Source organism: Ochrobactrum sp. S1502_03 (assembly GCF_044435015.1).
Lineage (GTDB): Bacteria > Pseudomonadota > Alphaproteobacteria > Rhizobiales > Rhizobiaceae > Brucella > Brucella chromiisoli.
In genome coordinates this window covers 173,015-222,122 of record NZ_JAYEXN010000004.1, presented here as the reverse complement: position 1 = coordinate 222,122, position 49,108 = coordinate 173,015, and the positions used below count along the sequence as shown (strand labels likewise).

Below are 49,108 nucleotides of genomic sequence, written 5' to 3'. Positions count from 1 at the left end.
ATGACCGCCGCTCTGCTCGACCGGCTTACCCATCATTGCGAGATCGTTGAAACGGGAAATGAATCGTGGCGTTTCAAAAACCGCTCTCAAAGCTAAAGCCGAAGAACGCTAACGATCCGCGCGCGCAGACCCTGCACTAAATTTAAAGTTACGGGCCCGCGCACGCTAAACCTTGCAACCTAAAGGAGGGGTACTTTTTGGACGCCGATAAGGGGTCCCGTTTAAACGCCGATTGACACGAGGAGATTGTTGATGACGATAGTTAGATTTACTGAACCGCAAATTCTTGCCATCCTGCGTCAGGCAGAAGGCGGTATGACGCCTACACAGAAACTGAAAATGGCTGCGTAAATTCTGCTGCCAAGCCCCGTTAAAAACGGGGGGATTACCGAGTGATTTGCTCGATCAAGCGAGAAAATATCAAAGCAATCTGGTGCTGCTCGCGGGATAAAAAGAAGTCGACGTTTCGATTCCATTCCGTTTTGTTAGAAGTCCCTTATTTGGTGGCCTTTTTGTTATTCATTTTCGACGCCGCATCTCTCAATGTCACCTATAAGTTACAAACTCAGATCATTGCAAATTTTTCTAACTTGACGTGAGTTGCAGGCAACTCGGGATATGGCTTTGCAAATTTCAGGTCGAAGTCGCATTCTTTTATGAAGTGGAACATAAAACAGAATATGCCGCGCACGTCATAAAATGGGGACTGATATGAAAATTCCGATGCCAGATGATGACCTGATTCCACAGCCTGAATTTGACGAGTTCGGCGACAAAATTGTGCGGCCTATAGAATCAGGCAGGTCGCCAGATGGTCGAACCACATATATTGAGAATCTTCACGAGTGGACAGCGTACGAGAAACAGCTTTCGCGGAATTGCGATGCTCGCATGCTTGAAAATGGCGAAATCACTTTGGAAGGTCTTCAGCGCAAGAATTGCATGTTTCACTCACTCGATTTTAGCAAAGTTCGAATCGTGGCTATCGGAAATCGCAGATACGAAGACATCGATTAAAAACAATAACCCCACGTCGGTTCTCCAAGTGTGGGGCTTCTTTCATCTCAGCTCGCAGTCAAGACAGAATTCTGAGGTCGGCCTCACAGCTACAATCCAGTGTGTGAGAAGGCCCACAGGCTGCTAGGGATAGATCAGTTATGTGACTGGTGAAATATCCACCTAAGACCATTATTTCCATCAGCGAGAAAATAAACAAGAAAGAGTTTCGGTGGCGGTTTTCGTGGCGGTAAAAACAAAGGCCGCCGAAGCGACCTGTAAACCATTGATTTCATTAAGAGAAATGGTGGGCGATGAGAGACTCGAACTCCCGACATCTTCGGTGTAAACGAAGCGCTCTACCAACTGAGCTAATCGCCCGACTGACTTGTCAGCCGCTGTGAGAGCCGTTTAGGCTGTTCGTTTGAAGAGTGCAAGCGTAAAAATTACAAAAATGCATTTTTTTATTTGTTCGGCTAAAAACGTCGCGCTCGCTGGGGATAACTCACATAGGCCCTCTCTATCGAACTGTAAGTGGACGTGAGATTCATTCGTTTGAGCTCGCCGTGTGATTCCATTTTCCATTTAATTTGAATGCTTTCCGGTGAAATATGCAGAAGGGTGGATAAAAGCAGATCACTATAAAGGCCCGCAAAAGGGCGGCTTTTAAAATAAATTTGAAATTCTTGTTTTTTCTTCAGATCACTCGCTTGACAGTGGTGAGAGAACCCCTTAAACGACCGCTCACACCGAACGGAAACGTCGGTGACTGACCAGCCAAATGGCTGAAAATGAAATGCGCGGGTGTAGCTCAGTTGGTTAGAGTGCCGGCCTGTCACGCCGGAGGTCGCGGGTTCGAGCCCCGTCACTCGCGCCATCTTCATTCAAGAATTAGCCAATGAATCTTGTGAAAATGGCGCTCTTCGCGTTTCGCCTTGTTTCCCCAGAATATCATTAATTCAAGATGCGCCCTTGAGTTTGTTGATGCAAATCATTGCGGTGCTCTTTGCGCGCATGAACCAGCTTATCGACATCATTAATGGTTCCGGGCTGAACTATTTCGCTTTGCGCTTCCAGGACAGATAGGCGACAGAGAAAATCCCGGCCAAAATGACCAGGACGTCGCCGCTCGTGAGCAAATATGCGCTCAAACCTCCATCCTTTCCTTGTGCCTCACTTTTATGTCGAGGGGTGAGGTGTTTTGCGCTGCCGCTCTGTTGAACTCAGATCCCGGTTGGCGGTGCGCACTGCGATTGCGTTCAAGAGGAATTCTAAAAGCCGGTAACGGATTGCTGAAGGCAAGCAGGACTACAGATTAAAGTGCCACTGCTTTTTCATTTTACGAATCGCCCTTCTGGCGATGCGAAATTTCTGTCAGCCGCGACATGTCACCAGAAGGAAAGGGAAGGGGTGTTTTGCACTTTATATATAAGTGCAATTTCTGAGCTCTCTATATCAAGCATGGTCAGCCGGTTTGCTGAATGGTTGAGAGGCGATTCTGAGCGCAATCCAAGCTCGGTCTTGATCGAACGAAGTCCAGCTTCGATTCTGTCTGCCGCATCTGGGTCGATTGATTCTGCGCGCTTAATAATGGCGAAAGATAGGTCCGCAGCTTTTGCTCACGAAATTATGATATTTTCATGCTATATAGGGTTTGGGTGCGTATTCAGGCTTGATGCTGTCGCTTATTAAGCGTCTGGAACACACTATACCCGTCTGTTCGCGTTGGAGGGGTTGCGCTTGCGTGCATGCTGCGCTAACCGTCCGGCCAAATACTTAAGTTCGCACGGCATGCCCTTTGAAGCTGCTTGAGGCGACGAGGTCGCAAGAGATGCAATGTGTCGCATGGTGGTAAGCTCTAAAAAGCTTATTACAGGCGGCGCAGCCTCGTATTCAAGCCGGATAAGGATCATGAACGAGCTTTTAAGTTCCTATTTGCCGATTGTCATCTTTCTCGGCATTGCAATGGTAATCGGTGTAGCCCTTCTGGTTGCGCCGTTTCTAGTCGCGTACAGACAGCCCGACCCGGAAAAGCTTTCAGCTTACGAGTGCGGGTTTAATGCCTTTGATGACGCTCGCATGAAATTCGACATCCGTTTCTATCTGGTGTCGATTCTCTTCATTATCTTCGACCTTGAAGTCGCTTTCCTGTTCCCGTGGGCTGTGTCCTTCGGTGCAATTGGATGGTTTGGTTTCCTGTCGATGATGCTCTTCCTTGGTGTTTTGACCATCGGCTTCATCTATGAATGGAAGAAGGGAGCGCTGGAATGGGATTGACCGGCACAAACCAGGCATCGGGTTCGACGCTCATTGCCCCGCAGCCAAAGGGTATTCTCGACCCGCGCACGGGCAAGCCTGTTGGCTCCGACGATGCGTTTTTCAATGATCTGAACAGCGAACTGTCCGACAAGGGCTTCATCGTCACATCTGCTGACGCTCTGATCACCTGGGCGCGCACAGGTTCGTTGATGTGGATGACCTTTGGTCTCGCATGCTGTGCTGTGGAAATGATGCATATTTCCATGCCGCGCTATGATGCCGAGCGTTTTGGTATCGCGCCGCGCGCATCTCCGCGTCAGTCAGACGTGATGATCGTTGCTGGTACGCTGACCAATAAGATGGCTCCGGCTCTGCGCAAGGTCTACGATCAGATGCCTGAGCCGCGCTATGTTATTTCGATGGGTTCATGCGCGAATGGCGGCGGCTATTACCACTACTCTTATTCTGTAGTGCGTGGCTGTGACCGCGTTGTGCCGGTCGATATTTATGTTCCCGGTTGCCCGCCAACCGCTGAGGCTCTGCTTTACGGCATTCTCATGCTGCAAAAGAAGATCCGCCGCACGGGTACGATCGAGCGCTGATCGGGCCTTTCCGGTTCGAGCAGTGCAAGAGGTTTATTGGAGCCCGGTCTGTTTTCCCAAGGGTGGACAGGGTTCTGAAAGAGGAAGTTAGAGATATGAGCGAAGAAGCTCTTAATGAACTTTCCGGCTATATCAAGGAACGTCTCGGCGATGCGATCGAAGAGGCGAAGCTGGCCTATGGTGAGCTGACGCTTGCTGTTCCGGTCAGGAGCCTGATCAGCGTTCTGACGTTCCTGCGCGATGACGTGCAGTGCCAGTTTGTGAACCTGACGGATATTTCCGGTGTAGACTATCCGCAGCGCGCACAGCGCTTCGATGTTGTCTATCAGCTCATGTCTCCACGCCAGAACCTTCGTATTCGCGTCAAGGTTCAGGCCGATGAAGACACGCTGGTTCCGTCTGCTGTCGGCGTTTATGTCGGTGCTGAGTGGTTCGAACGTGAAACCTACGACATGTATGGAGTTCTGTTCTCCGGCCATCCTGATCTGCGTCGTCTTCTGACTGACTACGGTTTTGAAGGTCATCCGCTGCGCAAGGATTTCCCGACGACTGGTTTTGTTGAGGTTCGCTACAGCGACGAAGCAAAGCGCGTTATCTATGAGCCTGTTGTGCTGCGACAGGAATTCCGCAATTTCGACTTTCTCTCGCCATGGGAAGGGACCGATTACGTCCTGCCGGGCGATGAGAAAGCCAAGACGAACTGAGCGACAGGAAGCTGAACATGGCTGAGACTCAGGTCCGCAATTTTAATATTAACTTTGGTCCGCAGCATCCCGCTGCGCACGGTGTTTTGCGTCTTGTTCTTGAACTCGACGGCGAAGTCGTGGAACGCGTCGATCCGCATATCGGTCTGCTGCATCGCGGCACCGAAAAGCTGATGGAAACGAAGACCTATCTTCAGGCTGTGCCTTATCTCGACCGCCTCGACTACGTGGCGCCGATGAATCAGGAACATGCCTATGCTCTGGCTGTTGAGCGTCTGCTTGGCATTACAGTGCCGAAGCGTGGCCAGCTGATCCGCGTGCTTTTCTCGGAAATCGGCCGTATCCTCAACCACCTTCTCAACGTGACCACACAGGCTATGGACGTTGGCGCGCTGACGCCGCCGCTCTGGGGCTTTGAAGAACGCGAAAAGCTGATGGTGTTCTACGAACGCGCTTGCGGCGCTCGTATGCACGCAGCTTATTTCCGTCCGGGTGGCGTTCATCAGGATCTGCCGGATCAGCTGATTGAAGACATTGGTAAATGGATCGATCCGTTCCTGACGACAACGCTCAAGAACCTCGATGATCTGATCACGCCAAACCGCATTTTCAAGCAGCGTAACGTCGATATCGGTGTTGTTTCGCTCGAAGATGCATGGGCATGGGGCTTCTCCGGCGTCATGGTTCGCGGTTCGGGTGCAGCATGGGATCTGCGCAAGTCGCAGCCTTATGAATGCTACAACGAAATGGAATTCGATATTCCAATCGGCAAGAACGGTGACTGCTATGACCGTTACCTGATCCGTATGGAAGAAATGCGCCAGTCGGCTCGCATCATGCGCCAGTGCGTTGATCTTCTGCTCGGCAAGGAACGTGTCGGTCCTGTTTCAAGCACTGATAACAAGATCGTGCCGCCAAAGCGCGGCGAGATGAAGCGCTCAATGGAAGCGCTCATCCATCACTTCAAGCTTTACACGGAAGGCTACCATGTGCCTGCCGGTGAAGTTTACGCAGCCGTTGAAGCGCCGAAGGGTGAATTTGGCGTCTTCCTCGTATCGGATGGCTCCAACAAGCCTTACCGCTGCAAGCTGCGCGCGCCGGGCTTTGCCCATCTTCAGGCTATGGATTTCCTGTGCCGCGGCCACATGCTGGCTGACGTGTCGGCAATTCTTGGCTCGCTCGATATCGTGTTTGGTGAGGTTGACCGCTGATGTCCGTTCGCCGTCTCGCAGATGATGCCGTCCAGCCGGCTGGTTTCGCTTTCAACGCGGAAAATCAGGCCTGGGCGCACAAGACGATCGCAAAATATCCGGAAGGCCGTCAGCAGTCGGCTGTTATTCCGCTGCTCATGCGTGCGCAGGAGCAGGAAGGCTGGGTTACGAAAGCCGCTATCGAACATGTCGCCGATATGCTTGATATGCCGCTGATCCGCGTTCTTGAAGTTGCAACCTTCTATACGCAGTTCCAGCTCAAGCCGGTTGGCACACGCGCGCATATTCAGGTTTGCGGCACCACGCCATGCATGTTGCGTGGCTCGGAAGCATTGATGGATGTCTGCCGTCATAAGATCCACCACGATCCTTTCGAGCTCAATGCCGATGGTACACTGTCGTGGGAAGAAGTTGAATGTCAGGGTGCTTGCGTCAATGCGCCGATGGTCATGATCTTCAAGGATGCCTATGAAGACCTGACGCCGGAACGCCTTGCTGAAATCATCGATGCATTTGAAGCAGGCAAGGGCGACACTGTTACGCCGGGTCCACAGGATGGCCGTATCACGTCTGAACCTATGGGCGGACTGACGGCTCTGACCGAAGATCTGGACTACAAAAAAGTTGGTCTGGAAACCCGTAAGGCATCGGACGCAGCCGTTGCCAAAGCCAAGGCAGAAGCTGAAGCCAAGGCTAAGGCCGAAGCTGAAGCCGCAACCAAAGACGGAAGCAGGTGAGACATGCTGGCTGATAAAGATCGCATCTTCACCAATATCTATGGCTTCAAAGATATGTCGCTCAAGGGCGCCATGTCGCGCGGTCATTGGGATAATACCAAGGGCTTCATCGAGAAGGGCCGTGACTGGATCATCAACGAAATGAAGGCGTCCGGCCTTCGTGGACGTGGTGGCGCGGGCTTCCCGACTGGCCTGAAATGGTCGTTTATGCCGAAGGAAGTGACGGATCGTCCGCATTACCTCGTCGTGAATGCTGACGAATCAGAGCCGGGCACCTGTAAGGACCGCGAAATTCTGCGCCACGATCCGCATACGTTGATCGAAGGCTGTGTGATCGCCGGTTGTGCCATGAACGCCCACACCGCATACATCTATCTGCGCGGCGAATTCATGCGTGAGCGTGAAGCGCTACAGGCAGCGATTGATGAGTGCTATGACGCTGGCCTTCTCGGCAAGAACAATAAGTGCGGCTGGGATATGGATATTTTCCTCCATCACGGTGCCGGTGCTTATATCTGCGGCGAAGAAACCGCTCTGCTTGAAAGCCTGGAAGGTAAGAAGGGCCAGCCACGTCTGAAGCCGCCTTTCCCTGCCAATATGGGTCTTTATGGCTGCCCGACGACGGTTAACAACGTTGAATCGATTGCGGTCGCCCCGACGATCCTCCGTCGCGGTGGTGCATGGTTCTCCTCGATTGGTCGTCCAAACAATGTCGGCACCAAGCTGTTCCAGATTTCTGGTCACGTGAACACCCCTTGCACCGTTGAAGAAAGCCTCGGCATCACCTTCCGCGAGCTGATCGAAAAGCACGCTGGCGGCATTCGCGGTGGCTGGGATAATCTGCTTGCAGTTATTCCCGGCGGTGCATCGTGCCCTGTCGTTAAGGGTGAAGACATGATGGATGCCATCATGGACTTCGATGGTATGCGCGAGCTCAAATCTTCTTTCGGCACGGGTGGCGTGATCGTCATGGACAAGTCCACTGACATCATCAAGGCAATTGCCCGTCTTTCAGCTTTCTTCAAGCATGAGAGCTGCGGCCAGTGCACGCCTTGCCGTGAAGGTACGGGCTGGATGTGGCGTGTCATGGAGCGCATGGTCAAGGGTAACGCGCAGAAGCGCGAAATCGACATGCTTCTCGACGTAACCAAGCAGATTGAAGGTCATACGATCTGTGCGCTTGGTGATGCCGCTGCATGGCCTATTCAAGGTCTGATCCGCAATTTCCGTCCGGAAATTGAAAAGCGCATTGACGATTATACACGCAACGCTGTTCAGAGCCGCAACATCCGCCTCGAAGCGGCTGAGTAAGCGGAAGAATACGTTGTATGTCCGCCCGGGAAGGGCGGACTTTAGAGTTTGACATCTGGAAGATGCGGCAAGAGCCGCAGGTTTGGATAAGCGATGGCAAATATTAAGGTTGACGGCACAGAGATCGAAGTACCCGATCACTATACGCTCCTTCAGGCTGCCGAAGCCGCGGGGGCTGAAGTCCCGCGTTTTTGTTTCCACGAACGGCTTTCCATCGCCGGAAACTGCCGCATGTGCCTTGTTGAAGTGAAGGGTGGACCGCCAAAGCCGGCAGCGTCCTGCGCTATGGGCGTGCGCGATCTGCGTCCCGGCCCGAATGGCGAAGCACCGGAAATTTTCACCAACACGCCTATGGTCAAAAAGGCCCGCGAAGGCGTGATGGAATTCTTGCTCATCAACCATCCGCTCGATTGCCCGATTTGCGATCAGGCAGGTGAGTGCGATCTGCAGGATCAGGCAATGGCGTTTGGTACCGATGGCTCGCGCTATCGCGAAAACAAGCGTGCGGTTGAGAACAAGTATATTGGTCCACTGGTCAAGACCGTGATGACGCGCTGCATTCACTGCACGCGTTGCGTTCGCTTCACGACCGAAGTGGCTGGCATTTCTGAACTCGGCCTGATCGGTCGTGGTGAAGATGCTGAAATCACCACCTATCTTGAACGCGCCATGACTTCGGAGCTTCAGGGCAATGTTATTGACCTTTGCCCGGTTGGTGCGCTGACTTCGCGTCCATATGAATTCCAGGCTCGTCCGTGGGAACTCAACAAGACTGAAACCATCGATGTGATGGATGCGGTCGGTTCGAACATCCGCGTTGATACGCGTGGCCGTGAAGTGATGCGCATCATGCCGCGCGTGAATGAAGCGGTGAACGAAGAGTGGATTTCCGACAAGACCCGCTTCATTTGGGATGGTCTGCGCACCCAGCGCCTTGATCGCCCCTATGTTCGCAAGGATGGCCGTCTGGTCGCAGCGTCATGGCCTGAAGCTTTTGCAGCAATCGCTGCGAAGGTCTCGGCAACCTCTGCTGATAAAATCGGTGCAGTCGCTGGCGATCTGGCTTCGGTTGAAGAACTCTACGCTCTGAAAAGCCTCATCGCATCGCTCGGCTCGATCAATATTGACAGCCGTCAGGATGGCGTAGCACTCAACCCGGCTCTGGGACGTGCAAGCTATCTCTTTAACACAACGATCGAAGGCATTGAAAATGCTGACGCTCTTCTGATCATCGGCTCCAACCCACGTGTTGAAGCTGCTGTTCTGAATGCGCGCATTCGCAAGCGCCAGCGTATGGGCCATTTCCCGATCGCTCTGATCGGCGAACAGGCTGAGCTGCGTTACGATTATGAATATCTGGGCGCAGGCGCAGACACACTTTCCGCAGTTGCTTCCGGCAAAAACGCATTCCGTGACGTGCTGGTAAAGGCTGAACGCCCGCTGATCATCATCGGTCAGGGTGCGCTTACCGGCGAAAACGGTGCTGCTGTTCTGGCAGCCGCTGCGAAGCTTGCGCAGGATGTTGGTGCAATCAGCGCTGAGTGGAACGGCTTCTCTGTTCTTCATACTGCCTCTTCGCGCGTTGGTGCTCTTGATCTCGGTATCGTTCCGGGTGAGGGCGGCAAGGCAGCAACTGATATGCTCGGCAATCTTGATGTTGTGTTCCTGCTTGGTGCAGACGAACTCGACATGACGGCTAAGGGCTCGAGCTTCATCGTTTATATTGGTACACATGGCGATGCCGGTGCACATGCTGCTGACGTTATCCTTCCCGGTGCAGCCTATACCGAAAAATCGGGTACATGGCTCAACACCGAAGGCCGCGTGCAGCTTGGCAATCGTGCAGGCTTTGCTCCGGGCGAAGCCAAGGAAGACTGGGCAATTCTGCGCGCTCTTTCCGACACGCTCGGCAAGCGTCTGCCGTTTGACAGCCTCGCACAGCTTCGCGCCAAGCTCTATGCCGACTTCCCGCATATGATGGCAATCGACACGATTGCTCCTGCGAATGCAGACGACCTGTCGGCACTTGCAGCAAAAGCAACTACCCTTTCTGGCGGCGCTGCTTTTGTTTCGCCGATCAAGGATTTCTATCTGACGAACCCAATCGCGCGTGCTTCCGCCGTCATGGCCGAGTGCTCGGCGCTTGCGGCCGGCAGCTTCCAACAGGCAGCTGAGTAAGCGAGAGAGAGACGGAATAATGGACGGAATTTTTGCAGCTTACGTCTTGCCCGCGCTGATTATAGCGCTGAAGTCGGTCGTTCTGCTTGTCGTATTGCTGATCGTCGTGGCTTACCTGCTTTATGCAGACCGTAAGATCTGGGCAGCTGTACAGCTTCGCCGTGGTCCAAACGTTGTTGGTCCATGGGGTCTGTTTCAGGCTTTCGCCGATCTTTTGAAGTTCGTCTTCAAGGAACCGATCATTCCTTCGGGCGCAAACAAGGGTGTGTTTCTTCTTGCACCGTTTGTTTCAGCGGTTCTGGCAATGGCAACCTGGGCGGTCATCCCGGTCAATGAAGGCTGGGCGATTGCTAACATCAATGTCGGCATTCTCTATATCTTCGCCATTTCTTCGCTTGAAGTTTATGGTGTGATCATGGGCGGCTGGGCCTCCAACTCGAAGTACCCTTTTTTGGGCGCGCTTCGTTCGGCAGCTCAGATGGTCTCTTATGAAGTGTCGATCGGTTTCGTAATTGTTACTGTTCTTCTGACGGCTGGCTCGCTTAACCTGACGGATATCGTGCTGTCGCAGAATACGGGTCTGGGTACGTCGCTCGGTCTGCCTGCTTCGTTCCTGGACTGGAACTGGCTGGTCCTGTTCCCGATGTTCGTGATCTTCTTTATTTCAGCGCTTGCTGAAACGAACCGCCCGCCATTCGATCTTGTCGAAGCTGAATCCGAACTCGTGGCCGGTCACATGATCGAATATTCGTCCACGCCGTTCCTTCTGTTCTTCCTGGGCGAGTATGTGGCAATCACGCTGATGTGCGCCCTGATGACCACACTCTTCCTCGGTGGCTGGTTGCCTCCGGTTGACGTATGGTTCCTCAACTGGGTTCCGGGCATCATCTGGTTCATGCTCAAGCTCTGCTTCTGCTTCTTCATGTTCGCCATGGTGAAGGCTTTCGTACCGCGTTACCGCTACGACCAGCTGATGCGTCTGGGCTGGAAAGTGTTCCTGCCGATTTCGTTGGCAATGGTTGTGCTGACCGCGACCGTCATCAAAGTCTTCGGTCTGGTGTAAGGAGAAAGACAAATGGCTTCATTCGCACAGGCCGCGAAATCCCTCCTTCTCAAGGAGTTCGTCGGTGCTTTCTTCCTCTCCATGCGTCAGTTCTTTGCGCCGAAGGCAACACTGAACTACCCGCATGAAAAAGGTCCTGTTTCGCCGCGTTTTCGTGGCGAGCATGCGCTGCGCCGTTATCCCAACGGCGAAGAACGCTGCATTGCCTGCAAGCTCTGCGAAGCGATCTGCCCGGCGCAGGCAATCACCATTGAAGCGGGTCCGCGCCGCAATGACGGCACGCGCCGCACAGTGCGTTACGACATCGACATGGTGAAGTGCATCTATTGCGGCTTCTGTCAGGAAGCTTGTCCGGTGGATGCAATCGTTGAAGGTCCGAACTTCGAGTTTGCGACCGAAACCCGCGAAGAGCTTTACTATGACAAGGACAAGCTCCTTGCCAATGGCGATCGCTGGGAACGCGAAATTGCGCGCAACATTGCGATGGATGCGCCATATCGCTGATTGGTTTTGCTGAAACCGTTGTTTCAGCATCCGGTTTGGAAAGCGGCAACAGGAAGGGGCGGCCCGTCTTGTTGCTGGAATTTAAGTTTCGCGATTATTCGCGGCAAACAAAGACTAAAGCGGATGAAGCAATAGGGCTTTGTCCACGGAAAGGTGTTGGGGGATCCCCATGCTGACAGGTATTGCGGCAGCGTTCTTCTATCTGTTCGCCTTTATCATGATCGCAAGTGCGTTCATGGTGATTGCGGCACGCAACCCCGTGCATTCGGTGCTGTTTCTGATCCTCGCTTTCTTCAATGCGGCGGCGCTGTTCCTGCTGACGGGGGCCGAGTTCCTCGCCATGATCCTGCTCGTCGTTTATGTCGGTGCTGTGGCGGTTCTCTTCCTCTTCGTCGTCATGATGCTGGATGTTGACTTCTCCGAATTGAAGCGCGGCGCACTGCAATATGCGCCGGTTGGCGCTCTGGTCGGTCTCATTTTGCTGGGCGAGCTGATTGTTGTATTTGCGGGTTCGGTGTTCTCACCAAAGCTGGGGCAGGGCGCGGTGCCGATCCCGGATATTGCTGAACGCACCAACACAGCAGCCCTCGGTGACATTCTTTACACCGACTACGTTTTCAACTTCCAGATTGCAGGATTGGTCCTTCTCGTTGCCATGATCGGTGCGATCGTTCTGACGCTGCGGCATAAGCCGAATGTTAAGCGCCAGTCGATCCCGGATCAGGTTGCTCGTACGCCTGAGACGGCGATCGAGATCAAGAAGGTCGAACCGGGCAAGGGCATCTGAGGAAAAGAATATGGAAATCGGTATTGCTCATTATCTGACCGTTTCGGCCATCCTGTTCACCCTTGGCGTTTTCGGTATTTTCTTAAACCGCAAGAACGTCATCGTTATCCTGATGTCTGTCGAATTGATCCTTCTTTCGGTCAATCTCAACTTCGTGGCGTTTTCATCTGTACTAGGCGATATGGTCGGACAGGTTTTCGCGCTTTTCGTTCTGACTGTTGCGGCTGCTGAAGCAGCTATCGGTCTGGCAATCCTCGTTGTTTTCTTCCGTAATCGCGGTTCTATCGCGGTGGAAGACGTCAATGTTATGAAAGGTTGACGGGCAAATGCTCTATAACGCGATCGTCTTCCTTCCGCTTATTGGCTTTCTTGTTGCTGGTCTCTTCGGCAACAAGATTGGTGCCAAAGCGAGTGAATACATCACTTCCGGCCTGATGGTGATCGTTGCGATCCTGTCTTGGGTCGTCTTTTTCAAGATCCCGCTCGGCGTCGATGCCGAAACGGTGCGTATCCCGGTTCTTCATTGGGTTACATCCGGTTCGTTGTCTTTTGACTGGGCTCTGCGTATTGATACGCTGACCGGCGTCATGCTCGTCGTGGTCAATTCGGTGTCAGCACTGGTGCATATCTATTCGATCGGATACATGCACCACGATCCACATCGTCCGCGCTTTTTTGCCTATCTGTCGCTTTTCACCTTTGCCATGCTCATGCTGGTAACGTCGGACAACCTGATCCAGATGTTCTTCGGCTGGGAAGGTGTGGGTCTCGCATCTTACCTTCTCATCGGTTTCTGGTTCCAGAAGCCTTCGGCAAATGCCGCTGCAATGAAGGCATTCGTGGTCAACCGCGTTGGTGACTTTGGCTTCCTTCTGGGTATCTTTGGACTGTTTGCGCTGTTCCAGTCGGTCGATTACAACACAATTTTCGCGGCTGCTGCGAACTATCTGCCAGCTGAAGGTTCAGCGGATGCTGGTGCTGTTGTTCTGAATTTCCTCGGCTATGAACTGCACAAGGAAACAGCACTCACCGTTGTCTGCCTGCTGCTTTTCATGGGCGCGATGGGTAAGTCGGCGCAGTTCCTGCTGCACACCTGGCTTCCTGACGCGATGGAAGGCCCGACACCTGTTTCCGCACTTATTCATGCGGCAACCATGGTGACCGCGGGCGTGTTCTTGGTTGCGCGTATGTCGCCAATCTTTGAACTCTCGCACACGGCTCTTCTGATCATCACGATCATCGGTGCAACGACGGCATTCTTTGCCGCAACCGTTGCGCTTGTGCAGAACGACATCAAGCGCGTTATCGCTTATTCGACCTGTTCGCAGCTTGGTTACATGTTTGCGGCTCTGGGTGTCGGCGCTTACGGTGCAGCTGTCTTCCACCTTTTCACGCACGCTTTCTTCAAAGCGCTTCTATTCCTTTGCGCAGGCTCGGTTATCCATGCCGTTTCTGACGAACAGGATATGCGTCGCATGGGTGGTCTGCGTAAGCTGATCCCGGTCACTTACTGGATGATGATGATCGGTACTGTTGCAATTACGGGTCTGGGTGTTCCGGGCACGATTATCGGTACGGCTGGCTTCTTCTCGAAAGACGCCATCATCGAGTCGGTCTTTGCATCGCACAGCCTTGCTTCCGGTTATGCCTTCACGCTTCTGGTGGTTGCAGCTCTGTTCACGAGCTTCTATTCATGGCGTCTGATTTTCATGACCTTCTTTGGCAAGCCACGCGCTTCCGCTGAAGTCATGCATCATGTGCATGAATCCCCACCTGTCATGCTTGTGCCACTGCTGATCCTTGCTGTTGGCGCGCTGTTTGCCGGTGTCGTTTTCAAGGAATATTTCTTCGGCCACGATTATGCCGAGTTCTGGAAGGGTGCGCTCTTCACACTGCCAGGCAACGAAATCCTGGAACATTATCATCATGTTCCGCTGTGGGTTAAGCTGTCGCCGTTCATCGCTATGCTGATCGGTTTGGTAACGGCATGGGTCTTCTATATCCGTGCGCCACACATTCCGAAGGCACTCGCAGAGCGTCACCGCGGTCTGTACCAGTTCCTTCTCAATAAGTGGTACTTCGACGAACTTTATGACTTCATTTTTGTCCGTCCTGCACGTTGGCTTGGCCGCTTCTTCTGGAAGGTTGGCGACGGCAAGATTATTGACGGGTATGGTCCTAATGGTGTCGCTGCACGTGTCCTTGATGTTACAGGTCGCGTTGTGAAGATGCAGTCGGGTTACCTTTATCACTACGCATTCGCGATGCTTATCGGCGTCGCCGCGCTCGTCACCTGGATGATGCTCGGGAGCTCTTTCTGATGACCGATTGGCCAATTCTTTCTACGGTCACATTCCTGCCGCTCGTCGGCGCCTTGTTGATCCTTCTCATCAAGGATGACAGCGAAGCCTCGCGTCGCAACATCAAGAATGTTGCGCTGCTAACCACGGTTTTCGTTTTCATTCTCTCTCTGGTTATCTGGGCCGGATTTGATAATTCAAATCCGGGCTTCCAGATGGTCGAACAGGTTGACTGGCTTGGTGGTGGCATTTCCTACCACATGGGCGTCGACGGTATTTCGATGCTGTTTGTCGTGCTGTCAGCTTTCCTTATGCCGTTCTGCGTGCTGGCAAGCTGGTTTGCGATCGAAAAGCGTGTCAAGGAATACATGATCGCGTTTCTTATTCTGGAAACGCTCATGATCGGCGTGTTCTGCGCGCTGGATCTGTTCCTTTTCTATGTATTCTTTGAAGCAAGCCTTATCCCGATGTTCATCATCATTGGTGTCTGGGGTGGCAAGCGCCGCGTTTATGCAAGCTTCAAGTTCTTCCTCTATACGCTGCTCGGCTCCGTGTTGATGCTGATCGCGATCATGGCAATGTACTGGCAGGCCGGTACACTCAATGTGGTCGAATTGCTGAAGTACGATTTTCCGGCAGGCATGCAGACGTGGTTATGGCTGGCATTCTTCGCGTCTTTCGCAGTGAAGATGCCAATGTGGCCGGTTCACACCTGGTTGCCGGATGCGCACGTTGAAGCGCCGACAGCAGGTTCGGTTATTCTGGCGGGTATTCTTCTGAAGCTTGGTGGCTACGGCTTCCTGCGCTTCTCGTTGCCGATGTTCCCGCTGGCATCCGCCGATTTCGCTCCGTTCATTTTTGCCCTGTCTGCGATTGCGATCATCTACACCTCGCTCGTCGCCTTGGTACAGGAAGACATCAAGAAACTGATCGCATATTCGTCGGTTGCGCACATGGGCTATGTCACCATGGGTATCTTTGCAGCCAACGAGCAGGGCGTGCAGGGTGCAATCTTCCAGATGCTCTCGCATGGCATCGTCGCGAGCGCGCTCTTCCTTTGCGTGGGCGTAATCTATGATCGCATGCATACCCGTGAAATTTCGGCTTTTGGCGGTCTCGTCAACAATATGCCGAAATATGCCGTGGCCTTCCTCATCCTGACGATGGCGAATGTCGGTCTTCCGGGTACGTCTGGCTTTATCGGTGAATTTCTCACGCTGTTCGGTGTCTTCCGCGTCAATACGTGGGTAGCACTGTTCGCAACATCGGGTGTGATCCTGTCGGCAGCCTATGCGCTGTGGCTCTATCGCAACGTGGTGTTTGGTGCGCTGACAAAGGAAAGCCTCAAGGGCCTTCTCGACCTCAGCCCGCGTGAAAAGCTGATCCTGTATCCGCTTGTGATCCTTACCATTTTCTTCGGTGTGTATCCGGTGCCGGTCTTCGATGTGACCGCAAGCGCTGTGCATGCACTGGTTACTAATTATGACGCAGCGCTGGCAAATGCCGCTAGCGCTACGCTGGCGCAGTAAGTAAAGGCGTAGGCTTGATGCAAACCGACCTGATTGCTTCCCTGTCTCTCGCAGCTCCCGAGGTTCTCCTCGCGCTGAGCGGACTGGCATTGCTCATGATCGGCGTGTTCTCCGGAGAGCGCGCCTCCACTCTCGTCAATGGGCTTGCTGTTGCCGTTCTGATTGCAGCACTCGCTCTTGTCGTTATCTTCCCGCACAATGGCAGCGCCTTTGGCGGTGCCTTTGTGAGTGATGCTTTCGCACGTTTCATGAAGGTGCTGACACTGATCGGCTCCATCGTGGCGCTGATCATGTCTGTTGGCTTTGCGCGTGAAGACAAGTTCGATAAGTTCGAATTCCCGGTTCTGATCGTGCTGGCAACACTCGGCATGCTCATCATGGTGTCGGCATCGAACATGCTCACACTCTATATGGGCCTCGAATTGCAGTCTTTGGCACTTTATGTGCTGGCAGCCTTCAACCGTGATAGCGTTCGTTCGACTGAAGCGGGCCTCAAGTACTTCGTGCTTGGTGCACTTTCGTCGGGCATGTTGCTCTATGGTATCAGCCTTGTTTACGGTTACACCGGTCATATCGGTTTTGCCGAAATCGCAAACGCAATCACCGGCGGCGAACGTCAGCTTGGTCTGGTCTTCGGTCTGGTGTTTATCCTTGCAGGTCTCTGCTTCAAGATTTCCGCCGTTCCATTCCATATGTGGACGCCGGATGTTTATGAAGGTTCACCGACACCTGTAACCGCATTCTTTGCCGCTGCTCCAAAAATGGCAGCAATGGCGCTGATCGTTCGCGTTGCTGAAGGCGCTTTCGCTCCTGTTACCCATGACTGGCAGCAGATCATCACCTTCGTTGCAATCGCTTCGATGGTGCTGGGTGCTTTTGCTGCAATCGGTCAGCGCAACATCAAGCGCCTGATGGCTTATTCCTCGATCAGCCACATGGGCTATGCCCTTGTTGGTCTGGCTGCGGGTACCGTTGTCGGCGTGCGTGGCGTCGCACTTTACATGGCGATTTATCTCGTCATGACGCTCGGCAGCTTTGCCTTCATCCTGTCCATGCGGACAAAGGACGGCAATGTTGAACAGATTGACGATCTCGCAGGTCTGTCGCGCAGCAATCCGCTTATGGCCTTTATCATGACGATCATGCTCTTCTCGCTTGCAGGTATTCCGCCGCTCGCTGGCTTCTTCGGTAAGTGGTATACCTTTGTTGCAGCCGTTGAAGTGGGCCTCTATCCGCTGGCGATCATCGGTATTGTCGCTTCGGTTGTTGGCGCGTTCTACTATCTGCGCATGATCAAGATCATGTGGTTCGATGAGCCGGTGACGACTTTCGTTCCGGCAGCAATTGAGCTGCGTCTCGTGCTGCTTGTTTCAGGTGCATTTGTTCTCTTCTATGCACTGATTGGCGGCTGGCTTGGCGGTCTTGCTGAAACTGCAGCAAAGACTTTCTTCTGAGCATGACTATCAATAAGGCCGCAGGTGATGGCAATGGTTTCACGCTGGCACCTGCGGCTTTAGCAGACAACTATCGGCTGGAGTTTTTTCCCGTCGTTGGTTCTACCAATGCAGAGGCGCTTGATCGGGCAACTGCCGGCGATGCCGGGCGCCTCTGGTTCGTGTCTCCGAAACAGGAAAGCGGACGAGGGCGCCGGGGCCGTACATGGACTGCTCCCGAAGGCAATCTTGCAGCAACGCTTCTTCTCGTCGATCGCTTTGATCCGAAAATTGCAGCCACGCTTGGCTTTGTTGCAGGACTTGCGCTTGCTGATGCCGTTGATGCGGTTTTGCCGGAAGCTGTGGCTTCGCGCGTGACTGTTGCGCTCAAATGGCCCAATGACGTGCTGGTTGATGGCGCAAAACTCTCCGGTATTCTCCTTGAATCGACGCTGCTTTCTGACGGTCGTTTTGGTCTTGCGGTGGGCATGGGCACAAATGTTGTCGCCTCTCCGCAAGGCTTGCCTTACCCCGCGACATCCTTGCGTGAACTTGGCAGTCAGGTCGATGCAGCGACATTGTTTTTGGCACTTTCGGATGCATGGTGTCATTATCATTCAATATGGAATGCTGGGCGAGGGCTGAATGAAATCCGTCTGCGCTGGCTCAAGCGCGCGCATGGGCTGGGCCAGCCCGTTATGATGCAGTTGAATGGCCGTATTGTTGAAGGTGTTTTTGAAACCATCGATTCGGACTGCCGCCTTGTTATCCGCGAAGATGACGGTACACGTGTGCCGGTAACTGCCGGGGACGTCTATTTTGGAACGGCAGCCTCTGTTAAACCCGTTTCCTGATTGAATAATTGTGCACAATTGAACGCTGTGCGGGTTGTTCCGGGCTTGCAAACTATCGGCAGGCGGTTCAACAGGGGCATAATAAATTCTAAGTAAAGAACAGGGAGGCATTATGCCCCGCTCACCATCGACACAATTTGTCTTCCTGCCGCTTGGCGGTGTCGGCGAAATCGGCATGAACCTTGCCATGTATGGCTTTGGTCCTGAGGACAAACGCGAATGGATCGTGGTCGACATGGGCGTAAGCTTTGCTGGCCCGGAGCATCCGGGCGCGGATCTGATCCTGCCAGACATTCGCTTTCTCGAGGCTGAGAAGCATAATCTGCGCGGCATTATCATTACCCATGCGCATGAAGACCATTATGGCGCCTTGCTTGATCTTTGGCCGCGTCTGAAGGCGCCTGTTTATGCCACGCCGTTTACGGCAGGCTTGTTGGAAGCCAAGCGTCAGTCGGAATCTGGTGCACCGGAAATTCCGGTCAACATATTCAAAGCGGGTGAGACCTTTGAGGTTGGTTCCTTCGAGATAGAAGCGATTGCGGTTACGCACTCGATTCCAGAGCCTGTTTCGCTCGCCATCACCACACCGCTTGGTACAGTCGTTCACACGGGCGACTGGAAGATGGACCCTGATCCATCCATGGGACCGTTGATTGACGAAGCACGTTTCCGTGCAATCGGCGATCAGGGCGTTTTGGCGTTGATCTGCGATTCCACCAATGCAATGCGCGATGGTGAATCACCGTCTGAGCGACAGGTCGGTGAAAGCTTGCGCGAGCTTATTGAAGGCGCGCGTGGTCGCGTGGCGATTACAACGTTCTCATCCAACGTTGGCCGTATCCGCTCCATTACAGAAGCGGCGCGCGATGCTGGTCGTCAGGTGCTGGTGGTCGGTCGTTCGATGAAGCGCACAATCGCGGTTGCGACCGAGCTTGGCTATATGGAAGGCTTGCCGGAGTTCCTCAGCGAAGATGATTACGGCTATATCCCGCGCGAAAATGTCGTAATGATCCTGACGGGCAGCCAGGGAGAGCCACGTGCAGCGCTGGCCAAGCTTGCGCGTGATGAAATGCGCAGCATCGCGTTGTCGGCAGGCGACACGGTTATTTTCTCATCGCGCCCGATTCCGGGCAATGAAAAGGCTATTCTCGACATCAAGAACAAGCTCATTGATCAGGGCATCAAGCTGATCAGTGATGATGATGCGCTTGTGCATGTTTCCGGCCACCCGCGCCGCAGTGAGCTAAGGCGCATGTATTCTTGGGTGCGTCCGAAGATTCTCGTGCCCGTTCATGGCGAGGCAGCGCATCTTGTCGCGCAAGGGTCGCTCGGTGCTATGGAGGGCATTGAAGAGATTGCACAAGTGCGCGATGGCGACATGTTGCGCCTGGCACCAGGCAAAGCAGAAATCATCGATGAAGCACCTGTTGGCCGTATCTATAAGGACGGCAAGCTGATCGGCGACGAAGACGAAATCGGCATGGTTGAGCGGCGCAAGCTCGCTTATGTCGGCCATGTCGCTGTTTCTGTGCTGCTCGACCGTGACTTCAAGATCATGGATGAGCCCGATCTGGTTGCCTTTGGCCTGCCTGAAGAAGACAGGCAGGGCGATTTGATCGAAGATATTCTGCTTGATGCGGCAATCGAAGCGATCGACAGCATTCCTCGGGCGCGCCGCAAGGATATTGAAGTGGTCCGTGAATCGGTTCGCCGTGCGGTTCGTGCTGCGACAAATGAAGCATGGGGCAAAAAGCCGGTGGTGACAGTCTTCATCAACCGGATAAAGTAGCTCTGTTTTCGGAGGAGGAAGATAGATGCTCAAACGCCTGAACCATGTCGCAATCGTGGTTCCAGATATAAAGTCCGCCTCTGCGCTTTACACAGGACAGCTTGGTGCGAACGTGACCGCGCCGCAAGCTTTGCCTGAGCACGGGGTGACGGTGGTCTTTATTGATGTGGGGAACACCAAGATCGAATTGCTGGAACCGTTGGGAGAGGGATCGCCCATTGCGAGTTTTCTGGAAAAGAACCCTTCGGGCGGAATGCATCATCTTTGCTATGAAGTTGACGATATTTTAGCCGCACGCGATCATCTCAAGGCGCAAGGGGCACGCATTCTCGGTAATGGTGAGCCAAAGATTGGCGCCCATGGCAAGCCGGTGCTGTTTTTGCATCCCAAAGACTTCAATGGCACTTTGATCGAGCTTGAGGAGGCATGAGATGACGATTGTTTCCGGTATCGCGATGTATTTTATCTTCTGGTGGATAACACTATTTGCGCTCTTACCGGTTGGATTGCGCACGCAGGCGGAAGAAAATGACGTGACATTGGGAACGGTCGCGAGCGCGCCAGCCAAACCACGCATCGGACTTGCATTTCTGCGTACCACGTTTGTCGCCACCGCGATCTTCTGCATCTATTATTACCTGACGCAGGTTCAGGGCTTCAGCCTTGATGATATTCCGCATTTTTTTCCCGATCTGAAGTAAAATCGGACATTCTGTTTCTCGATAAATGAAGCGCTGCAAGACATGGTGCCTATTTTTTAGGTGCTATTTTTTGAGGCGGCATTTTTGTCGCTCGCGTCAAGATCATGCGTTGAATCTAAAATGTATCAATCCGTTATAACGGTTTGAAAAGAAAGAAATTTAGTGCCTTTCCAACGAAAGCGCGTAGCGGCTTCGCGCAAGACAATACGTGATAAAAATTGAGACAGCATTTCCAATGATCCACTCAAAACAGCAAATGCTCTGAGCTTTGGAAAGCTTGCCTGTGACGCTGCGCTTTGCATTGAAAAACTGAAAAATATCAAAGGCTTATTTTGCCTGGTGAGAGCTTTTTCTCTTGAAGGCACGGCAAAGCCAAAAAAAAAGCAAGGCTTTCGCCTTGCTAGTCGAATACGCGTTCGATCCGTTTCCGTATTACAGGCGGCTGCGAATTAACGCGCCTGGATCCATCCTCCCAAGACTTTGACCGCGTGAAACAACGGTTAGCTCCGTTGTTATGCTTATTGATGAAAAAAATAGCGGACTGCATAGCTTTTGTCACCAAAAATCTTTTGTGATGTCATATTTCCTTCGCAATTTTGCCGCCTCGCGTGTGCGATATGCATAATACATTGAAATTTAAAATGAATCTCGGCGCCTTTCTTAAATGATCTTTTTCGTCATTCTGGCGGTGATGGCTGTGGATGGGAAAAAACCTTCTGATTAAAGCACGGGGAGGCGGGTTTTCAATAGCGGTATAACCCGTTATGAAGCCAGCAAGTTTGCTTAATTTTTGCCTGATTCTACACACAGTCGGTTGCTATTCAGGTAATCTCTCTCTTGATCGGTGGTCACGATGCGTCTGTCGCAGTATTTTTTGCCCATTCTGAAGGAAAACCCAAAAGAGGCAGAAATTGTCTCTCACAGGTTGATGTTGCGTGCGGGTATGATCCGTCAGCAGTCGGCAGGCATTTATTCATGGCTCCCGCTTGGCCTGAAAGTGCTCAACAAGGTCTGCAACATCATTCGTGAAGAGCAGAACCGTGCAGGCGCCAACGAAATTCTGATGCCGACGATCCAGTCCGCCGATCTTTGGCGCGAAAGCGGTCGTTACGATGCATATGGCAAGGAAATGCTGCGCATTCAGGACCGGCAGGAGCGCGAAATGCTCTTTGGTCCGACCAATGAAGAAATGGTCACGGATATTTTCCGTTCTTATGTGCGCTCCTACAAGGATCTGCCGCTGAACCTCTATCACATCCAGTGGAAGTTCCGCGATGAGGTGCGTCCGCGTTTTGGCGTGATGCGCTCGCGTGAGTTTCTTATGAAAGACGCCTATTCGTTCGACCTCGATTACGAGGGCGCGAAAATGGCTTATTACCGCATGTTCGTGTCGTACCTGCGTACATTTGCGCGTGTTGGTCTTCAGGCGATCCCGATGCGTGCCGATACCGGCCCGATTGGCGGCGATCTCAGCCACGAATTCATCATTCTCGCTGAAACCGGCGAAAGCCAGGTTTATTGCGATAAGGCATATCTTGAACTGGCTGTTCCGGGCGCAGATACGGATTTCCGTAACGATGAGCAACTGACCGATATCGTCAAGCGCTGGACAACGCCTTATGCAGCAACCGACGAGATGCACGACGAGGCTGAATGGGCAGCTGTAAAAGCTGATGATCAGGTTTCAGCGCGCGGTATTGAAGTCGGCCACATCTTCCATTTCGGCACGAAGTATTCTGAGCCGATGGGCGCAAAAGTGCAGGGGCCTGATGGCAAGGAACACGCTGTATCGATGGGGTCTTACGGCATTGGTCCTTCGCGTCTGGTTGCAGCGGCAATCGAAGCTTTCCACGACGAAGCTGGTATCATCTGGCCCAAGGCAATTGCGCCTTTCGGTGTTGGCATTGTCAACATGAAGCCCGGTGATGAGGCTTGCGATGGCGTGAGCGAAAAGCTCTATACTGCCTTCACCAATGCCGGTCTTGATCCACTGCTTGACGACACGGATAACCGTGCGGGATCGAAGTTTGCAACGATGGATCTGATCGGTCTGCCTTATCAGGTGATTGTTGGTCCGCGTGGCGTTGCTGCCGGTGAAGTTGAAGTCAAGGATCGCAAGACTGGTGAGCGTCAAAACCTCACCATTGAGGCAGCAATCAACCTTTTGACGGCATAACCATGAGCAATGCGGCGGCAGCAAAATCTGACGGCAAGCAGAAGGTGCCTAACAAGGCGCCTTCTTCAGGTCCTTTCTCCGCTTATGAGCGGATGATCGCATGGCGCTATTTGCGAGCGCGCCGCCGCGAGACGTTTATTTCGGTCATTGCCGGTTTCTCTTTCACGGGCATCATGCTCGGTGTTGCAACACTCATTATCGTCATGGCGGTGATGAACGGTTTTCGCGCCGAGCTGCTCAATCGAATTCTCGGTATTAATGGCCATCTCATCATGCAGCCGATAGATCGGCCGCTGGATGACTATGCGAGCCTGATTACACGTATTGACGGTATTTCCGGCGTAAAATTTGCCATTCCGGTGGTTGAAGGTCAGGCTTTGGTGCAGGGCAATATTGGCGCAGGCACCGGTGCTCTGGTTCGAGGGCTTCGTGAAGAAGACCTCGACAAGCTCAAGCTTGTTTCGGACAATATCAAACAAGGCACCCTGAAAGGCTTTGATCAAAGCGGAGGCGTGGCCATTGGCACGCGTATGGCTGAAAATCTTGGTCTTTCTGTCGGTGATACGCTCCGCGTTATCTCACCCGATGGTGATGTGACACCGTTTGGCGTCAATCCGCGGGTTAAAGCCTATCCTATCGTTGCAATCTTCGAAATTGGCATGTCGGAATATGACGCGTCGATTGTCATGATGCCGCTTTCAGAAGCCCAGCTTTTCTTTAATCAGGAAGGCAAAGTGCAGTCGCTTGAAATCTTCGTCGATAATCCTGACAAGGTGGATGCAATGCGCGCACCGGTCGAGGAAGTTGCGGCTCGTCAGATTTCCATGGTCGATTGGCGCCAGCGCAACCAGACCTTCTTCTCGGCTTTGCAGGTCGAGCGCAATGTCATGTTCATGATCCTGACGCTGATCGTGCTCGTCGCAGCCCTTAATATCATTTCCGGCCTGATCATGCTGGTGAAGGATAAGGGCCGTGACATCGCGATCCTTCGAACCATGGGCGCCACACGTGGGGCTATCATGCGAATATTCCTTATGACAGGCGCAGCCATTGGTGTCACGGGTACGTTTGCAGGCGTGGTTTTAGGCGTGGTTGTGTGCCTCAACGTCGAACGTCTGCGCGAGTTCTTCTCGTGGCTTTCCGGCACGACCCTGTTTAATCCAGAGCTCTATTTCCTGAGCACGCTTCCGGCCAAGATGGATGTCGGCGAAACGGTTTCCGTCATAGCTATGGCTCTGATCCTTTCCTTTATTGCCACCATTTTTCCGGCCTGGCGCGCTGCTAAACTCGATCCGGTCGAAGCATTGAGGTACGAATAATGGCGGCTGAAGTTATTCTGCGTCTGGAAAATGTCAGCCGGGCCTATAAGGAAGCTGATCGCGAACTGGTCATCCTGAAAGATGCGAGTTTTACACTGCATCGTGGCGAGATGGTTGCACTGGTTGCCCCGTCTGGTGCTGGTAAATCGACATTGCTGCATACGGCCGGTTTGCTGGAGCGCCCGGATGCGGGTGATGTTTTTCTCGATGGCCGCTCCTGCAGTGCCCTTTCAGAGGATGAGCGCACAGCCGTTCGCCGCAACGATGTTGGCTTTGTTTATCAGTTCCATCATCTTCTGCCGGAGTTCACGGCACTTGAAAACGTGATGATGCCACAGATGATCCGTGGCCTGCCACAAAAGGCAGCGTCCGTTCGCGCGCAGCAGTTGCTCGACTATATGAAGATCGGCAAACGTGCTTCGCATCGCCCATCGGAGCTGTCGGGCGGCGAGCAGCAGCGCGTTGCCATTGCGCGCGCAGTTGCCAATGCACCTCTGGTATTGCTGGCCGATGAGCCAACCGGCAATCTTGACCCGACAACATCCTCTTATGTTTTTGGTGCGCTGGAAGCACTGGTGCGGCAGTCGGGACTGGCTGCGATGATTGCGACGCATAATCACGAGCTGGCGCGTCGGATGGATCGTCGTGTGACGTTGAAAGACGGCAAAGTCGTCGATCTTTGAGAGCGCTTTGACGTCGCTCTAAGCTTTTCGTTCAATCGCCCTATAGAGCGCCGGTGGCCATGCTGCCGGCGTTTGCATGTTTATTTTTCATAAACCTTAAATACACGCGATCGCTTAAATGGGTGTTGACTTTGGAACAGAAATGGAACAAACAATAAACATACGTGAACAAAGAGGAGTTATTCCAATGACCGATCTCGTCTACGACGTTTTGTCTTTCGTCTCCATCAGCCTTTTCGTTGCGACCTTCGCCATATGGGTGAGTGCAATCTGAAAGCGCAAAGCGGGTTCTTCTGTGAACCTCGCTGATAGTAACGGCGCTCACTCTGGACATCGTTACCGTATTCCCCGAAAGTGTGACGATGGGCGATAAGAGTCGCCCGTTACCCTGTGCAAATCTCATATCGTGAGCAGCACTCGGATGGCGCTGAAAACATGATTTCGCTATCATGGTGTTGCGGCGCAGTCAGCTCTGCAAAGATCGGGGAATGAATATGAATGATACAGCAAGCATGCGTGCGGGCGAGGATATGACGTCACCTCGTTTCGTTCATCTGCGAGTGCATTCTGCTTATTCCTTGCTTGAAGGCGCCTTGCCTGTTGGCAAGATCATCAAACAGGCGATTGCCGATCAGGCACCGGCCATCGCGATAACTGACACCAACAATCTGTTTGGTGCTTTGGAGTTCGCCCAGAAGGCATCTAAGGATGGTTTGCAGCCGATCATCGGTTGCCAGCTCGATGTTGCATTCGGCGATCACAATGATAACAGCCGCAGTGCCAATCGCCGTCTGGTTCTCGACTTGGCACCCTTGGTTTTTCTCGCTTCGACCGAGGAAGGTTATGCGAATATTGTCCGGCTCGTCAGCCGCGCATTTCTCGACACGCCTTCGGGCGACCCTGTGCATGTCGATGCTGGGTGGCTGGCTGGCCTGTCAGAAGATGTGATTGTTCTCTCCGGTGGCCCTCTTGGACCAATCGGACGCGCTTTTGCCGCTGATCGCCCGGATCGTGCAGAAAGCCGTTTGGCTTTTCTGAAAGAAGCATTCGGTGACCGGCTTTATGTCGAGTTGCAGCGGCAGGCAGGTTATGATCGTGCGCTTGAGGCGAAGACCGTTGAACTTGCTTATGCAATGGAATTGCCACTCGTTGCGACCAATGAAGCTTTCTTCCTTAAGGCAGAGGATTTTGAAGCGCATGATGCGCTGCTCGCCATCGCCGAAGGGCAAATTATTTCAAATGATGATCGCCGTCGTCTGACGCCGGACCACCACTTGAAAAGCCGCGCAGAAATGGCGGCTCTGTTCGCCGACCTGCCGGAAGCGCTCGAAAACACGATTGAAATTGCGGAGCGTTGCAGCTGGTTCACCCAGACACGAGCGCCAATCCTGCCGCGTTTCACGGGTGAATCCGACGATCCCGAAGCCGCAGTTCAGGCGGAGGCCGAAGAACTGGCGCGACAGGCGCGCGAAGGTTTGAAGATGCGGCTGGAAACAGCCGGGCTTGCTGAAGGGTATACGCAAGAACAATATGCCGAGCGTCTCGATTATGAGATCGGCATTATCACGCGTATGAAGTTCCCGGGCTACTTCCTCATTGTTGCGGACTTTATCAAATGGGCCAAGCAGCAGGGGATCCCTGTTGGCCCCGGTCGTGGTTCGGGTGCGGGCTCTCTCGTCGCTTATGCATTGACGATTACTGATGTTGATCCGTTGCGCTTTTCGCTGCTGTTTGAGCGCTTCCTCAATCCTGACCGCGTATCGATGCCAGACTTCGATATCGATTTCTGTCAGGATCGGCGCGAAGAAGTCATTCGCTATGTGCAGGGAAAGTACGGTCGCGATCAGGTCGCACAGATCATAACTTTCGGAACACTTCAGGCGCGCGCTGTGTTGCGTGATGTGGGTCGCGTTCTCGAAATGCCTTACGGGCAGGTCGACCGTCTCTGCAAGCTTGTGCCGCAGAATCCGGCCAATCCGGTGTCTCTGGCGCAGGCCATTGAAACAGAACCCAAGATTAATGAGGAACGTGAGAAAGAGCCGGTTGTCGGCCGTCTTCTCGATATGGCGCTCAAGCTTGAAGGGCTTTATCGCCACGCATCGACACACGCAGCCGGTATCGTTATCGGTGATCGCCCATTGTCTGAACTGGTGCCGATGTATCGCGATCCGCGCTCGGATATGCCGGTCACGCAGTTTAATATGAAATGGGTCGAACAGGCCGGTCTGGTCAAGTTCGACTTTCTTGGTCTGAAAACGCTTACGGTTCTTGAGACGGCAGTGAAGCTTGTTGCGCGTAAAGGCATTGAGATTGACCTGTCGCGCTTGCCCTTGGATGACCAACTGACTTATGAAATGCTTTCGCGTGGCGAAACGGTCGGCGTGTTTCAGGTGGAAAGTGCCGGAATGCGAAAGGCGCTGCTCGGCATGCGCCCGGACCGCATTGAGGATATTATTGCGCTCGTGGCGCTTTATCGTCCGGGTCCGATGGAAAACATTCCGACCTATAACGCGCGCAAGAACGGTGAGGAGGAGATTGCCTCCATCCACCCAAAGATTGATGACCTGATCAAAGAAACGCAGGGCGTTATCGTTTATCAGGAACAGGTGATGCAGATCGCGCAGGTTCTTTCGGGCTACTCGCTCGGTGAAGCTGATCTTTTGCGCCGCGCCATGGGTAAGAAAATCCGCGAAGAAATGGACAAGCAGCGCGTCCGCTTCGTGGACGGTGCCATTGAAGGCGGTGTCGACAAGGCGCAGGCGAATATGATTTTCGACCTGTTGGCCAAGTTCGCCGACTATGGCTTCAACAAGTCGCACGCTGCTGCTTATGCGATTGTATCTTATCAGACCGCCTACATGAAGGCGCATTATCCCGTTGAGTTTCTCGCCGCTTCAATGACATATGATATGTCGAACGCCGATAAGCTGAATGATTTCCGCCGCGATGCAAATCGTCTGGGGATCGATGTGGTGACGCCATCGGTCATGACGTCTTTTCGTCCCTTCGAAGTTGGCGAGAAGAAGATCTTCTACTCGCTTGCCGCAATCAAAGGTGTTGGTGAAGCCGCCGTTGATCATATCGTCAGTGTGCGGGCCGAAAAGCCGTTTGAAAGCCTTGAAGATTTCTTTGAGCGGATTGATCCGAAAATTGTCAATCGCCGCGTGACGGAAAGCCTGATCAATGCAGGCGCTCTCGATTGTTTCGGTCGCGACCGTGCGGCCATGAGCGCTGGCATGGACCGCATCATGGGGTTTGCCCAACGCACACAGGAAAATGCGGCCAGCGGTCAATCGGATATTTTTGGTCTTTCCGGCGCGCCCAAGGAAACCCTGATCCTTCCGCAGGCAGCCCCTTGGTTGCCTTCGGAAAAGCTGCATCGCGAGTTTCAGGCGGTTGGCTTTTATCTTTCTGCGCATCCGCTTGACGAATACCGTCAGGTGCTTGATCGCATGCGTGTACAGAGCTGGGCTGATTTCTCGGCAGCAGTCAAGCGCGGCGCAAATGCCGGGCGTCTGGCGGGTACGGTGACGACACGGCAGGAGCGCAAGACCCGCACAGGCAATAAGATGGGCATTGTGCAGTTGTCCGATGCCACTGGCCAGTTTGAAGCGGTCCTTTTCTCGGAAGGTCTTGCGCAATATCGTGATCTTCTGGAAAGCGGTAAGTCTGTCGTTATTACGGTTGCCGCAGAAAATCGCCCGGAGGGTATCGGGCTTCGCATCCAGACCGTGCAATCGCTGGAGGATCGGGCTTGCGCAATGCAAAAGGCATTGCGGCTTTATCTACGCTCGGCTGAAGCGGTGAAAAGTATCGTTCCGCATTTTAACACGCGCGGCGATGGACAGGTAAGCCTGATCGTAATCAAGGAAGAGGGGCAGCGTGAAGTGGAGATCGAACTTCCACACCGCTATCGCGTCAGTCCACAGATTGCGAGTGCCATGAAAGCTATTCCGGGCGTTGTTGACGTCGAGCTGGTCTAGAGCATTTCCAGCAAAAGTGCGAAGCGGTTTTGCGTAGGATAATGCGTGACAACACACAGAGCATTTCCAGCAAAAGTGCGAAGCGGTTTTGCGTAGGATAATGCGTGACAACAAACAGAGCATTTCCAGCAAAAGTGCGAAGCGGTTTTGCGTAGGACAATGCGTGACAACAAACAGAGCATTTCCAGCAAAAGTGCGAAGCGGTTTTGCGTGGGATAATGCGTAAAAAATATAGAGCATTTCCAGCGATTCAAACAAAGCAGGAAATGCTCTAAAAACCGGCCAATTAGAATTGGCCGGTTTTTTCCATGTTTTTAGTAAGCAGCAGTGAAACGCTTGCCGATATGTTTGCCCTGTTCTGCTTCATCGACAATCGCCACGGCCAGATCTTCAACCGAGATTTTGCTTTCGCCTTTGTCATCAAAGACTGGCTCGTCTGCGCCAAGACGATATTTGCCGGTGCGTTCGCCGGGTTGAAGAATGATTGCGGGCGAAACAAAGGTCCAGTCGAGGTCTTTTTCTTCACGCAGTTCATTGAGTGCCTGGCGTGCGCCAAGCGCGCCTTCTTTCCACTCGGCGGGAAAATCCGGCGAATCCACCAGCTGATGGCCGTTGATTTCCAGACTTCCGGCGCCGCCAACTGCGATGAGACGCTTCACGCCTGCTTTCTTGGCAGCTTCGTTGATGGAACGGCTGCCCTTGATGTGGTTTTCGCGGATATTGCGGTCTGTCCAGCCGGGATTAAAGGCTGAAATAATCACGTCATGGCCTGCAATTTGCTTGGCGAGCGCATCCGTGTCGAATACGTCGGCCTTTACAGCGGTAACATTGTCGAGTTTCGCAACCTTATCTGTATGGCGGACAAGTGCTGTGACGCTGTGACCGCGCGATTGTGCTTCCTTGAGAATTGCAGCGCCGACAAAGCCGGTAGCGCCGATGAGTGCGATTTTAGCCATTTCATGTTCCTTTCAAATCAGTCACTGAAGTGATATTTAATAATCAGGTTCTTTATAGTAACTACGTAGTCGATATGATAAACCTTGTGAAGAACGCACTTTTTCATGATTAGGGTACATGGAGGTAACTGCATGCCCGACAAGGCCACTTAGGGAAGTAAAATGAAAATCACGACCCAACCGGATAACGGAACACCGCTTCTATCATCGACGGCTGCTTTTCAATCGGAGCCCGATGGAAAGGGGCTTTGCCCCATTCGTGAAGTGCTCGACCGGGTGGGCGATACGTGGAGCATCCTCGTTATTTTTAATCTGCAAATGGGATCAATGCGGTTTAATGCATTGCGCCGATCTGTGGAGGGTATTTCACAAAGAATGCTGACCGTGACGCTGCGTTCACTTGAGCGCGATGGCCTTGTGGCGCGTCATGTGCGCCCAACATCGCCGCCGGAAGTGAATTATTCCCTGACCGAACTTGGACATTCACTTGCTGTGCCGATTGATGTGCTGGGGCAGTGGGCTGTCGAAAACCGGGAACAAATGCGCGATGCCCGTCGGCGTTTTGATGCCGCTGCAGAAGATTAGGCTCAAGCCCGCTTTAATAAATGGGGCCAGAGCCAAACGAACCGGATGCCGGAATGCTCGTTACTCGTTTCAACAAAGGAGAATGAAACATGCCTGCAAAATCAAAAGCACAGCAAAAAGCAGCGGGTGCTGCACTTGCCGCAAAGCGCGGCGAGATCAACAAGAGTGAACTCTTTGGCGCCTCAAAAGAAATGTATGAAACAATGACGGAGAAAGAGCTCGAAGAGTTTGCCGAGACCAAACACAAAGGTCTTCCCGAGCACGTCTCAGACAAAAAAAGCAGCTGACTCATCATCAGCTGCTCTTCTTCTATGATCTGTTAAGCGCTTACTTCGCGCCGTTTGCGGGTACAAATTCGATGGCTTTGAGCTTGCCGCCGCTAATTCCGCAGCGCAAGGTTATCGTGTCCCATTGCGTGCCGCCAGTTTTGCGCCGTGCTTCTCCGGGTACGGAAATGACGGCAGAAACTTTACGTGCATCTTTTGTGCTGAATTTCGCAGATTTGTCGTTTGTTGTTGCCGCGGAAATATCATCTTTTGTAAAACCAAGACGATCATATTTCTTGCTCTTTTTAACATAATCATAAGCACTTGCAACGCAGTCAGCCACCTGTGGTGACGCCTGCTGATCCTTGACAAGTGTCTGATAATTGCCAGTAAAATCTTTTGAACGCTTCGGAACACTGTCGGCATGGGCGGCGCCGGCTACGCCGAAAGCGAAAATTGCGGAAAGTATGATCTTGGTCGATTTCATGATTTGCTTCCTTGGAAAAGCTACCGCACCAATCGGCGGTTAGCAAAATCGATAATGAAGATAATATTAGTGAGGCAGTTTGAATTTTTTATGTTCGCTGTCTGCGTGCAGAATATCTTATTGGCAGATTCGGGCAAGACAGGTTTTTCCATGACATCCCTGATCAAGATGCATGTTTGTTATGTGCGCGGCGTCCCCTTCAGGCCCGATTATCGTCATGAAAAGTTTGCAGCTCGCATCATGAACCGCACGCCAAAAGGCTTTTTCCTTTTCCGATCCGTTCCAGCCACTTTTCAATTCGGTCACAGAACCATCCGAAAACTTAAACGACATGATATCGAGCGCATTTGCAAATGCATGTTCGGACACGCGCCCCTCTGATGCACCATTGACATTGCGACACTGATAGTCGGACCCCGTGCCAACTTCTGTGACTTTCACATCGTTGCCATAGACCTTGCTTGCGGCTTCACTGACATGCTCCGACCATTTGGCAAGCGTAACAGCCATAGCGCAATTTGTTGTGACAGGATTTGCGAACTTCAGGGGCTGGGCTTTACCAATTGCAGTCAGCGAAAGCGGCGACTGCGCGCTGCATTGAGGACTATCATTGATCGGTGGGGAGAGCTTTCCCTCCACGTCGCCTTGCATGAGGGCTGGGCAGGCAACCTGATAGATGCGCTCGTTTTTCTCTGGCCTTGGTGTTTCAACATTGCTTTTAGCCGGTTCTGCCGATTGGGCCGGCTCTTTTTCGCGTCGTGGCGCATCCGCTTCTCGTCCTGGCGCTGGCGTGGGAACTGGAATCACAGTGACTGGCGCTGACTGCGGCTTTGATCGTTGCTGCCTGGTGCTGCGTTTCTTTTTGGTGCGTTTTTGAGGCGTGGTCTTCTTTGTGTTTCCGCTTAATGCGCGTTCAATAAGATTTTGCGCATTTGCTGTTCCAGTCCTCGGCCAGTTCCCGCCGCAAATCAACGTAATCGAACATGCGAGGAGGAGGGTCGTTATCGCTTTGGGAAAGAAAGAGAAAGAAACGGCCATGTTTGCCTCTTTTGATATGACGCACCCTGGTTTAATGTCGATAAGGCAGTTGTCGTTCCTTCACGCTTCGTGGCGCACGGTTATATATGGCCAAATGGCTTAAAATCCGGGCTTAAGCCTTGACAAGATGACACGCTAATGACTACAAGCCGCCATCGCTGGAGCTTCATCGCTCCGGCGTTTCATTTGACGTGTCCCGTGGATGAAGATCGCAGCTGCGCGCTTCATTCTGTCAGTCTCTGGAAAACAGGGGCAGAGGAGGGCGCGTTTCCTGTCTGCGCCGTAAGGCGCATCAACTTTTTAAAGGAAATGCGATGAGCAAGCGCGAATCCGCTAAGTACAAAATTGATCGCCGCCTTGGCGAAAACATTTGGGGTCGTCCGAAGTCCCCTGTAAACCGTCGTGAATATGGCCCAGGCCAGCACGGTCAGCGCCGTAAGGGCAAGCTTTCCGACTACGGTGTACAGCTCCGTGCAAAGCAGAAGCTCAAGGGCTTCTACGGCGATATTTCGGAAAAGCAGTTCCGCAAGACCTATGACGAAGCAGCTCGCCGCAAGGGCGATACTGGTGAAAACCTCATCGGCCTGCTCGAATCGCGTCTGGATGCTGTCGTGTACCGCGCAAAGTTCGTTCCAACGATTTTTGCTGCACGTCAGTTCATCAACCACGGTCACGTTAACGTAAACGGCCGCCGCGTCAACATTCAGTCCTACCGCCTCAAGGCTGGCGACGTTGTTGAAGTTCGCGAAAAGTCGAAGCAGCTCGTCATCGTTCTCGAAGCTGTTGCGCTCGCTGAACGCGATGTTCCTGACTACGTTGAAGTTGATCACAACAAGATGGTTGCGACCTACTCCCGCGTTCCAACCCTGGCTGACGTTCCATACGCAGTTCAGATGGAACCAAACCTCGTCGTCGAATTCTATTCGCGTTAATTCTGAGCCTCTGGCTCAGAGCATTTCCAGCAAAAGTGCGAAGCGGTTTTGCGTGAGGGAATGCGTGAAAGCAAAAATAAATGGCCGCCCTCGGTTTTCCCGAGGGCGGCTTTTCTGTATGTAGACGTTAATCTGTTTCTCTCATGTACAGGAAGCATAATGAACGCTTTCGATCCCAATAGTGCGGAGGATTCCGGCACTGATGGCTGTCATCCGCTTTTCCGCGATGTCCCTGCCTCCGTTGAATTCAACAAGCTGCGCAAGCGTTTGCTGCGGCTGACACGTCAGGCCATTGAAGATTTTGCAATGGTTAAACCCGGCGAGCGCTGGATGGTTTGTCTGTCTGGTGGCAAGGATTCCTACGGTCTCTTGGCACTGCTGCTTGATCTCAAATGGCGTGGTCTGTTGCCAGTGGAGCTGCTGGCAGTCAACCTCGATCAGGGGCAGCCCAATTTCCCAAAGCATATTCTGCCGGACTTCCTGAACCGGTACGGCATCGAACATCGCATTGAATATCAGGACACCTATTCGATCGTCACGCAAAAGCTGCCCGAAAACAGCACCTATTGCTCGCTTTGCTCGCGTTTGCGCCGCGGCAATCTTTATCGCATTGCGCGTGAAGAAGGTTGTTCGGCGATTGTGCTCGGCCATCACCGCGAAGACATCCTCGAAACCTTCTTTATGAATCTGTTTCATGGCGGGCGACTTGCCGCCATGCCGCCAAAGCTTCTTAATGATGAAGGCGACTTGATGCTGTTCCGTCCGCTTGCTTATGCGGCGGAAGAAGATATGGAAAAATTTGCGACAGCCATGCAGTTCCCGATCATTCCGTGCGATCTTTGTGGCAGTCAGGAAGGGCTTCAGCGCAATGCAATGAAGGCAATGTTGATCGATATTGAAAAGCGGATGCCGGGCCGCAAGGACACGATGATCCGCGCCATGACCAACGTTCGGCCAAGCCATCTGCTGGATCGCAAATTGTTTGACTTCGCAAGTCTCATGACCAGTTCTGACGTGGAGAATACCAGTGCAGTTTAACGAAAAGCAGGTTGATTGGTTGGCAGACCTTCTGGCCGAAGCCGCAAATGCTGAGATTATGCCACGCTTCCGCCAACTGGGGCAGGGTGATATTCGCCAGAAAACGTCTGCTGCCGATCTCGTTACCGAAGCTGACGTGAATGCAGAACGCTTTATCACTGCACGTCTCAAGGAGCGCTTTCCCAATGCGCTGATTGTTGGCGAAGAAGCCTGTTCTGATGATGAAACATTGCTCAATGGTCTTGGTGATGCAGAGCTCGCATTCACTATTGATCCGGTGGACGGTACGTTTAATTTCGCTTCAGGTGTTCCGCTGTTTGGCGTGATGCTGGCCGTTGTTGTCAAAGGCGAGACGGTTGCCGGTATTATCTATGATCCTGTGGGTAAAGACTGGATTCTCGCTTCAAAGGGCAGCGGTAGCCATATCCGCTATGCCAATGGCTTAATGAGCCCTGTGAAGGTCGCAGCATCAGCGGATATTTCGCAGATGACGGGATCGGTTTCCTGGCAATATACGGCTGAACCAGTTCGGTCGCGCCTTGCGCGCAATCATACGAAATTTTTGTCGCAGATTGGCTATCGTTGCGCGGCCCACGAATATCGTATCATCGCCACGGGTGGCGCGCATTTCGCTTGCTACAACAAGTTGATGCCGTGGGATCATTTGCCCGGCGCACTCATCCATCAGGAAGCAGGCGGTTATCTTGCGCGCTGGGATGAGAGCGATTACCTGCCATCGCATACAGGCGGCGGCCTTCTGGTGGCGCCAGACAAGGAAAGCTGGAAAGCAATTCAGTCGGCCCTTTTTGCAGAATGAAAAAAGCCCGCCAAATGGCGGGCTTTTCCAACGGTTCGTCAGAGTGGCTTGTTATGCTGCCTGAACATCTTGCCGCGTTCGGCAATCAACACACAGATGAATGCGATAAAACCCAGCACACAATAGCCTGCCGCAACGGGTGTTGTCGTTCCGTCAAATGCCTGACCGATGATCGCTCCAAGCGCTGCACCAATCACGGTCTGTGTAAAGCCGAGAACAGAAGACGCTGTACCAGCGACTTCGCCGAGTGGCTCCATTGCCAGCGCGTTGAAATTCGACGTTACCAAACTGAACGAGAACATGATTGTCATATAGATCATCATAAGCATCCAGAATGGTACCGGTCCGCTCAGGCTAAGGGAAAGCACGACCCAAAGCAGGCTGAAGCCAACAAAAACCAGCAGCATCGTCTGCGAAATGCGGCGCATCCCATAACGTCCGACCAGACGTGAATTAAGAAAGGATGCAAGAGCGAGCGTCATGGCCACCGCTGCAAAGGCCAGCGGAAACATTGTGCCGAGATTGTAAATATCGACAAAGATCTGCTGCGCCGAGTTGATATAGCCAAACAGCGCACCAAGGATGAATGACGTTCCCAACATGTAAAAAAGCGCTATGCGGTTAGACAAAACAATGCCGAAGCCACCGATGATGCTTTTCAGCGTCAATGGGCGACGGTGGTTGACGGGCAAAGTTTCCGGCAGGCGGATATAGGCCCAGATGGCAACGATCGCAGCCATCACCGCCATGGATAGGAATATCAGATGCCATTCACCAAACAGCATGATCAGCTGGCCGGTTGCAGGCGCAATCACCGGCAGGATCATGAACACCATCATCACGAGTGACATGACCTCAGCCATCTGACGGCCTGCAAAACGATCACGCACAACCGAAACGGCAATGACACGCGTTGCTGCCGCGCCGAAGCCTTGCAAAACACGCAGCACGATCAGCGTCGTGAAATCGGTGGCAAAAGCCGCGCCGAGTGCTGCCAGAATGTAAATCAGCAGGCCGCCAAAAAGTGGAAGTCTTCTGCCATAGCGATCGCTGAGCGGACCGTAAAACAGCTGTGATACGCCAAAGCCCAGCAGATAAGCGGTGATGACATATTGAGCATGATTTTCCGATAGAATACCGAGACTCGTGCCGATTTGGGGTAGACCGGGCAACATGATGTCCACTGCCAGCGCATTGATCGCCATGATTGCAGCAATAAGCGCAATAAATTCACCACGTGCACCCGCGGGCGTCTGTTGGTCCAATGAGCTTTTCTGAATATCGGTTGGCATTAGGGTAGTCCTCGATAAGCGGCACACCGGTCAGAGGATCGCCGGTGGAGCAGTCGGAATTTATAAAACAGATGCCTGTCATGACGATGCGTCAGGCAAGAGAAAAGGCGCCGTTTCATGGCGCCTTTTAGAAAAGGTGAGCTTTAAAAGCCGTATGAGGGGATAATTAATCCTTAAGCGGCTTTGGTTGCAATACCCTTATCGGCAAAAAGTGTCTGCAATTCGTTGGACTGGAACATTTCGCGGATGATGTCGCAACCGCCAATAAACTCGCCCTTTACATAGAGCTGAGGAATGGTTGGCCAGCTGGAATAGTCCTTGATGCCCTGACGGATTTCGTCGGATGCAAGAACGTTTACACCCTTATAATCGACGCCAAGATAGTCGAGGATCTGCACGACCTGACCGGAAAAACCACATTGCGGGAAACCTGGTGTGCCCTTCATGAACAGCACAACATCGTTGGTCTTCACTTCGTTGTCGATGAAATCGTTGATTCCGGTCATTTTAGTTCCTTTCAGGATGCCGGTTCAAGTCCCGGCCCGCGTAGGGAGAGGCTCTGCCCCAATATAGTAAGTTGAGCTTTGGTAATCACCCTCTAAAGGTGAAAGCAAGTCAAATTAGCGCGAAAACAGGCTGTTCTGGGGGCAACATCTTGCCGCAGTAACATAGCGCCGCCACATATTGCTTTCTGAAAGCGCATCAAGGGCGGCGCTGATATGTTATTCTGGTATGCTGGTCTGGAGCGCGAGCGCATGAAGAACGCCGCCCATATTGCCTTTAAGTGCGTCATAGACCATCTGGTGCTGCTGCACGCGTGACTTGCCACGGAAACTTTCCGCAACAACTTCAGCAGCGTAGTGGTCTCCATCTCCGGCAAGGTCGCGGATCGTCACCTTTGCGCCAGGAATACCTTCGCGTATCAGTTTTTCGATCTCATGTGCGTCCATAGCCATGCAAAATCTCCTGCCTTTCAGGGCTTCTTCTTGTTCGTTTCGAATCGTAACGCATCATCGTGATACGTCAATCTTCAACTGTCTAACGTTTAAATGAGCGACAAGCAAACGCCCGGCACAGAGTTCCCGGCCGGGCGTCAATTGGTAACAGTGCCGACCAATAACGCTTAGTTATCGACCGCAGCTTCGCCGCTCATAAAGCTTGGGAACCAGCCTTCAAAGGCAGCCGTGAGGTCTGCGACCGAAACATCGATGATCGTGCCGAATTTCAGACGATCACCGCCAACTGTTCCAAGTATGCGGAATGCCAGGCCCGCACCTTCAGCATTGAGCGCAATCAGCTTTGCCATTTCAGGCGTAGCTGAGACGACATAACGTGCCTGATCTTCACCAAAGAGCGTTGCATGTGGCAGGCCGTCACCGGCATCAAGTACAGCGCCCTTGCCAGATTTGATTGCCATTTCAGCTACACCAACAGCAAGGCCGCCGTCGGATAGATCGTGACAGGCTGTCACCTGACCATTGCGGATCGCCGAGCGAACAAATTCGCCGGTACGCTTTTCAAGCCCAAGATCAACGGCTGGTGCCGGACCATCCGCGCGGTCAAACAGATCACGAAGATAGATCGACTGACCGAGATGCGAGCCGTCGCTACCCAGCAGAACCAGCGTGTCGCCATCCTGCATGCCGCCTATCTTGGCCATCTGAGACCAGTCAGGAATAAGGCCGACACCCGCTATGGTTGGAGTCGGCAGGATCGCCTCGCCATTGGTTTCGTTGTAGAGCGAGACGTTGCCCGAAACGATTGGGAAATCGAGCGCGCGGCAAGCCTCGCCGATACCTTCGATTGCCTTGACCAGCTGGCCCATGATTTCCGGCTTTTCAGGATTGCCGAAGTTCAGGTTGTCGGTCGAAGCGAGCGGCTCAGCACCGGTTGCGGTAATGTTGCGCCAGCATTCAGCAACCGCCTGCTTGCCACCTTCAAACGGATCAGCTTCGCAATAGCGTGGCGTTACGTCAGACGAGAAAGCGAGTGCCTTGGTGGGATGGCCTTCAACGCGGATCACACCGGCGTCACCACCCGGAAGCTGCAATGAATTGCCCTGAATGAGCGTGTCATACTGCTCATAAACCCAGCGGCGCGACGAACCATCCGGCGAACCGACGAGCTTGAGCAGCGCATCGGAATAGTCTTCAACCTGCGGCACATTGGCTGCTGGTAGCGGAGCGTGCTTGCCCGGTTCCATCCACGGACGATCATATTCAGGAGCTTCGTCACCGAGTTCCTTGATCGGCAGATTGGCAACTTCTTCGCCCTGATGAATGACGCGGAAGCGCAGATCATCGGTTGTCTTTCCAACGATCGCGAAATCAAGACCCCACTTACGGAAGATCGCTTGTGCTTCTTCTTCCATTTCAGGCTTGAGAACCATGAGCATACGCTCCTGGCTTTCCGACAGCATCATTTCATAAGCTGTCATATTCACTTCGCGAACCGGAACATGATCGAGAATGAGCTCGATTCCAAGATCGCCTTTGGCACCCATTTCAACGGCAGAACAGGTGAGGCCAGCCGCACCCATGTCCTGAATCGCAATAACAGCACCCGAAGCCATCAGCTCAAGACAGGCTTCGAGCAGGCACTTCTCGGTGAATGGGTCACCAACCTGAACGGTCGGGCGTTTTTCTTCAATTGATTCGTCAAACTCGGCCGATGCCATGGTGGCACCGCCCACGCCATCACGGCCCGTCTTGGCACCGAGATAGACAACCGGCAGGCCAACGCCCTTGGCTTCTGACAGGAAGATGCCGTCATGCTTGGCAAGACCGGCAGCAAAAGCATTGACGAGGATATTGCCGTTATAGCGCTTGTCGAAATTGACTTCGCCGCCGACGGTCGGAACGCCGAAGGCATTGCCATAACCGCCAACGCCGGAAACAACACCGGAAACGAGGTGGCGGGTCTTCGGATGATCAGGCTCGCCGAACCGCAGCGCATTCATGGCTGCAATCGGACGTGCGCCCATGGTGAAAACATCGCGCAGAATGCCGCCAACGCCTGTCGCAGCCCCTTGATAAGGCTCAATGTAAGATGGGTGGTTGTGGCTTTCCATCTTGAAGACGACACAGTCGCCATCGCCAATATCCACAACGCCGGCATTCTCGCCGGGGCCCTGAAGTACGCGGGGACCAGTCGTTGGCAGCGTCCGCAGCCACTTCTTCGACGACTTGTAGGAACAATGCTCATTCCACATTGCAGAAAAGATTCCGAGCTCCGTGAAGCTTGGTTCGCGTCCGATCAGATCAAGAATACGCTGGTATTCGTTCGGCTTGAGGCCGTGGGCAGAGATAAGTTCCGGCGTGATATCGCGCTTATTGGAAATAGTCATGGAGATGAGGGACCCCGTCGCAGGCTGCGGTACCCGGAAACTTCTGCCGAAGGGCGGACACCTAAGGTTTCAAGGGGCCTCTTTAACCTAACTCTGTTGGAAGCGCGACAGGAAAATGCCGATTTCCCGGTTCAAATGCTGCCTTCATAGCCTGCTTGTTCGTTTTCCAGCAGCTGACGTAGGGCTGTGAAGCCATTTTCGACATCACTGCGGTCGGCCGGCGAGGAAAAAGCGATGCGAACCCGATGATATGTCCGATCGATACGCCCGGCTTTGAACTCGTCTTCATCATCGATCAGCAATCCGTTTTCATAGGCCGCGGCTTTAAACGTGCTGGCAAGCCAGGGCTCGGGCAGTTTCAACCAGAGGATAGGCACATGCGGTGAAGAAACGAAGTCGTAACCGGCAAAGATTTCGCGGGCCAGCCGCTCGCGCCATTCGATTTCCGCAGAGCACTTGTCCAGCAGGGCATTCGCCTGACCGGAAAGCACGGTTTGAGCAGCCGTTTCAGCGAGCAGAAAGGACACGCCGCCAGTCATCAGCTTATGGGTCACCCTCAAACGCTGCGCACAATGCGGAGGGCAGGCCACCCAGCCACAACGCAAACCAGCCGTTACCGCTTTTGAAAGACTGCCTAAGAGAAAGGTGCGCTCTGGCGCAATGTCTGCAATTTTCGGGATATTTGATCGAGTCATGACCCCGTAAGTGTCGTCTTCGATCAGCCAGACATTGTGCCGCGCTGCGATATTGGCAATTGCAACCCGGCGCTCATAGGGCATGGTTGCAAGTGTGGGGTTGTGGATGCTTGGCATCAGAAATGCCATTGTCGGATGCTGTTGATTGCAGACCCGCTCAAATTCTTCCGGTATCATTCCGTATTCATCGCTTGCGGCAATCGCAATGCGTCGCCCGGTAATTCGGACGGAACGGCTCACCTGTGTATAAGTGAGATCTTCAAAAACGATCCTGTCACCGGGTGCGGTAAAGGCCGTAATTGCCGCAACTGCACCCGCATGCGCGCCGTTGGTGACCACAATGTTGCTCGCATCGGCGGGCGCATTTTCCTGATTGAGCCATTGGCGACCGGCCTCAAGCCAGTGTTGCGGAAAATACCGCGTGTAATTAACGATTTCATGCGGGAAATTGCGGATAACAGACGTGATAAGTGGCTCAAGCGCCGCGTTCTGTCCAATATCCGGTGCCGCTGTCGTGTCAAAGCGCCCTTTGTCGAGCGGGGCATCCTGAATTCGCGTGCCCGCTATGCCATCGCTGGAATAGGCGAGGGGCGCATCCTTTCGATCAGTCTTGCCAAGCACATAGGTTCCGCGGCCAACTTCGCCGGTTACAAGCCCACGTTCGTGCGCAAGCGCATAAGCGCGCCCAATTGTACCGATTGTCACCTTTAGATCGAAGGCCAAGTTGCGCTGGGGTGGCAGTTTCTGCCCCGCTGGCAAAGAGTTGTTGGCAATTGCCTCTTCAATCGCATCAGCGAGTTGCAAATAAAGCGGACCGGACTTGCCGGTGAGATCGGGGAGCCAATTTGTCATGGTCACAATATAAGCATTGTGTCGGTTCTTGAGTCAATTGTATTTGAGCAGTCAAGCGTCAAACGAACGTGAAATAGCGGTTTTGCCCATATAAAAGGCTCTTTGCTATGACATATACGTCAATTAAGCATGATGAAATAGATACAATTGATACAATCATCGCGCGGGAAAGTGAATTTTGTTATGCTTCCCGCTCTGTCTGGCAGCGCTTTGTCGAATGGTGGAAATTGCGTGCCATGCTGCGCCGCAGCCGCATTCAATTGATGAACCTCACGGACGATCAGTTGCGCGATATTGGTATTACGCGGGTGGACGCTGACATGGAAGCGCGCAAGGTACGCTTCCATATCCGCTAATTATTTATCCGGTCAGCAGCCCTTTTCGCCTGATGCCCAGCGATTGATATCCGTAGCGATCCGGCTGCCATGGCTCTGCTGCATCATAGGACCAAAGGCCTCGATCCGGGCTGGATTGCCCTGGGCCTGAACAACGAGCAAGGGACGCCCTGCAAGATTGCGCGACGGAACCACCAGAATACGCGGACGGCCAGTAAATGAATTCAACTCTGGCGCTAATGCATAACCGCGGAAGCCTTTGTCCTTTGATTTAAACCAGCAACTGTTGGCACCTAGCGCAATGCGCTCCATGGTTGGCAGCGCTGCCTTATTCGAATCAAGGGCAACAGGGCCGGGGGCAGGCGTTGGCGAGCAGGCTGAAAAAAGCGCAAGAGCAGGCAGAGCGACAAGCGCAATGGTCTTATTCTTCAAGGAAGACTCCATCAAAACGCGTTCGGCAGAGCGCAGAAATTGGCCAGCCGATAAGCGTGTAGAAACAAGGTGTTAACGCGAACCCTAAAAGCTCACATTGTGTCAGGTGAGATCATTCAAGCAAGTTGCGGCATGAAAGCCTTCAATCCGTCACTCATTTCATTCCATATGAGTTCGAATGCAGGGTCGCGCGTTGCTTTCACGGCATATGTGTCGAATTTTGGGTAAGCCGCCAGCAAATCGTCTTTTCCAGAAAGCTTCTTGAGTGGCTCCATGAGAAAACGCACGGGCAGCAGCCATGCATCGGCAAGTGTCGGCGCATCATTGAGTGCGAAATCATGATCGGTCAGGCGCGATTCAACAACACTCAGGCCCTTATGCAGCTTCGTGAAAAGCCGCTCGATCGTTGCCGCGTCTCGTTCTGGTTTGCTTTGAAGAATAAAGAGCTTCATTGCCGGTTCGAGTATATCGATTTCAGCAATACGTGCCAGAAGCCGGATCAGAGCGCGCTCGCGCGGGCTTCCGGGCAGGACAGGCGTGTCTGGATAATGATCTTCAAGATATTCAGCAATGACGATTGCTTCAAACAGCGTTTCGCCCGAGCCGGTAATCAGCACAGGAACACGCTTGAGCGGTGTCACATCGCCAAAATCAGCAGGAAATGGGTAAGACAGATTGAGCGGTTTGAATGGCAGCTCTTTGAGATAAAGAACGCCGCGCACAAAAGCGGAATAAGGGGAGAGAGGGCGTGAATATAATTGCATCGGTATCGTTCCCCGATTCGGTTGCCGCAGGAAGTATCCACCGCATAAGCTGGCATGAATTTTCAAAGAGTGCCAGAGGATTGAGTATCGGTTTAACCGGGAAATAAAAAACGGCCTCCGGGTTTAACCGAAGGCCGTTTCGCGATGAGTGTAATTATTTTCAGGCTCAGGCAGCAATACCAAGAGCGCCTGCAAAAAGCGCACGGCCATCGCTGCCGCCATGGGCCGCTTCAATCAGGTTCTCGGGATGTGGCATCATGCCAAGAACATTACCGCGTGCATTGACGATACCAGCAATATCATTGACCGAACCATTCGGGTTGGTGTCTTCAGCATAACGGAACACAACCTGACCTTCACCTTCGAGGCGCTTCAGCGTTTCAGCATCGGCGAAATAGTTGCCGTCATGATGCGCAACCGGGCAGCGGATGATCTGGCCCGGCTGATAGCCGCGCGTGAATGCGGTGTTTGCATTGCTGACTTCGAGCTTCACTTCGCGGCAGACGAACTTCAGTGATGTGTTGCGCATCAGCGCACCCGGCAGCATTCCGGCTTCAACCAGAATCTGGAAGCCATTGCAGACGCCGATAACCATGACACCCTTGTCGGCTTTCTCACGAATAGCCTGCATCACAGGCATACGTGCTGCAATTGCACCGCAACGCAGGTAATCGCCATAGGAGAAACCACCCGGAATGAGGATCAGATCAACATCGTCAGGGATGGAAGTATCTGTCTGCCATACGGTGATTGGTGCCTGACCGGAAATCTTAGTGATGGCCGCAATCATGTCGCGGTCACGGTTGAGGCCCGGAAGAAGAACGACTGCTGCTTTCATGGCGTTTTACGTCTCTTTGATTTGAGTGCCCTTCAAAATCGTTGCTTAAGCGAGTTGAAGGCGCGCAAAAAACTTGGTTTCAGCCGCAGTGCGTCAGGCGATGACGATTGCGTAATCTTCAATGACCGTGTTGGCGAGCAGCTTCTCACACATGGCCTTGATTTCGGCTTCAGCTTTCGCCTTGTCTGTGCCTTCGAGTTCAAGATCGAAGACCTTGCCCTGACGGACGGAGTTGATTCCTTCGAAGCCCAGACTGCCGAGCGCGCCGACAATAGCTTTGCCCTGCGGGTCGAGAACGCCGTTTTTCAGTGTAACGGTGACGCGTGCCTTGATCACTTGGTAGTTCCTGCTGATCTGTAATAAAGACAATGAAAACAGCCCGGAACGCGAGTTGCCGGGCTGTGCGGATTTTTACTTCACAAGCGTAGGGCCGGAAGGACGGGGCGATTCGTTCTCGTTCATGATGCCGAGACGACGCGCCACTTCCTGATAAGCCTCAACCAGTCCGCCCATATCGCGGCGGAAGCGGTCCTTATCAAGCTTGTCATTGGTGTTGATGTCCCAAAGACGTGCTGAGTCTGGTGAAATTTCGTCAGCAACGACGATGCGCATCATATCGCCTTCAAACAGACGTCCGCATTCCATCTTGAAGTCAACAAGCTGAATGCCGATGCCGAGGAACAGGCCGGTCAGGAAATCGTTGACGCGAATGGCAAGAGCCATAATGTCGTCGATTTCCGCAGGGCTTGCCCAGCCGAAAGCGGTGATGTGCTCTTCGGTGACCATAGGGTCATCAAGCGCATCTGCCTTGTAATAAAACTCGATGATCGAGCGCGGCAGAACCGTGCCTTCTTCCAGACCAAGGCGCTTGGATAACGAACCAGCCGCAACGTTGCGCACAACGACTTCAAGCGGGATGATTTCCACTTCCTTGATCAGCTGCTCACGCATGTTGAGACGGCGGATAAAGTGGGTTGGAATACCAATGCGATTAAGCTGGGTAAAGATGTGCTCGGAGATGCGGTTGTTTAACACGCCTTTTCCGTCAACAACTTCATGCTTCTTCGCGTTGAACGCGGTTGCGTCATCTTTGAAGAACTGGACAAGAGTACCGGGTTCAGGGCCTTCATAAAGAATCTTGGCCTTGCCCTCGTAAATACGGCGGCGACGGTTCATGGCTTTTCTCGGATTTCCAAAAATGTGATGATCGGCTTGTGCCGCTATTCTCGCGGGCTACGTATAGCAATTGTGGGCTTTTAACAATCCTGCTTTACACCCGTTCCCCCGTTTTAAGCGTTTAACGGCCATATTAATCAAGAAAGTGATGTTTGGCACTTGTATAATCTTGCTCTCCTTGCCAGCTTTAGGCAAGAGAACGGATAACGATCTTATATAAGTTAACAGCTTGGGAGTTGTATGAATGGCCACTGGCATGGATGAACGCCGCAACGCTTTCGAAAGCAAGTTTGCACATGATGCCGAGCTTCGCTTCAAGGCAGAAGCGCGCCGTAACAAGATTCTTGGTCTTTGGGCCGCAGAACTGTTGGGCAAGCACGACGCAGATGCAGAAGCCTATGCTCGTGACGTTGTCGCAGCCGACTTTGAAGAAGCAGGTGATGAAGACGTATTCCGTAAGCTGCGTGCTGATTTTGATGCGGCTGGGGTGAAGGTGGAAGACGAAACCATTCGTGAAAAAATGTTCGCTTTCCTTGAGGAAGCGGTTCAGCAAGTGCAGAAAGACTAATCAGTATGTCGGGGCGGAAATGTAGATAGCATTTCCGCCCTGAATATTTGTAATGGGGAATAAGCATGTCTTTGTCTTCGCGTCTTCGTGCCGGAGAAACAGTTCTTTCTGCATGGTCATCCTTGCCGGAAGCACTCACTGTAGAAGTTCTGGCGCATAGCGCCTTTGAAGCGGTCACGCTTGATATGCAGCATGGTGGCCATGATGAGCAGAGCGTTCTGCGCAGTCTTGGCTTGATTCTGAATGCGGGCAAGCCGCCGGTTGTTCGTGTTCCTGTTGGACGCTTCGATATGGCAAGCCGTGCGCTCGATTTTGGCGCGCAAGCCGTTATCGCGCCAATGATTAACTCGGTTGAAGATGCGCGCAAATTTGCCGCTTCAATGAAGTATCCGCCAATAGGCGAGCGTTCTTGGGGCGTGTTCCGCGCCAATGCCGATTACGGCGCACCGGGCTCGAATGACTATCTTGTCTCGGCCAATCAGGACACACTTGCTTTCGCGATGATTGAAACACGCGATGCTTATGATGCACTGGATGCCATTCTTGATGTGCGTGGCATTGATGGTGTTTTTGTTGGCCCTGCGGATTTCTCGATTGCCTGGAGCAATGGCCGCGAAGCCAATCCGAATTCCGAAGCCATCATTGAACCAATCAGCACAATTGCCCGCAAGGCGGCTGCCGCTGGAAAATTCGCCGGCATCTATTCGCCTTCGGCAGAATTCGCGCGGCGTTATATCCCGCTTGGCTTCCAGTTTCTGACACTTGGAAATGACGGTGGCTATCTGCGCCTTGGCGCAAAAACACTGATAGATGCTGTTCGTTCATAAAGAAAAGCGGCAGATTTTTCATCTGCCGTTTTCAAAAGTTAAATTGAATCTTTTTGTTTAGAAAAGCATACAACACATTGATTTAATGTGATTTTGGTGGTTGCAGATTGGTCATGAATTCTGCAAAAACCATCGTGCCTTCGGGCCATGGTCCGTGACCTGAGTCCGCGTTGATGTGGCCGGAATCACCGGCATCAATCAACATTGCACCCCAATCCTTCACCACGTCTTCTGCGGCTTCAAAGCTGGAGAAGGGGTCGTTGCGGCTGACAACGGCAATCGTTGGAAACGGCAAACGCACACGTGGGTAAGGGCCGAATGTCATGAGGTGCTTCGGTCGGATTTTTTCATTCGCCACATCGGGAGGCGCAACAAAAAATGCACCAGCAACCTTGTGCTGAATTTGCGGAATGGCATGAACAGCTGTGGCAACGCCAAGTGAATGAGCAACGAGCACAACTGGCTTCGTTGTTTCATTGGCGGCTTTGACCACCTGTGCAACCCAATCGTCTTTGACTGGCTTCGACCATTCCGCCTGTTCAACCCGCCTTGCCGTGGAGAGTTTTTTCTCCCAACGGGTTTGCCAGTGATCGGGGCCTGAGTTGGTGTAGCCGGGAATAATGAGAATATCTGCGTCTTTGACTTTCATGACCCCTATTTAGAGCTGTTTCAATGCATCTTCAAGCTGGGCTATAGCGCTGTTTTACGAGCGTAGGTGATGCAAATGATGAACAGCTTGTTCGCTGATCGCTATCTTGTGAAACGCTCGCTAAATTGTGATCTTTGGAGGGAAGATAATTACGGAGAGGGTTCCACGGCTATGACCATAAGCAGAAGAACGATACTTGGTTCTGCAGGCGCTGCTGTGATGAGCAATATCCTTTCCGCGCGTGCGGACATGCCGCCGAAGGAGAATAAAATGACAGATACACTGAATATGGCGACTGCTGAAAAGAGCGCTCCTTTGCCTTTCGCAATGACAACACCGGTGCGTGTCGCACGCGTGGGCCTTAAGGCACGTGATGCGGAGGCACTGGCCGAGTATTACCGCGATGTCGTGGGCTTACGTGAAATGACACGCCGTGGCGCTTCTATTGTACTGGGCGCAGGCGACCGTGAGTTGATGGAAATCGAGCAGTTCTCTGCTGCAAAGCCTGATGATCCACGCAGCGCTGGTCTCTACCACACGGCTTTCCTGCTGCCGACCCGTGGCGATCTCGCACGCTGGTCACGCCGCGCTATCGATAAGCAGCTGCCTGTCGCCGGTGCTTCGGATCATAATGTCAGCGAGGCCATTTACCTGACCGATCCCGAAGGCAACGGCATTGAGATCTATTCCGACCGTCCACACGATACCTGGCAGTGGAATGGTGATCGCGTGAAGATGGGCACCGAAGCGCTCGACGTCAAAAACCTTATCGACGTTGTTGATCGCGAAGGCGGTGAGTGGATCGGCGCGCCACAGAATACAGTGGTCGGTCACGTTCATCTGCGCGTCGGCAACGCGCAGGATGCGGAAGCCTTCTGGCATCAGCAGCTTGGCTTTGACACTGTTCAAACCTATGGCGACAAGGCCGTGTTCTTGTCCACTGGCGGCTATCACCACCACATTGGTGCCAATGCCTGGCAGAGTTCAGGTGCTAGCTTGCGCGATAAAGATCGCACTGGTTTGGCATGGGTTGAATTGGAAGATACGCGTGGCGGTAATAACCACGTCTTTGAAGACCCATGGGGCAATGTGATCAATACGATCAAAAAGAGCGCCTGATTTGAATGTCAAAAAGCCCCATGTTTACAGAAACATGGGGCTTTTTTCGGATTCGTTTTATGAAGGCTTATGCTTCACCGAAAACCCGTTTGAAAATCGTATCGACGTGTTTCGTGTGATAGCCAAGATCGAACTTTTCGCGGATCTGTTCTTCGGAAAGCGCTGCACGAACTTCCTGATCAGCAAGCAATTCTTCGAGGAAGTCTGCACCCTGTTCCCAGACCTTCATGGCATTGCGCTGCACGAGGCGGTAGGAATCTTCACGCGATACGCCAGCCTGCGTGAGTGCCAGCAGAACGCGCTGCGAATGCACAAGACCACGGAACTTGTTCATGTTTTTGAGCATGTTTTCCGGATAGATCACCAGCTTTTCGACAACGCCAGCCAGACGGTTGAGCGCAAAGTCGAGGGTGATCGTGGTATCCGGGCCAATCGCACGCTCAACGCTTGAATGCGAAATATCGCGTTCATGCCAGAGAGCAACGTTTTCCATGGCAGGCACAACCGACATACGAACCAGACGGGCAAGGCCGGTCAGGTTTTCTGTCAGAACAGGGTTGCGCTTGTGCGGCATTGCGGAAGAGCCTTTCTGGCCGGGCGAGAAGAATTCTTCTGCTTCCAGAACTTCCGTGCGCTGCATGTGGCGGATTTCGATGGCGACGTTCTCAATCGACGAGGCAATAACGCCGAGTGTTGCAAAGAACATGGCGTGACGGTCGCGCGGGATAACCTGCGTTGAAACTGGCTCTGCTTCAAGACCAAGCTTTTCACAGACATATTCTTCAACGCGCGGGTCGATATTGGCGAAGGTGCCAACAGCGCCCGATACAGCACCGGTCGCGATTTCCGCGCGTGCTGCAACGAGGCGTGCACGGTTGCGCACCATTTCGGCGTAGAACCGGGCGAAAGTCAGTCCCATTGTGGTCGGTTCGGCATGAATGCCATGGCTGCGGCCAATACGAACGGTATCCTTATGC

The 49,108-nt window shown here is 53.0% G+C and carries 48 protein-coding genes and 2 tRNA genes (1 of these 50 only partly in view); 34 read left to right on the top strand and 16 right to left on the bottom strand.

Annotated elements, in window-relative coordinates; genetic code table 11:
* Together VBH83_RS05710 and VBH83_RS05705 are read left to right on the top strand one after the other, a co-directional pair.
* A partial coding sequence (locus tag VBH83_RS05710; protein ID WP_396996713.1) for an ATP-binding protein occupies positions 1–96 on the top strand: 96 nt, incomplete at its 5' end.
* A 615-nt stretch (positions 97–711) separates the two neighbouring features.
* Positions 712–1,017, top strand: coding sequence for a hypothetical protein (locus VBH83_RS05705; RefSeq protein WP_396996698.1), 306 nt, complete (start codon positions 712–714; stop codon positions 1,015–1,017).
* A 284-nt stretch (positions 1,018–1,301) separates the two neighbouring features.
* Here the strand turns inward: VBH83_RS05705 and VBH83_RS05700 are convergent.
* Positions 1,302–1,377, bottom strand: a tRNA-Val gene (locus VBH83_RS05700).
* Between the two features lie 419 nt (positions 1,378–1,796).
* On the opposite strand from VBH83_RS05700, the gene VBH83_RS05695 reads away from it, so the two are divergent.
* The 23 genes from VBH83_RS05695 to dnaE all read left to right on the top strand — a co-directional run bounded on the left by VBH83_RS05695 (position 1,797) and on the right by dnaE (position 29,119).
* Positions 1,797–1,873, top strand: a tRNA-Asp gene (locus tag VBH83_RS05695).
* Positions 1,874–2,907: 1,034 nt separating this feature from the next.
* Positions 2,908–3,273 carry an NADH-quinone oxidoreductase subunit A gene (locus VBH83_RS05690; protein ID WP_007874537.1) on the top strand — a complete coding sequence of 122 codons (366 nt, stop codon included), beginning with the start codon at positions 2,908–2,910 and terminating at the stop codon, positions 3,271–3,273.
* On the top strand, positions 3,264–3,857 hold the full coding sequence (locus tag VBH83_RS05685) for an NADH-quinone oxidoreductase subunit B family protein (RefSeq protein ID WP_024897475.1): 594 nt from the start codon (positions 3,264–3,266) through the stop codon (positions 3,855–3,857). Before VBH83_RS05690 ends, VBH83_RS05685 begins: the two co-directional genes overlap by 10 nt.
* Positions 3,858–3,952: 95 nt before the next feature.
* The gene (locus VBH83_RS05680) at positions 3,953–4,561 is read left to right on the top strand and encodes an NADH-quinone oxidoreductase subunit C (RefSeq protein ID WP_265983541.1); all 609 of its coding nucleotides are present in this window, start codon (positions 3,953–3,955) and stop codon (positions 4,559–4,561) included.
* Positions 4,562–4,578: 17 nt separating this feature from the next.
* Positions 4,579–5,772: an NADH-quinone oxidoreductase subunit D gene (locus VBH83_RS05675; protein WP_265983543.1), complete on the top strand. Its 1,194-nt coding sequence runs from the start codon at positions 4,579–4,581 to the stop codon at positions 5,770–5,772.
* A complete protein-coding gene (gene nuoE / locus VBH83_RS05670) occupies positions 5,772–6,509 on the top strand; it encodes an NADH-quinone oxidoreductase subunit NuoE (protein WP_265983544.1) in 738 nt (245 codons plus the stop codon). Before VBH83_RS05675 ends, nuoE begins: the two co-directional genes overlap by 1 nt.
* Positions 6,510–6,512: 3 nt before the next feature.
* On the top strand, positions 6,513–7,820 hold the full coding sequence (nuoF, locus tag VBH83_RS05665; protein WP_265983545.1) for an NADH-quinone oxidoreductase subunit NuoF: 1,308 nt from the start codon (positions 6,513–6,515) through the stop codon (positions 7,818–7,820).
* Between the two features lie 93 nt (positions 7,821–7,913).
* Entirely contained in the window at positions 7,914–9,998 is a 2,085-nt protein-coding gene (gene nuoG, locus VBH83_RS05660; RefSeq protein ID WP_396996694.1) for an NADH-quinone oxidoreductase subunit NuoG, read from the top strand.
* Between the two features lie 19 nt (positions 9,999–10,017).
* Positions 10,018–11,061: an NADH-quinone oxidoreductase subunit NuoH gene (gene nuoH, locus VBH83_RS05655; protein WP_265983548.1), complete on the top strand. Its 1,044-nt coding sequence runs from the start codon at positions 10,018–10,020 to the stop codon at positions 11,059–11,061.
* Between the two features lie 12 nt (positions 11,062–11,073).
* Positions 11,074–11,565 (top strand): NADH-quinone oxidoreductase subunit NuoI, encoded by a 492-nt coding sequence (gene nuoI / locus VBH83_RS05650; protein ID WP_007874549.1) that lies wholly within the window; start codon positions 11,074–11,076, stop codon positions 11,563–11,565.
* 169 nt (positions 11,566–11,734) lie between these two features.
* Positions 11,735–12,352, top strand: a complete 618-nt coding sequence (locus tag VBH83_RS05645) for an NADH-quinone oxidoreductase subunit J (RefSeq protein ID WP_265983549.1) — start codon at positions 11,735–11,737, stop codon at positions 12,350–12,352.
* Between the two features lie 10 nt (positions 12,353–12,362).
* Positions 12,363–12,671: an NADH-quinone oxidoreductase subunit NuoK gene (nuoK, locus tag VBH83_RS05640; RefSeq protein WP_140905091.1), complete on the top strand. Its 309-nt coding sequence runs from the start codon at positions 12,363–12,365 to the stop codon at positions 12,669–12,671.
* A 7-nt stretch (positions 12,672–12,678) separates the two neighbouring features.
* Positions 12,679–14,673, top strand: coding sequence for an NADH-quinone oxidoreductase subunit L (gene nuoL / locus VBH83_RS05635; protein ID WP_265983552.1), 1,995 nt, complete (start codon positions 12,679–12,681; stop codon positions 14,671–14,673).
* Positions 14,673–16,181, top strand: a complete 1,509-nt coding sequence (locus tag VBH83_RS05630) for an NADH-quinone oxidoreductase subunit M (RefSeq protein WP_265983553.1) — start codon at positions 14,673–14,675, stop codon at positions 16,179–16,181. Before nuoL ends, VBH83_RS05630 begins: the two co-directional genes overlap by 1 nt.
* Before the next feature lie 17 nt (positions 16,182–16,198).
* The gene (gene nuoN, locus VBH83_RS05625) at positions 16,199–17,635 is read left to right on the top strand and encodes an NADH-quinone oxidoreductase subunit NuoN (RefSeq protein ID WP_265983554.1); all 1,437 of its coding nucleotides are present in this window, start codon (positions 16,199–16,201) and stop codon (positions 17,633–17,635) included.
* A 2-nt stretch (positions 17,636–17,637) separates the two neighbouring features.
* Entirely contained in the window at positions 17,638–18,468 is an 831-nt protein-coding gene (locus VBH83_RS05620) for a biotin--[acetyl-CoA-carboxylase] ligase (RefSeq protein ID WP_265983555.1), read from the top strand.
* 112 nt (positions 18,469–18,580) lie between these two features.
* The gene (locus VBH83_RS05615; protein WP_396996687.1) at positions 18,581–20,257 is read left to right on the top strand and encodes a ribonuclease J; all 1,677 of its coding nucleotides are present in this window, start codon (positions 18,581–18,583) and stop codon (positions 20,255–20,257) included.
* A 25-nt stretch (positions 20,258–20,282) separates the two neighbouring features.
* Positions 20,283–20,687, top strand: coding sequence for a methylmalonyl-CoA epimerase (gene mce / locus VBH83_RS05610; protein WP_265983559.1), 405 nt, complete (start codon positions 20,283–20,285; stop codon positions 20,685–20,687).
* A 1-nt stretch (position 20,688) separates the two neighbouring features.
* Entirely contained in the window at positions 20,689–20,958 is a 270-nt protein-coding gene (locus VBH83_RS05605) for a DUF1467 family protein (protein ID WP_265983560.1), read from the top strand.
* Between the two features lie 853 nt (positions 20,959–21,811).
* A complete protein-coding gene (gene proS, locus VBH83_RS05600) occupies positions 21,812–23,134 on the top strand; it encodes a proline--tRNA ligase (RefSeq protein WP_265983562.1) in 1,323 nt (440 codons plus the stop codon).
* 2 nt (positions 23,135–23,136) lie between these two features.
* Positions 23,137–24,453, top strand: coding sequence for a lipoprotein-releasing ABC transporter permease subunit (locus VBH83_RS05595; protein ID WP_265983564.1), 1,317 nt, complete (start codon positions 23,137–23,139; stop codon positions 24,451–24,453).
* Positions 24,453–25,136, top strand: coding sequence for an ABC transporter ATP-binding protein (locus tag VBH83_RS05590; protein WP_265983566.1), 684 nt, complete (start codon positions 24,453–24,455; stop codon positions 25,134–25,136). The genes VBH83_RS05595 and VBH83_RS05590 overlap by 1 nt, the downstream gene beginning before the upstream one ends.
* Before the next feature lie 494 nt (positions 25,137–25,630).
* On the top strand, positions 25,631–29,119 hold the full coding sequence (gene dnaE / locus VBH83_RS05585; RefSeq protein WP_265983569.1) for a DNA polymerase III subunit alpha: 3,489 nt from the start codon (positions 25,631–25,633) through the stop codon (positions 29,117–29,119).
* A gap of 314 nt (positions 29,120–29,433) precedes the next feature.
* On the opposite strand, the gene VBH83_RS05580 is transcribed toward dnaE, so the two are convergent.
* Positions 29,434–30,075 carry an NAD(P)-dependent oxidoreductase gene (locus VBH83_RS05580; protein WP_265983571.1) on the bottom strand — a complete coding sequence of 214 codons (642 nt, stop codon included), beginning with the start codon at positions 30,073–30,075 and terminating at the stop codon, positions 29,434–29,436.
* A 162-nt stretch (positions 30,076–30,237) separates the two neighbouring features.
* Between VBH83_RS05580 and VBH83_RS05575 the strand changes: the two genes are divergently transcribed.
* On the top strand, positions 30,238–30,660 hold the full coding sequence (locus tag VBH83_RS05575) for a helix-turn-helix domain-containing protein (protein WP_265983572.1): 423 nt from the start codon (positions 30,238–30,240) through the stop codon (positions 30,658–30,660).
* An 89-nt stretch (positions 30,661–30,749) separates the two neighbouring features.
* Positions 30,750–30,947 carry a DUF3008 family protein gene (locus VBH83_RS05570; protein WP_265983573.1) on the top strand — a complete coding sequence of 66 codons (198 nt, stop codon included), beginning with the start codon at positions 30,750–30,752 and terminating at the stop codon, positions 30,945–30,947.
* Between the two features lie 40 nt (positions 30,948–30,987).
* On the opposite strand, the gene bspC is transcribed toward VBH83_RS05570, so the two are convergent.
* Both bspC and VBH83_RS05560 read right to left on the bottom strand, forming a co-directional pair.
* Positions 30,988–31,413 carry a type IV secretion system effector BspC gene (gene bspC / locus VBH83_RS05565; protein WP_265983574.1) on the bottom strand — a complete coding sequence of 142 codons (426 nt, stop codon included), beginning with the start codon at positions 31,411–31,413 and terminating at the stop codon, positions 30,988–30,990.
* A 117-nt stretch (positions 31,414–31,530) separates the two neighbouring features.
* Complete coding sequence (locus VBH83_RS05560; protein ID WP_396996681.1) at positions 31,531–32,451, bottom strand: extensin family protein; 921 nt, start codon at positions 32,449–32,451, stop codon at positions 31,531–31,533.
* A 314-nt stretch (positions 32,452–32,765) separates the two neighbouring features.
* Here VBH83_RS05560 and rpsD point away from each other — a divergent pair, with 314 nt between their 5' ends.
* The 3 genes from rpsD to VBH83_RS05545 all read left to right on the top strand — a co-directional run bounded on the left by rpsD (position 32,766) and on the right by VBH83_RS05545 (position 35,238).
* Positions 32,766–33,383, top strand: coding sequence for a 30S ribosomal protein S4 (gene rpsD, locus VBH83_RS05555; protein WP_265983576.1), 618 nt, complete (start codon positions 32,766–32,768; stop codon positions 33,381–33,383).
* A gap of 159 nt (positions 33,384–33,542) precedes the next feature.
* On the top strand, positions 33,543–34,421 hold the full coding sequence (gene ttcA, locus VBH83_RS05550; RefSeq protein ID WP_265983577.1) for a tRNA 2-thiocytidine(32) synthetase TtcA: 879 nt from the start codon (positions 33,543–33,545) through the stop codon (positions 34,419–34,421).
* Positions 34,411–35,238 (top strand): inositol monophosphatase family protein, encoded by an 828-nt coding sequence (locus VBH83_RS05545; protein WP_265983579.1) that lies wholly within the window; start codon positions 34,411–34,413, stop codon positions 35,236–35,238. Before ttcA ends, VBH83_RS05545 begins: the two co-directional genes overlap by 11 nt.
* 38 nt (positions 35,239–35,276) lie before the next feature.
* Here the strand turns inward: VBH83_RS05545 and VBH83_RS05540 are convergent, their stop codons facing one another.
* The 5 genes from VBH83_RS05540 to VBH83_RS05520 form a co-directional block, all read right to left on the bottom strand.
* Positions 35,277–36,530: a multidrug effflux MFS transporter gene (locus VBH83_RS05540; RefSeq protein ID WP_265983580.1), complete on the bottom strand. Its 1,254-nt coding sequence runs from the start codon at positions 36,528–36,530 to the stop codon at positions 35,277–35,279.
* Positions 36,531–36,703: 173 nt separating this feature from the next.
* Complete coding sequence (grxD, locus tag VBH83_RS05535) at positions 36,704–37,036, bottom strand: Grx4 family monothiol glutaredoxin (RefSeq protein WP_265983582.1); 333 nt, start codon at positions 37,034–37,036, stop codon at positions 36,704–36,706.
* Positions 37,037–37,252: 216 nt separating this feature from the next.
* Positions 37,253–37,486 (bottom strand): BolA/IbaG family iron-sulfur metabolism protein, encoded by a 234-nt coding sequence (locus tag VBH83_RS05530; protein ID WP_134153339.1) that lies wholly within the window; start codon positions 37,484–37,486, stop codon positions 37,253–37,255.
* Between the two features lie 167 nt (positions 37,487–37,653).
* A complete protein-coding gene (gene purL / locus VBH83_RS05525; RefSeq protein WP_396996677.1) occupies positions 37,654–39,876 on the bottom strand; it encodes a phosphoribosylformylglycinamidine synthase subunit PurL in 2,223 nt (740 codons plus the stop codon).
* A 131-nt stretch (positions 39,877–40,007) separates the two neighbouring features.
* A complete protein-coding gene (locus VBH83_RS05520; protein WP_265983875.1) occupies positions 40,008–41,423 on the bottom strand; it encodes a PLP-dependent aminotransferase family protein in 1,416 nt (471 codons plus the stop codon).
* 107 nt (positions 41,424–41,530) lie between these two features.
* On the opposite strand from VBH83_RS05520, the gene VBH83_RS05515 reads away from it, so the two are divergent.
* Positions 41,531–41,779: a DUF1127 domain-containing protein gene (locus VBH83_RS05515; RefSeq protein WP_265983584.1), complete on the top strand. Its 249-nt coding sequence runs from the start codon at positions 41,531–41,533 to the stop codon at positions 41,777–41,779.
* 12 nt (positions 41,780–41,791) lie between these two features.
* Here the strand turns inward: VBH83_RS05515 and VBH83_RS05510 are convergent, their stop codons facing one another.
* From VBH83_RS05510 to purC, 5 genes are all read right to left on the bottom strand, one after another.
* Positions 41,792–42,190 (bottom strand): hypothetical protein, encoded by a 399-nt coding sequence (locus VBH83_RS05510; RefSeq protein WP_265983585.1) that lies wholly within the window; start codon positions 42,188–42,190, stop codon positions 41,792–41,794.
* Positions 42,191–42,306: 116 nt separating this feature from the next.
* Positions 42,307–42,954, bottom strand: coding sequence for a glutathione S-transferase family protein (locus tag VBH83_RS05505; RefSeq protein WP_265983586.1), 648 nt, complete (start codon positions 42,952–42,954; stop codon positions 42,307–42,309).
* 166 nt (positions 42,955–43,120) lie between these two features.
* The gene (purQ, locus tag VBH83_RS05500; protein WP_265983587.1) at positions 43,121–43,792 is read right to left on the bottom strand and encodes a phosphoribosylformylglycinamidine synthase subunit PurQ; all 672 of its coding nucleotides are present in this window, start codon (positions 43,790–43,792) and stop codon (positions 43,121–43,123) included.
* Between the two features lie 93 nt (positions 43,793–43,885).
* Positions 43,886–44,128: a phosphoribosylformylglycinamidine synthase subunit PurS gene (purS, locus tag VBH83_RS05495; protein WP_265983588.1), complete on the bottom strand. Its 243-nt coding sequence runs from the start codon at positions 44,126–44,128 to the stop codon at positions 43,886–43,888.
* Positions 44,129–44,203: 75 nt separating this feature from the next.
* Positions 44,204–44,968, bottom strand: coding sequence for a phosphoribosylaminoimidazolesuccinocarboxamide synthase (gene purC, locus VBH83_RS05490; protein ID WP_265983589.1), 765 nt, complete (start codon positions 44,966–44,968; stop codon positions 44,204–44,206).
* Positions 44,969–45,212: 244 nt separating this feature from the next.
* On the opposite strand from purC, the gene VBH83_RS05485 reads away from it, so the two are divergent.
* Together VBH83_RS05485 and VBH83_RS05480 are read left to right on the top strand one after the other, a co-directional pair.
* A complete protein-coding gene (locus VBH83_RS05485) occupies positions 45,213–45,536 on the top strand; it encodes a DUF1476 domain-containing protein (RefSeq protein ID WP_265983590.1) in 324 nt (107 codons plus the stop codon).
* A gap of 59 nt (positions 45,537–45,595) precedes the next feature.
* Positions 45,596–46,363 carry an HpcH/HpaI aldolase/citrate lyase family protein gene (locus tag VBH83_RS05480; protein ID WP_265983876.1) on the top strand — a complete coding sequence of 256 codons (768 nt, stop codon included), beginning with the start codon at positions 45,596–45,598 and terminating at the stop codon, positions 46,361–46,363.
* Between the two features lie 82 nt (positions 46,364–46,445).
* On the opposite strand, the gene VBH83_RS05475 is transcribed toward VBH83_RS05480, so the two are convergent.
* Positions 46,446–47,012, bottom strand: a complete 567-nt coding sequence (locus VBH83_RS05475; protein ID WP_265983592.1) for an alpha/beta hydrolase — start codon at positions 47,010–47,012, stop codon at positions 46,446–46,448.
* Positions 47,013–47,261: 249 nt separating this feature from the next.
* Between VBH83_RS05475 and VBH83_RS05470 the strand changes: the two genes are divergently transcribed.
* The gene (locus VBH83_RS05470; RefSeq protein ID WP_396996710.1) at positions 47,262–48,131 is read left to right on the top strand and encodes a VOC family protein; all 870 of its coding nucleotides are present in this window, start codon (positions 47,262–47,264) and stop codon (positions 48,129–48,131) included.
* 67 nt (positions 48,132–48,198) lie between these two features.
* Here VBH83_RS05470 and purB read toward each other — a convergent pair whose 3' ends face one another.
* A protein-coding gene (gene purB, locus VBH83_RS05465; RefSeq protein WP_265983593.1) for an adenylosuccinate lyase crosses the window boundary here: on the bottom strand, positions 48,199–49,108 show its 3' portion. 398 nt of this gene lie beyond the right edge of the window; only the last 910 of its 1,308 coding nucleotides appear in the window; its start codon lies off the right edge, out of view; it ends in the stop codon at positions 48,199–48,201.

Excerpts from the sequence above, each read along its gene's own strand:
- VBH83_RS05705 (WP_396996698.1), top strand. The coding sequence starts at position 712 with ATGAAAATTCCGATGCCAGATGATGACCTGATTCCACAGCCTGAATTT.
- nuoI (WP_007874549.1), top strand. The coding sequence starts at position 11,074 with ATGGCTTCATTCGCACAGGCCGCGAAATCCCTCCTTCTCAAGGAGTTC.
- VBH83_RS05605 (WP_265983560.1), top strand. The coding sequence starts at position 20,689 with ATGACGATTGTTTCCGGTATCGCGATGTATTTTATCTTCTGGTGGATA.
- VBH83_RS05530 (WP_134153339.1), bottom strand. The coding sequence starts at position 37,486 with ATGGCTATGGACGCACATGAGATCGAAAAACTGATACGCGAAGGTATT.
- VBH83_RS05570 (WP_265983573.1), top strand. The coding sequence starts at position 30,750 with ATGCCTGCAAAATCAAAAGCACAGCAAAAAGCAGCGGGTGCTGCACTT.
- VBH83_RS05470 (WP_396996710.1), top strand. The coding sequence starts at position 47,262 with ATGCCGCCGAAGGAGAATAAAATGACAGATACACTGAATATGGCGACT.
- VBH83_RS05590 (WP_265983566.1), top strand. The coding sequence starts at position 24,453 with ATGGCGGCTGAAGTTATTCTGCGTCTGGAAAATGTCAGCCGGGCCTAT.
- VBH83_RS05540 (WP_265983580.1), bottom strand. The coding sequence starts at position 36,530 with ATGCCAACCGATATTCAGAAAAGCTCATTGGACCAACAGACGCCCGCG.
- nuoL (WP_265983552.1), top strand. The coding sequence starts at position 12,679 with ATGCTCTATAACGCGATCGTCTTCCTTCCGCTTATTGGCTTTCTTGTT.
- VBH83_RS05675 (WP_265983543.1), top strand. The coding sequence starts at position 4,579 with ATGGCTGAGACTCAGGTCCGCAATTTTAATATTAACTTTGGTCCGCAG.
- VBH83_RS05690 (WP_007874537.1), top strand. The coding sequence starts at position 2,908 with ATGAACGAGCTTTTAAGTTCCTATTTGCCGATTGTCATCTTTCTCGGC.
- nuoE (WP_265983544.1), top strand. The coding sequence starts at position 5,772 with ATGTCCGTTCGCCGTCTCGCAGATGATGCCGTCCAGCCGGCTGGTTTC.
- VBH83_RS05580 (WP_265983571.1), bottom strand. The coding sequence starts at position 30,075 with ATGGCTAAAATCGCACTCATCGGCGCTACCGGCTTTGTCGGCGCTGCA.
- VBH83_RS05685 (WP_024897475.1), top strand. The coding sequence starts at position 3,264 with ATGGGATTGACCGGCACAAACCAGGCATCGGGTTCGACGCTCATTGCC.
- mce (WP_265983559.1), top strand. The coding sequence starts at position 20,283 with ATGCTCAAACGCCTGAACCATGTCGCAATCGTGGTTCCAGATATAAAG.
- nuoG (WP_396996694.1), top strand. The coding sequence starts at position 7,914 with ATGGCAAATATTAAGGTTGACGGCACAGAGATCGAAGTACCCGATCAC.
- purL (WP_396996677.1), bottom strand. The coding sequence starts at position 39,876 with ATGACTATTTCCAATAAGCGCGATATCACGCCGGAACTTATCTCTGCC.
- VBH83_RS05575 (WP_265983572.1), top strand. The coding sequence starts at position 30,238 with ATGAAAATCACGACCCAACCGGATAACGGAACACCGCTTCTATCATCG.
- nuoH (WP_265983548.1), top strand. The coding sequence starts at position 10,018 with ATGGACGGAATTTTTGCAGCTTACGTCTTGCCCGCGCTGATTATAGCG.
- VBH83_RS05505 (WP_265983586.1), bottom strand. The coding sequence starts at position 42,954 with ATGCAATTATATTCACGCCCTCTCTCCCCTTATTCCGCTTTTGTGCGC.
- dnaE (WP_265983569.1), top strand. The coding sequence starts at position 25,631 with ATGAATGATACAGCAAGCATGCGTGCGGGCGAGGATATGACGTCACCT.
- VBH83_RS05485 (WP_265983590.1), top strand. The coding sequence starts at position 45,213 with ATGGCCACTGGCATGGATGAACGCCGCAACGCTTTCGAAAGCAAGTTT.
- proS (WP_265983562.1), top strand. The coding sequence starts at position 21,812 with ATGCGTCTGTCGCAGTATTTTTTGCCCATTCTGAAGGAAAACCCAAAA.
- VBH83_RS05615 (WP_396996687.1), top strand. The coding sequence starts at position 18,581 with ATGCCCCGCTCACCATCGACACAATTTGTCTTCCTGCCGCTTGGCGGT.
- VBH83_RS05620 (WP_265983555.1), top strand. The coding sequence starts at position 17,638 with ATGACTATCAATAAGGCCGCAGGTGATGGCAATGGTTTCACGCTGGCA.
- VBH83_RS05680 (WP_265983541.1), top strand. The coding sequence starts at position 3,953 with ATGAGCGAAGAAGCTCTTAATGAACTTTCCGGCTATATCAAGGAACGT.
- VBH83_RS05560 (WP_396996681.1), bottom strand. The coding sequence starts at position 32,451 with ATGGCCGTTTCTTTCTCTTTCTTTCCCAAAGCGATAACGACCCTCCTC.
- nuoF (WP_265983545.1), top strand. The coding sequence starts at position 6,513 with ATGCTGGCTGATAAAGATCGCATCTTCACCAATATCTATGGCTTCAAA.
- VBH83_RS05475 (WP_265983592.1), bottom strand. The coding sequence starts at position 47,012 with ATGAAAGTCAAAGACGCAGATATTCTCATTATTCCCGGCTACACCAAC.
- purQ (WP_265983587.1), bottom strand. The coding sequence starts at position 43,792 with ATGAAAGCAGCAGTCGTTCTTCTTCCGGGCCTCAACCGTGACCGCGAC.
- VBH83_RS05645 (WP_265983549.1), top strand. The coding sequence starts at position 11,735 with ATGCTGACAGGTATTGCGGCAGCGTTCTTCTATCTGTTCGCCTTTATC.
- VBH83_RS05630 (WP_265983553.1), top strand. The coding sequence starts at position 14,673 with ATGACCGATTGGCCAATTCTTTCTACGGTCACATTCCTGCCGCTCGTC.
- rpsD (WP_265983576.1), top strand. The coding sequence starts at position 32,766 with ATGAGCAAGCGCGAATCCGCTAAGTACAAAATTGATCGCCGCCTTGGC.
- purC (WP_265983589.1), bottom strand. The coding sequence starts at position 44,968 with ATGAACCGTCGCCGCCGTATTTACGAGGGCAAGGCCAAGATTCTTTAT.
- VBH83_RS05515 (WP_265983584.1), top strand. The coding sequence starts at position 41,531 with ATGACATATACGTCAATTAAGCATGATGAAATAGATACAATTGATACA.
- VBH83_RS05520 (WP_265983875.1), bottom strand. The coding sequence starts at position 41,423 with ATGACAAATTGGCTCCCCGATCTCACCGGCAAGTCCGGTCCGCTTTAT.
- nuoK (WP_140905091.1), top strand. The coding sequence starts at position 12,363 with ATGGAAATCGGTATTGCTCATTATCTGACCGTTTCGGCCATCCTGTTC.
- bspC (WP_265983574.1), bottom strand. The coding sequence starts at position 31,413 with ATGAAATCGACCAAGATCATACTTTCCGCAATTTTCGCTTTCGGCGTA.
- nuoN (WP_265983554.1), top strand. The coding sequence starts at position 16,199 with ATGCAAACCGACCTGATTGCTTCCCTGTCTCTCGCAGCTCCCGAGGTT.
- grxD (WP_265983582.1), bottom strand. The coding sequence starts at position 37,036 with ATGACCGGAATCAACGATTTCATCGACAACGAAGTGAAGACCAACGAT.
- VBH83_RS05595 (WP_265983564.1), top strand. The coding sequence starts at position 23,137 with ATGAGCAATGCGGCGGCAGCAAAATCTGACGGCAAGCAGAAGGTGCCT.
- ttcA (WP_265983577.1), top strand. The coding sequence starts at position 33,543 with ATGAACGCTTTCGATCCCAATAGTGCGGAGGATTCCGGCACTGATGGC.